Here is a 55,802-nt window from a genome sequence, read left to right as displayed (position 1 = left end):
GGACGCACCGACCTCGGGCCCGGACCCGACAACCCGGCGCCCGGGCAGGGTGTTGCTGCTGGGAGCAATGGTCGCTGCAGGGCTCATCGCTGAGGGCACGGCGCTGGACTGGTCTGCGGTCCATGTCCGAGGTCTCGGCGTCTCCGCCACGACGGCGGCCGCCGCCTACTTCGCCTACGGCTCTGGCATGGCCGCGGGCAGGCTGATGGCCGACGCCTTCACGCAGTGCCTCGGCCCACGGAGGTTGCTTCGCACGGGCGCCACGGTGGCTGCGGTCGGCCTCGGTGCGGGACTTGCCACCACCAATACGCCCGTCGCAGCGTCTGCCGCACTGATCGGCTGGGGCGTCCTGGGCGTCGGGCTCTCCCCGATCGTGCCACTGCTCTACAACGCCGCCGCTTCGTCCGGCCCCCGCGCCGTTGCAACGGTGAGCACGATCGGCAACGTCGGCCTACTGGCCGGCCCGGCTGCGGTGGGCGGCATCGCCACCGCCACCAGCTTGCCCCTGGCTCTCACGGTGCCGGTCGTACTGACCGTTGCACTTGTCCTCGTCTCCCAAGCCGTTTGAGCTCACCACGGCCGGTTCGCCAACGGAACGCCCTGACCAACTGGCAGTCATCCGGAACCGGCACTGACACCTATGCGACAGCGTCAACCTGGCCAGCATCAAAACGGACACTCAACCACTCGGAAAATCACTGAGGCCCTTGCAAGATCCGTGCTGGTGTATGCCTCCCACGTTGGTGGCGTACCCGAAGCCGTGGGCTCAGCACAAGGCGAGAGGCCCGGCGCCTTCTTCCCCGGGGCGGCGACGAGGCGTGGGACACCGGCGCTGCCGAAATGGCTCGCCGACGCGGACATCCGAGTTCGCCTGAAAGCGGTCGGCCGAGCGGTGGCTGCGCGGCGCGCCGAACAGTTCCGGATCCGACACGGGAAGCCGCAAGATGGCCGATCTCACGCGGTCAACGAATGCCGCGGATTATGGTATGCGCATGTCACGCACAGGTACCGCAGCACTCGTCGCCCTCCTGGGCATCGCCGCTCTCACCTCCTGCTCGTCGGACAACTCGGACAGTTCCGCACAGGAGTCGGACAAGCCCATCACCAAGCAGCTCGCCCAGGGCGAGATATCGCAGGCCCTTCCGGGCACCGGAGAGGTCATTTCGGGATGGGAGGCCTACGAGGGCAAGAGGGTGACATCGGAGGGCACGTCCTGCACAGCATCGGGCGCCACCGCCGCTGCCAAGGGGTGGGTCCGCGGCGGCTCCGCATGGTTCACCTACAACGGCTCCACGGCCAACATGATGGATGTCGCCGTCTGCCTGTACGACTCGGCGGAGAACTCCAAGGACGCGTACGGGGCGTGGAGGGGCAAGGAGTCGAGCAAGGAGCAGGACCTCAAGAAGAAAGTGGGGGAGGAGTCCGTACTCGTCGCCAACCCCGGCCTGAGCAAAGACACCGTCTACGCGTTCAGCCGCTCGGGCAACGTCAACATCAGAGTGAAGGTCGAAGGCACAGGCGGCGACCGCACCGGCGCCCAGGATGTTCTTGCCGCCACGCTCAAGCGGCTGCAGCAGGTGCAGGATGGCGAGCGCCCCACAGCCACCGCCGCAGAGCAGGCCAAGAAGTAGCACCAGCATCACCGGCGGCCAAGCACCGGTGCGGCGGGCCGGCGGCCGCCTGCTGTCACGGGACTACAGACCCGGCAGCGGGTCCTGGCCGCGGCGTTCCACGGAGGAACCGGACGGCGGCTGGGCGGCCTGGGGAGGCGCCTCGACCGCCGAGGGAGCATCTGCGGCGGGATCGGTGCCCTCCTTTGCGCAGGGGCACCGGCACCACCACACACATGGTTCACCGCCCGGACGCAGGATTAAGGTGGCCACCATCTGTCCGCGGAGGCTGTGTACCGGCTCGACGTTGTCGCAGGCGTCGGGCCTGCCCTTTTGCCGGTGCATGCACCAATCGCACCGGCCGTACAGGCAGTTCCAGCAGGTGCCCCGCTCGCACATGGCCCAGCGCCAGAACCCGAACGCGTACCCGTCGTCGATGCGGTGAAGGTGCTTCGGCCATACGTGCTCGCGGACCCAGGCGCCCTCGTCCTCGCTCATCGGGGACGGGTTGGGCACTGGATCGACGAGCCCGAGGTGGAGCATGCGGTGGAAGTTGAGAAGCTGCACGCCGCGTATGACTTCGTACTCGGCCGCGGTGAGCTTGCGCTGCGGTCGCCGGATCACATTGCTCACTGCTCTGCCCGGGGCGGGCGGATGGTCTGACGAGTCACGAGCGGGCCTCCGAGATGGCCAGGCGGGCGGTACGCCCTGCCGATAGCGTCCGAGCAGGACATCCAGCACTGGGGCGGGCAAAGTGCGTGAGAAATTGGTGACACGCGATGCGGCATGGGCGGCTCCGGGAGCACCGAATTCGCTTCTAATGTACTTTATTGGGGGGTGTGAGTCAATTCAAAAGGGCCATTTTGGGAGGTGGGCCGTTCTGTGGAGGACTCGCCGTCACGTCGCTGCCGGCTCGGGAGCTCGGCATCGGACTGCAGGCCCTGCTCCGGGGAGCTCCGCGAGCGCCACGGCCCCGGAGGGCCATCGCATACCCAGGACTACGCCGCAAAGCTGCGGCGCCTGATCATGGGCTTGCGGAAGTGGACACCAGCTCCGTAGAAGACGGCAATGCCTCCACTGGTGCCTCCACAGATGGAGGCATCGGGCGGTACGGTAGAGACATGCCGAAAATCTCCGTAGACCTCACACAGGAAGAACTGGACCGGGTGAACGAGCACGCCGCGAGACTTGGCCAGTCCACCCGGTCCTGGGCCAAGCAGCTGCTGATCAGCGACGCCGACAAGGCGCGCTTCCTCACTGCTGCCCGAACCGCTGTACCGGTCGCCCTGGAGGCCGTCAAGGACGCGCCCGAGGGCATGCGGTGAGCCCGATCGTCTACGTCGACCCTGGATGGCTCCTGGCCATCCAGGAGGAGGCCGCCCCCAGGAACATCGGGATCGCCGACTGGGGAGCCCTCCACTGGACCGGCACCGCGCACCGCTACGAACAAATCGCAGGCCAGCCCTATTACGAGGATGCCGTGTCGAGGGCGGCAACGTTCCTGCACCACGCCCTGGTCCTGAGGCCCTTCGAGGACTACAACCTCGTCGTCGGGTACGCGGCCGCTGATGCCTATCTCCAGATCTCCGGTCACGCCGTCGAGGCCAAGTCGGATGCCCTCTGGGCGCTCGCCGGAGCGGTCCGCGCCGGTGAAGAGGACCTTCGCGGGGTCGCGCGCTCACTCCGGTCCTGGACGACCTGACCTCGCGATTCGGCCGTCAGGCAGTGGCGACGGCGAGCCCGGCAAGGGGCGAGCGTTGCCCCTTCTGGAGAGTGCGGAGAGTGTCCCAACCGATCTCCGGGTGGGCGGCCGGCAGGCCGGCGTGCTCAGGTACGAGGCACGGCGCGCCCCATCTTCAACGGGTTGGGGCCGGGGCGCCCTTGGCGGCTAGAGCTTGTGCTGGAAGCGGTAGTTCGTGACGACCGCCAGGGCGGCGTCACGCTGCGCCTCGGGTCCGGTCTTGCCGTCCTTGATGGACGAGTTGTAGGTCTTCGCCGCGCGGGCAATCGCGCCAAGGTTGCCTTCGAGCCGGGTCCTGACGGCCTCAAGGCTGTGCCCGTTGATGTTCTGCTCGGCGATGTTGTGGATCGCCGCGACCAGGATCTCCGCGACGACCTGCGCGGGGGCGAGACTCTCTACGTTCGTGATCACTGTGGAGCCTTTCGTTTGGCGTGACTGGGAGTTGGCGGGCAGCGTGCGGTGCTCTGGCCTGGCCGGGTGCCCACCTTCCGGGCTACGCCGGATCTCCTGCGGTGAGGCTCCGAAGGACCGGCAGGAACCCTGACCGGTCGAAGTTCTCGGGCAGGACGGCCGTGCTCTGCCCCGCGCTGATCGCCTTCGAGACGATCTCCGACAGCAGGTCCGGCCCGATCGGGAAGGACACTTCGGCGACGACGCCGGAACCCTGATCCGGGACGATGACGACCCAGTGCCCCTTCGCGATCACCCGCTGGACGAAGTCGAGGGGGTGCCAGAGGTCAGAGCCCGGCGGGCAGGTCAGGTCTTCCACGACCCCGTCCTCGTAGACCCGGTGAACGGTGATCTCAACAGGCAGCTTCTCCATCACACACTCCTCAGACATCCGGATGCGAGGAACGCCCCGCACTCGCAAACTCAAATATACTCCGAATAGGTCCGTGAGTCAAACTTAAAGGGTCAATAGAGGATCTCGCCCTAATAGTTTTCTATATGGCTCCAGTCTGGGTACATTGAAGTTGCGGCCGAGCGCTCCATGCGTCGGCTCCCCCGTCCCCATCACGAAGGAGTCCTCCTGCTGTACGCGGACGAGAACAGCGCAGACGAGTTGGAAGCCGTGCTCACTCAGCGCCTGGATGTCGATCTGGAGATGGCGCAGATGCACGCCGAGGCTGATGTCTGGCACGCGGTACGTGACCGCGGGTTTTGTAACCACGGCTCCGCCGTCGGCTATCTCAACCCGCCGGTGCACGAGCTGCAGAAGCGCCTCAAGCTCGGAGAGCTGGCCTGCACCGCCGGATGCGAAACGATCTTTGCCAACGACGAGGACTGGTACGTCAACCTGGATGACCCGATGCTCAACCCGGTTCCGCTGCCGCGCCGTTCCGGTATCGGTGGCGGCCGTTCGGCCTCCCACCCCGGCGCCTGATCACGCCCCTCGTGCCGCCCGCTGACGGCAAGCTCTACCGCTTCCCTGATCCTGATTGGAGACCTTGTGCCCGTCTACCTGGATAACCCAAACGACTACGGGCCCCGCGGGCCGGACGGCTGTGGGTGGAACCGGCTTTCGCTGAACGCCCATTTCGACACGCCTGCCCATTGCGGGCTTCGGCCGATCAGGTTCGCGTCGCTCTTCGAGGCCCGTACCGGTCGGCAGCGCTGGGGCGGCTACGAGCGCTGCGTCGGCGGGAAGCTCCCGAGCCTGACCGCCGACGGCGGGTCGAGCGCGTCCCTGGTTCGGTGCGCGCACTGCCCGGTCTACCAGAACGCGCACGCGCATCGGCCGCTGCTCAACTGGCCCGGCACGGCGCCCCTGTTGCTCGGCCGGGTGCGGGACTGGCCGCGTACCCCCGGAATGTGGATCGCGGATCCGGCCGCCGGACGCAGCAGCGTCCACCTGCACACCTGGCAGGGAAAGGACACCGGCACCGCCGCCGACTGGCCGGACCTCGCCGTCGCCGCCGACATCTGCATGACCTGGCAGTTCCACGACCAGGACGGCGACGCCTTCTGGATCGTCCGGCTCAACTCCGGCGCCGAACAGGCCATCGTGCACACGAAGAAGTACCGGGACCACACCCGGCACGTGCTGTACGCGCCCGACGGCCGGCGTCTGGCGAGGATCCGGTGCCACGGTGCGTGCGCGCACGAGGACTGGCACCTGCGCCACCTCGCCGCCGACCTGGCCGACATCGACGGCGCACCGCCCGCCGACGAGCACTCTGCGGAGGCGGACCTGCCCGAGAACCTGCCCGGGGTGCGGTTCTTCTCGCTGTCTCCCGTCGGGGGCACCGCAACGATCACCCAAGCGGCCAGCCGCGCCTTCGGCGCCTCGACCATGACCGTCAATGCCGAGGTCCCGATCTCGCCAGGTGTTACCGGGGCGCTGCTCGCATACATCGCACGCGTCGCCACCTGGTAAGGGTCGGCGGCCGCGGGCCAGTAGGCGTCGAATCACCTGGCGAGCGCCAGCGAGGCCCGGCGGCCAGCCGCCGTGCCTCGCGCTACATCGGGCCCCGGCTCGCCGCGATGACGTTGACGTCGCGGACGGACCCAGTGCCGGGCAATGCGTTCGCTCCCGCGCCGTCCGTCAGGCCAAGTTCAGGCCGCGGTGGTCGTAGAAGCGGACGTGCACTTCACCGTCACCGTCCGTCCCGATCTGCTGCAGCTTCCCCAGCAATTCGGACTGCGTACGCTCGCTCAAGTCGACCTCGACCACGCTGCCGCCGCCGAAGTACTGGAAGAACCCGCGTACGTCCGGCTCCCCATCCCAAGGGCTGATGCGGAAACCTTGGAAGGCGTCGTCCTCATCGCCGGGGCTGCGGTAACTCTCCCGCTGGACCAGGGCCTCGCATATGGCGCGCACCTCACCGTGGGCGATGAACACCGAGGCACTCTTCACGCGGGACCGGCCCTCGCGCGGGTTGAACTGGGATTCCCGCCGGGTGGAGGCGAACGACACCACCGCCCCGCCCACGATCGGCTCGATGCCGATGCTGTCGATTTGCTCCTCGTACTTCGCCACGACCTCCCCTTTCGCTGCCTTCTGATCCGCCACTCCGCGAGCGGCCCGTCCATGCTGGCAGAGAGCGCTGACACCGGAGTTCGGCACGTGCCGGCTCTTCACCGCCTGTGACCGGGCGAGGCAGTTGTCACCTGGGCGCGCAGACTGTCACTGCTGTCACTGCACCCCGACCTGGCTACGCCTCCGCGCGAGCGCACCCGGTCTGAGCAGCCAGTTCGCCCCGGCGGCGGTGACAACAACCGGGACCAGGCGCAGCAGGTGACAACCATCTCGCCCATCTAGTGACGAGCAGCACGCTCAAGGCGAGTTGAACGCGCAGGTCGCGGGGCGCGCATGGTGACGACTGCCTTGCCCAGTCACACCGCCGAGGTCCTGCCCGATCCGTGCAGCGACCCTCACCGGGGTGGATCGCCTGAACACGACGCGTCGCCATGTGGCAGCGGGATATTGTGGTCGCAGTGCGTCCCAGGGGGCGCGCGCTCGCCGGCTCGACCCACCGTTGGCCGCTGAGTGAACCGAGCCCGTGCTCGGCCCCGGAGAGCAGATGCAGTTGTCGCGCCCGGCCTGTCGGTCCTGTTGGCGCATCGAGGTGGGCGATGCGATCTACGGGACCGTGTTCAGGAGAGCGCCATGTCAACAACACCTCGTACGTCCCCCACGCACTTCTCGCGGATCGCCCGCCGACTCAGCAACGAAACCGGCATGGGCTACCAGAAGGCCCTGGCCACCGTGCAGGAGAACGCCGACCAGATCATGCAACAGGGCCAGCGGCTTGACGGTGCTGGCTGCGACATGGCGCTGCGGTTCCTGCTCCAGCAGAGCCTCGAATTCTGGGGACCCGGGGTCGGCGCACACATGTGGCCGCAGCAGTACCACGCCGTCTCGATGGAACTGCTCCACTCCGGCCTGTGCACGGAAGCGATCCAGGCGACGGGCCACGCCCGCGACCAGGACCAGCCACAGCCGTGCGGCAGCACCTTCGACCCGTCCTACCTCGCCGCCGCCGGGGTGGAGCCCCTCGACTACGACGCCCCCGAAGAGGAGGAGGACTGGGACGAGGAACCCGAGGAGATCGACCCAGCGCTACTGGAACCGGTCGACGAGCCGGACCGGTGGCGGCGCCACGTCCTCACCCAGGGGCCTCGACCCGTCTACCGGCTGCCGGCCGTGCACAGCCTTCCGCCCAACGCCCACGAGGAGCTAATCCGTCTCTCCTCGCAGGAGGCAGCCGTCCGCTTGGAGCAACTGGTGGCCGAGCAGCCCGCGGCGGCGGAGGCCTACGTCATGCGGGCCGAGCTCCACCTGGCCGCCGCCCGCGACCGGGGCAAGGAGCACGATCGCGCCGTGCTGACCGAGGCCCGCCGGTGGTACGAATGCGCGGTCGCCGTCGCCGAGGTGCCGCTCGCCTTCCCGATGTACGACAGCGGGGTGCTCCCGTGGCAGGAGGAGTCCAACCGGCCGCTGCTGCGCGGGCTGCACGGGCTGGCTCTGGTCGCGCACCGGCAGAAGCGGTGGAACTGCGCGGAAATGATCCTGATGAGCCTGCTCTACCTCGACCCAGCCGACGAACAGCAGGCCGGCGCCCTGCTCCGGGAGGTCCGCGCCGCCGCGGGCATCGTGCAGCCCGACGAGACCAACGGGAGCGGACACGGCCAGGGCGAGGAGGCCGGCGCGTGACGTCGGAGTGGAACAAGCACGAACGGCTCGCCATGCTGCGCACCGCGGACACGGTGACCGCCCTGTTGTCCGTCCCGGCCGGACGCGGAGCGGCAGGCCGCCTCGTACTCGAACGACTACTGGCCGGCGCCTTCGAGATCCTGGTCGAGGGCGACCTGGAGGAGGAGGGCGAGTACGCCGAGGCTGCGGTGTGCACCCTGTCCGACGCCGACACGGCGAGCGAGGAAGCCGCCCGGGGCTGGCTCGAACGGGCCCTGCGTCGACGGGCTCGCGAGCACAACGAGGACCTCTTCGTCGGCGAGCGGGGATGGGTCGACCCGGTCGAGCACGACGTATGGGCGCTCCTCGCCCTCGGCCCGCTGGCACGCCGCATCCGCCTGTGGTCGACGACACTGCGCAAATCAGGCCCCGAGCTGGGGAGTTCGATCGGATGCCCGGCCCATCAGCTCAGGCACTGGGCGTCCGGGAACTCGCTGCCCACTGCGGAACACCGGATCGCGCTCGCGCACGCCCTCGGCGTCCACCCCGCATGGCTGCACGCCGAGCGCGACCACAGCGCCGATACGGACCTGTACCTCTACGACGGGCGCTGCCCGTGCGGGGCCACGGCGGGCTTCACCCAGGGGCCGGTCGACACGGGTGGCCTCCACGAGGACGAGGAAGCCGGACAGGCCGCGTGGTGCAACGCCTGCGGGCAACCCCTCCTGCAGGCAGACGGGAAGACGCTCCTCGCGCTGCCCTTGATGGGGACGGACAGCCCGCTGAATCACCAGCAGTCCAGCCTCCAGGACTTCTGGGCTGCGTACGTTCGCGACGGCCGGGACCTGTCCGAGCCGTGGCCGCACGGGCTGTGGTGCCCCGGTGACACGCCCCGCCAGCGCGGCCCCGTCCGCGTCCCCGGCCCGCTGACCGTGCCGCCGCGGACCCCGCCCCCGCAGCCCGCCGCGCCGACACCGGCGCGGGTGCCGGCGCCTCGGCGAAGGGCGGGGCGGCCGGGGGTGGTGCCGCAGAGCGGGGTGGAGCGGACCGGGGTCGAGAAGATCGAGGCGTTCGTGCGGTGGGTCGGCGGCGGCCGCAAGCTCACCGGCAAGGGGCACATCAAACTGGCCGACGCCCGCATGCTGACCGAGGCGCTGGACACCGGTGACGTCTGGGATCAGGTCGAACACGGCTTCCAGTACAAGACGCGCTCCAGCGCGGAGCTGTCCCACCTGACGCGGATCATCACCTGGACCACAGCCGCCGGGATCCTCCACGCCGACGGCGGCATGCTGCTCCCGGTGAGCGACAGCCTTCGCCTTGCCGACGACCCCGTGGCCTTGTGCAAGGCTCTGGCCGACGCCCTGGTCGACGTGGCCCTCACGGTGCTCTGGTGGCCCACCGTCTTGTCCCCGCTCAGTGAACGGCCCGAGCTGGAGCATGCTCTGGCCGTCATCCGGCAGCACCTGGCAGCCGCCGACGGGCCCGTCGCGGTGAGCACGGTGGGCGAGGCGGTGTGGAACGTGATCGGCAAGGACAAGTACGGCCAGGACGAGTTCGAGGACCCCGAGGGCGCGGAGCGGGCCGTGCTCCGCGACCTTCCCAGTGTGCTGCGCCTGTGTCAGGACGTCGGCCTTGTCCGCCTTCACGAGGGCGATCCGGTCCTCACCCAGTTCGGCCGCTCCTGGCGATGGGCGTACGCGTGACCCCCTGCACCGCACCTTCTGAAGGACCGGGAGGGGCCGCTATCGGGCGGCGGGAACGGCTTCTTTCCGGGGCATCTGGAGCGGACGCCGCCTGCGGCTCGGGGTGAACCACGGCTCGTAGACCGTCCGCTCGCCCGCGCTGTGGCCGCTGGCCAGCTGCGGCCGCACGCGCTGAGTCCGGGATCCGCGTACGACCTCGCCGACGAGGAGCTGAGGCGTGGTGATTGCCTCGGGAACGGCGTCCAGTGCCAGTGGACGGGGCATGATCCGGCCTTCCAGGGGCGGCGCGGGATTGAGGACCTGGAGGATCCGTACGGCGAGGTCCGCGGGCACCCAGTCCAGTTGCAGGTCTACCGTGGTTCCGGCGTGGCTCAGGCGCGCCTTCACACGACACGTGGTCCGCTCTCCCTCCACCTGGTGATTCACTGACGCGTACGACTGCAGCCGGTCCGGGCCGCCGCCGACAGCGCCGGCCCCGAGGGTGGGGAGCGCCCGCTCCATGCGCGCGTTCAGCCGGGTCCGTTCCGCCCGCTGCCGCTCCTCGAGACGCTTGTGCAACATCGCCGTGGGCCACACGTTCAGGTAGGCCGGCAGGAACTTGGTGACGATCCTGCGGGCAAGCCGCGCGGCCGGCTGGTCGAGGCCGACGCCGATCGTCGGAGCACGGTCGCCGTAGTACTCCCGCGGGTAGTGGCCGTCGACCGTGAGCCGCCGCCCGGCGGCGCCGGAGAGGTTGGGGGTGAGGCGGGCGACGTGGACGGCGAAGCCGGCGGGGTGGCGCAGGGTGAACGACCCGTACAGGTTGACCCCGGCCGTGGCCGTCCACCCTGCGCCCTGGATGTCCTGGGCGTTGAGGATGTCGGCCACGGCCTGGCCGCGTACGGCGAAGTCGTCGTGAGCCTCCTGCTTGCGCTGCTCGATGACGTTGCTGTGCATTGATCTCCATTCCGTGCGCGGGGTAGGGCGGTGAACTCGGGGCGGTGTTCAGGCGGCCGCGGCGGGCCGGTCTTCTCGTTCTCGGGGGTCGCTGGGGATCAGGGCGCGCAGTTCGCGCTCGCGGGCCCGGTGGCGGTGCGCGTTGTGCTGCTCGATGGCCAGCTGCTGCTTCACCTCGCGCAGGCGACGCCGGGCCTCGCCGCGCAGGTACGGGACGTTGGCCTGTGCGGCTGCCAGGCGCAGCGCCGCCAGGTCCGGCCGGCGCAGGAAGTGCAGGGCCAGTGCTCGGACGACGGCTGCGGTGCGCAGCTCGGTGGCGTGCGGCGCCGAGCCCCGGGACGGCACCCGGGCGCCGATGGTGTCCGGCGCGGTGAGCGTGATGTCCTCGCTCGTGTCGCGGTCCCACTGGCCGCACAGGCGCACGCCGTTGACCACGGGCGCGTGCTCCCGCTCGTCCTCGAAGTACGCGCCGCTGGCGTGGCCGTAAGCGACCCAGATGCCCTGCGGGATCGGCTCCGGCCGGAGCCTGTTCGACCCGACGGTGAACCGCCCGGAAACCCGAGCCCCCTTTACCTCGTAGACAACGCTGCCCGCGACCTCGGCGTTCACCGCGACCTCGCGCACCGTGATCTGCCCGAGCGGGCCCCGGCGGGGATCTTCGATCTGCAGCTGCACCGGCTCGGGATCCGGCGCCTGCACTGGACGCGGGCGGCGGCGCAGAATGCCGGCCAGCGCACAGAGCCGCTGACGTACGGCCCGGCGCTCCTGCTCAAGCTCGACAGCCTGGGCCTCCGCCGCAGTCGCACGGTTGCCCTCGTGCTCGGCGTACTCCGCCGCCTTCTCGCCGGCCGCCGTCCTCATGAGAGCGCGCCGATCGGGCAGGCTGCGCCAGTGCGTGACGATGGCAAGGATCACGGCCTCGGTGCGGCGCTCAGTGCCGCGCGAGAGCTCCCGGTGGATGCCGTTGCGCAGGCCGGCGGTGTAGCGGCCCAGGAACCACCCCTTCGGCAGGTCATCCGGGTGCAGACGCTCGGTCCAGCCATGGACCCGGACGCCGTGGACCACCGGCTCGTCGGGCCGGTGCTCGCGGTAGAAACTGCCGAGCGGCTCAAGGCCGTCACCGAACTGCACCGCCACGCTGGACGGCAGAATCGGGCCGTTCGCGATGTGCTCCGGCACGACCACGAAGGTCCCGTGCACGTGCGGAGCACGCACGACGTAGCGGACGCGGCCGCGCTCCAGGACGGTGACGCGCGCTGAGGCGGAGCCGATGCCGGGCAGCGGCAGCTCCACGCGCTTGGTCAGATGTCGGGCGGTCAAGGAACTCCTCTGCTGTACGGACGACTTCTGTTCGCCAGATCACTGCGGGTGCTCGCCCCGTCTCAGAGGTGAGCGACCCCGGCCGGAGACGGCAGGGTGACGGGGGACGGTGTTCAGGGCGTCTGCGGGGACTTGCGCGTCCGCCAGACGTCGAGTGCGGCCCATGGCCGCGTGACTGCCAGGGCTGCGAAGAGGGCCCACTCACGCCTGCGGTCGCCGATCCAGCGTTTGTGGTTGTGCGGCAGGAGCAGGTCCTCCACCCACATCCCGAAGCGCTCCCAGAGCCGGAGCCGGCCCGCGGCGTAGCCGAGAGCGAGGGCGCCGATGACGGCGAAGGCGATCACGCTGCGCCCTTCGCGTACGGGTGCTCACTGATCAGTTCGCGGATCTTGCGCACCGACGGAGCGTCATGCCACTGCGGGCGGTCAGGCGTGCGAGCAAGGCCGGCACGGGCCCGGCGGGCCGAGCCAGGTATACAGCTCCAGGTCACTTCGAAGCGCCACTGGGTTCCGCGCGGGGGGGCGTCGGAGGGGAGGGTGTCCCGCCCGATGACGATCTTCAGGAGCATCTCGTCCGTTCCCCGCGGCGTCCAGGTCCGCGTAGAGCGCCAGCCGTGGGCTTCGGCGTGCGCGAGCAGCTCCCGGACGGTCTTGGGCAGTTTCCACCCGTCCGGCGTGATCGCGGCCAGCTTCCGCTCCGCCTGGGCCAGTTCCATCTGAAGCCTCTGCACGCTCGCCTTCCACTGATCGCGTTCGGACTGGGCGACGTCCGCGTTCCACTCGGCGGTGCGCAGCCGTCGCATCAGCTCAAGCGGCGACAAGTCGCGGTACTTGGCGAACACTCGCGTCTCGTCCGCGGTCTGCGGTCGGTCGTGGAACTCCACGCGATCGACGGTGCCGTCGGGGTGTATGACCCTCGACACTCCGGAGAGCGGGTACTGCGTGGCCACGGGCGGGCCTCCCTTACAGAGCAGCAGGAACAGCCGGGCAAACCCGTCGAGTGAGACGGTCGGCGATCTCCCTCGACCGGGACGGCCGAGGAAGACGTCCAGCGGCGCGACGGATCGCAAGGAGGGGACACGGCGGGGGTGGCAGGAATCGAACCTGCGCTGCCGGTTTTGGAGACCGTCGCTCTGCCTCTGAGCTACACCCCCTGGGATTGGCGATCGCGCCCCGGAGGCCGGGGCCATCGCCTCTGCGCACCGGTGGACGGCGCGGCAGCGGAAAAATGGGATGCTCCTGCAAGGACTCGAACCTTGATCTCCGGCTTCGTAGGCCGACGTCCTCTCCGTTGAACGACAGGAGCGGCGCGCACAATGCGCAACTTGCGTACCCTCGGTGGGATTTGAACCCACGACCTCCCGGTTTAGAGCCGGGCGAGATATCCACTACTCCACGAGGGCATGTCCGGCATCGGCCGGGGACCAGATCAGGTTGCGTCCGCGAGGACACGTCCATCGCCTTCCCCAGCCGACGGCCGGTCCGTTTGCGGGACCTCCCCAGGTGCTGCAAACGGATGCGTGTCAGCTAGGCCGGATCCGCGGGGAACTTCACCTCCCTGCTGACACGTCGTGAGCGGACGGGACTCGAACCCGCGACCACCCCAAACGGGGTCTCTGCCACTGAGCTACCGCTCCAGGAGAAGCGTCCTTCTCCCTTCAACCCGACCGAGGATCAGTCGGTCTGGTCCGATTGATGTGCTGGCGTGTGCCCTGCCGGAGCGCCGGTGGGTGGAGCGCCAACACGTCGTGACTCGTGGGGAGTTGAACCCTCGCCCCGAATGCCTTCAGGGCCAGCGCCTGTAGCTGCGAGCCTGCCGTACGGTGCGGATCGGCCGCGTCCGTGTGCCGTACGGCGCCTGCGGGGTTGATCACCCCCGCCGACTCTTCTAATTTACGCCACCCACCCCCTTGTGTCAAATTAAAAGGGTCGTAGAGGGTGCCTCCCCGCCGACGACGGGGCCAGCCGCAGAGCGGCACCCGGCTAGCTCAGGTCGTACATGAACAACCAGGCGGGCTCGACCGGTTCGGCGTGTCCCACGGACACGGCGGCCCGGCGCACGGCCTCGTCCCGCTCGGGCGACGGGGTGAAGTCGCGTACGGACTTGCAGCTGCCGGGCTCGAAGCCCACGACGGCGGCCCCGATCACCACCCGAGACGGCCCCCGGTCACCAGAGACGGTGAAGAGCTGCACGTCCTCGGCGTCACAGGCCGGGCTCTGGGCGCGACGCAGTTCCTCCAGGCGGTCGTAGACGTGTACCCAGTCCGCCCCGGGCAGCTCGACGCCGTACACGGCGAGGAAGGAGTGCTCCAGGCTCATCCGGTTCCCCCGATCTCCCGGTTCCGCCGGGTACGGGGCAGCGGGCAGATGCCGCCGCCAACGGGTTTGTCATCCTCGGCCGCGCCGCCGTCACTCATCACCGCGGTCTTCGCAGTCGGGGCAGTCGTCGTCGCAACGCTCTTGGATGCCGAGGCTGTGGACGCGACAGCGCATGCACGGCTCGCGGGTGAAGGTGACCTCGCCGTCCCCGTACGTCTCACCGTTGTAGTCGTCGACGGCGATGCCCTGCGGTTCACGGCAGTGGCCGCAGTTGACCTCTCCCGCGCGGTACAGCATCAGGCCGCCTCGGAAGCGCGGCGGGCCTGCAGGTCACATATGACGGCGGCGATGTACTCGGGGTCGCTGGTGTCGGCGTCGACGAGCTCGGCGTGCACGCGGGCGACCATCTCGGCGATCTCCTCGACGTCTGCCTCGAAGTCGGACCTGTTCCATACGTCGTAGGCGCACCCGAGGAACCCCTGCGCGTACGCGTCGGCCGCGTTGCGGGCATGGCCGGTCCAGAAGTAGCGGGACCAGTCATCGGAGCGGATGCCGTTGATGTCGTACTCGTCGCCGGTGATCTTCACGCCCTTGAGCGCGTAGCCGCGCGTCCAGGCATCGGCGTCGGTCTCGCCGATGAAGTCGGAGGACACCCACATCACCGAGTACATGGGCCGCTTCCACGCCTTGTACTGGGCGTCGGTGGCGAGGTAGCGGTGACGGCCCTTGCGGGGGCTGCGGGCCTTGACGCCGACCTTGCCCCACTCGCGGGCGGACAGGTTGACCAGACGCCCACTGACCTCGAGTTCCAGGATGGCCATGTGGGCGGCGCGCCACTCCTCGGCGTTGGTGTCGTCGGCGATGGCGTGAGCGACGTCCTCGTACGGCACCGGCGCTTCCTGAGTGCTCATCCACGCGTAGGCGGCGTCGGCGGGCTTCAGTTTGGGCATGGCGTGAGGTCCTAACGGTTCGTGGCGAACTGAGTGAATTTCATCGCGGGGCGCCTGGCGCGGTCGCATCGCGTGGGCGTCAGCCCAGGTCGCAGCCGGGACCTCGGCCTACTGGGGGCGGAGTTCCGGCGCCCTTGCGGCGCGCTGCGCCCTCATGGGCGCGGCAGCCGCCTGGTGGCCCGAGGGGAATAGCGTGGGGGCCGCTCTACTGGCTGAGCTACAGGCCTGCCAGGCAGGTCGGGTTAGCAGGCCTTCGCTGTCTGGCGCTGAGGAGGACGATCACCCTCATTGACTCTTTAAATTTTACCCACGTCGCTATCGTATGTCAAATGAAAAGGGTCACGAGTGGTTTCATCCGTAGTTACCCGCGCAGTTCTAACTGGTGAGACCTGTGGGTGGCTCGGACGTTGTTACCTAACGCCAGAGCCAGAGTGCGATGCCGGGACCTGGAGAACGAGGTCCCGGTGGTGCCGGAGCGACCGAACGGTAGGACCGCGACTAAAAGACACCATGGTCACCGCGCGTGCGCTCGCGACCAGGCCAAGGCCGAGCGTGCCGGCTTCGTCAACGCGTCGCCCAACTTGATCGACGGCCGCGTCCGGTTCGCCGCGTGCCCGCCATCTGTGGGCCGAGTTCCCCATGTCGTGGCTGGAAGGCGAATCGGAGCAGACCGTCACGGCGTTTGGTTCCCCGGCAATCACGCGCCGGGGTGATCGCGCCAGTGTGCGTGCACGGCGGAGACACGTACCATCCGGCAGGAACTCCATGCACACACATCCGGAGGAGCATCAACATGTCGGAAAAGTCCACGCTCCAGTCGCAATACGCGGATCAGGTCCGCAACGACCTGGAGACTAATGTCGCGGAACGCGACCGCGTTTCGTCCCAGATCGACGAGCTCCAGGCGCAGTTGAAGGTTTTGGAGGACAATCATGCGCTGCTCATCTTGATGCAGCAGGCACTAGGTAACACGGCAACCCCAGTCGCCGAAACGCGGAAGACGCCCCGTGAGGCTGCACCGGCCGGCGGGCAGGTTCCGCGGGCGCGCACCTCGGCCGAGCTCCCCAACCTCGGGGCGAAGAAGCAGAAGCAGAGCGCCACCAAGACCCAGGCACGAGGGAACGGTCCGACGCTCCGCGATCTGATCGCAAGCCACCTCCCCGAGGCCGGCCAACCGGTTTCGGCAGCCGAAATCCACACCACCGTGGCCACCGCCCATCCCGAGCGGAACATCGCCGCCACCGTGGTGCGCACCACCCTCGAAAACCTCGTAGCAAAGGGAGTTGCGGAGCGGACGCGGCAGCGCCGTTCGGTCTTTTACAGCCGCCCAGCCCCTGGGGCCCGTACTGGCACGGCGGCGGAACGTCAGGACACGTCGTCCGAGGACCTGGCAGCCAACCCTGCGCCGGTGGCCACCAACTGACGGGCGAATGTCTCCAGCTACGACGTTAGTAGTTCCCTGCCCTGGATGACCAAGGCCTCGCGGCGCCTGGCAAAGTGGATGATCTCCGGGGCGGTCGGGAGCTCCCGCTCGCCGTGACGGAAGGCCGCCCCGGAAACCACCAGACCAAGCCCCCAAGGAGGATGGCCGGCTGTGCAGGTTTACCTCCGATGGGAGGACTTCAACTCTCCTGATTCCCAAGAGCATTGAAGACTTGCGAATCGAATAGCAGCAGGCGACCAGCCGCCCGCCGGAACCGCCACGGGAGAAGTAGGAAATCCCGCGGTGGAGGTCGGAGGCCTCGCGCGCCGCGCCTGTGAGGTGATGTGGGGGGAGACCATGGGCGCCGGGTTGGCCTGCCGCTCTTGGAACGACAGGGCTGCCTCCGCGGGCGCGGTCTGCGGGCGACACGTGTACAGGTGCCCAGCTTGGGAGAACTGAGGAACGCGCGTCAGCCGGTACCGCATCAAGGAAACCGGCTGACGCCGTTCGTCCCCGGAAATCCGGGCTCGACAGGGGCTCGCAGGGGGCGTCGAGCTGCGGGCCCTGACCGGCTAGCGTGTTGCTCATGCGTAGCACCGGTTCATCCCCAGGCACCCCGGGGCCACCTTGTGGTGGATCGCCGACGCTAGCGTGCTGGCGGCGTTGGAGGGAAGCCGCTGTCACCCGGGGGAGTGAACGAGGTGAACCACGGCGAGGCAGGGAAGACTCCGGACACGTCTCATGCTGATGCAAGGGGAGGGGGCGGTTTCTGTGGCCGCGGCCGGCAGTACGGACTCAGCGCTCAAGAGGGCCCGGATCGCGCGGAATATGACGCTGGAGGAGGCTGCCGATGCCTTGAATGCGATCACAGGGCAGTCGGCGGATGGGACTCTGATCAGCTCTTTCGAGTCCGGACGGCGCCGTACGGGCAAGCGGAACCGGGCCGGGCTGTGCGAGCTGTACGGCGAGCGGTCGGAGGTCTTGTTCGCCCATCAGGACGGCGCGACCACCAGTGCGTTGGAGACCACCGGGACGGCTGTGGTCGTGAAGGTGCTCACCCGTTGGACGGATCTGATCGAGGCGATGGTCGCGGTCGTGGCGGGGGCGCGCGAGCAGCTGGTGGTCACCGGTAGCCGGAGCCGGGAGAAGGCGTATCTGGCGGCGATTGAGACGGCGGTGGCGCAGCACCCGGACCTGGTGCACTACCGCGTGCTCTACGGGCCGCCCCGGCACCGGGCGTTGGCCGATCATCTGGTGCGGCTGCTGGAGTTGCGTGATCCATCGGCGCGCCGCAACGGCGTCAAGACGCTCCACATTGGGCTCGTCGAGCCTGCGGAGGCCCTGGAGCGTTTCTTCGTGGCTTCCGAGAGTGCCGCGGTGGTGCCGCTGCCGTCGTTTCACGGGTCGGACGGGTTTGACTGCGGCGTCTTGCTCAGTCGGGAGGCGGCGGTTGGTTTGGTTCACCATGGTCGGGAGGCGTGTGCCTCGGCGCGGCCGGTGGAGGCGATCGAGGCGGTCCGTGCGCTGCCGGTACGGCACAACTGATCCGTGGTGGGGAGCGGCGTGAGCGAGAACTTTCTACAGGTGGCCGAGGCCCGTATGGCGTCGGTGGTGGAGCTGGCCCAGGAGCTGATCCGCCGTCCGAGCCGGGCCGGGATCGACGAGTACGGCCCTGTCCTGGGTGTGTTGGAGGACTGGCTCGCGGTACATGGTCTGCCGCACCGGCGTCTGCACGACGACGCGGGGAGTCTGGTGGGGCTGCTGGTGGAGATCTCCGGGGGCCGGCCCGGCCCGTGGTGGGCTCTGGACGCATGCGTGGACACCGCTCCGTATGGCGATGAGACTGCCTGGTCGTTCGCGCCGGCCAGTGGCGACGTGAAGGATGGATGGTTGCTTGGCCGGGGGAGTGCCGATTCCAAGCTGGCTGCCGCGATGTTCTGCCACATTGCCGCCGACCTTGCGCCTCGTGCCGCTGAGCTGCGCGGCGGGCTCGCCGTGCTGCTGGATGTCGACGAGCACACGGGCGGCTTCGGCGGCGCCCACGCCTTCCTCGTCGACGAGGCCGCGGTCACGCCGGCCGGAGTGATGATCGGCTACCCGGGCCTGGACGAGGTCGTGGTCGGCGGCCGGGGCCTGTGGCGGGCGTCCCTCGCCGTGTACGCCCCCTCCGGGCACTCCGGATCGAGCCGGACGGTGGTCGGTGCGATCTCCCGCGCCGCCCGTCTTGTGGGCCTGCTGGATGCCGCCGAACTACCCGGCATCGACGGCGAGTCGGGGTTCCCGCTGCCACCGAAACTGTCGGTGACGTCCTTCCACGGCGGCCAGGGCTTCTCCGTCACCCCCGACCGGTGCGATCTGAACGTCGACGTGCGCACCACCCCGTCCTTTGAAGCCCACGACGCGGAGACCCTCGTCCGCAAAGCCGTCGCCGAGCTCGACGCGGAGCTGCCCGCCCCGAAGCCCACCGAGGTCACCCTGGTCGCGACCTGGCCGCCCTTCCACCTGACCGAGGAGGAACAGCCTGCCTCCGCCCTGCTGAGCGCTGCCGCCAAGGCAGGGCTCGCCGTCAAGGCGAAAACGGCGGGACCGTCGAACATCGGGAACCTGCTCGCCGGCGAGGGCATCCCGGCCACCGCCGGTTTCGGAGTGCCGTACGAGGGGCTGCACGGCATCGACGAGCGTGCTCACCTCTTCGAACTCCGCGCCGTGTACACCGTCTACCTCAGGGCAGTGCTCGCCCTCATGCAGGAGTGACGTCCCAGTCACGTCCCAGATTTCTCCCAGATCAACTCCCAGAAAGGTCCCAACTCCGTCTCTAGGAAGGGGACTTCAGTCGCGGTGACATGGAGGCAGCACCACGCACCACCTCCATATCCCCCGAGACAAGGGAGGCCGGTCATGGCCGAGCAGACCATCGTCACCATCCAGCCTGTCGTCGACGAGCAGCTCGCCGCGGTGCCGGGCACCGGCGGCTTCGCGCCGCAGGTCAGCGCGCACCCGGTGGTGACCCTCACCCTGGGCCGACAGACGTTCAACGACTCGGACAAGACCAACTACTTCGAGGGCTGACCAGCCCGCAGGACCTGACCCGAGTATCCCGAGGGCCGGCCAATGAGGGTCGGCCCTCGGGCACGTCACAGGGCTGATCAAGGGGAGGCGAACGGATGGAACAGGAGTGGGTGACCGGCGGCACGGCCGCCGTGGACGGATGGACGATCGACGGGCTCGGTGACGTGCGCCGAACTCCGGGCACGCGCGTACGGGCGGCCGTCGAGGGCCCGGTGGTCCTCGCGGTCCTGGGCGACTGCCCGGTGACCGAACAGGAGCTTCGTACCGGGCTGGAGGCCGTACGGGCGAGCCGGTGGGACCAGCTGACCCGGTGGCCGGGCTCGTACTGGGTGGTCGCCGGCAACGGGCAGCAGCGGTTCGTGTGCGGCGACCTCGCCGGCATCCGGGCCGTGTACTACACGCTGCACGGGACGGAAACGGCCTGGGCGAGCATGCCCGAACTCCTGGGACGTCCGCTCGCACCCGACCTGCCGCTACTGGCGGCGCGGCTGACGGCGGGCGAGCACCACTGGCCGCACCGCAGCCCGTTTGAAGGGATCCGCATGCTGCCCGGCGGATTCGGTCTGTTACTCGCACAGGGAACGCCGCCGCAGCTCGTCGACATCACCGGCGTCGAGCCCGTGGACGAACTGCGCGAAGGCGCCGACCGGTTCGGCCGCGCTCTCACCAACGCCGTCCAGCAGCGGGTCCGCGCCGCCGACGGGATGGTGGGGGCGGACCTGTCGGGCGGGCTGGACTCCTCGGCAGCCGTCGTGCTCGCCGCCGACGCAGGCTCCGTGCACGCCGTGACATACACGGACAGCTACACCAGCGGGGAGGACGCGACGTTCGCCACCCGCGTCGCCGAGCACACCGGGGCCCTGCACACGGTCGCCACCGGCACTGACCATCAGCTGCCGTTCTCCTTCCCGGCCGGGCAGTCGACGGGCACCGAGCCGGTGCTTGAGGCGGCCATGTACGCCATGGACACCTCCTACCTGCGCCCCGTACGCGGATTGCCGCTGCACCTGACCGGGCACGGCGGGGACGTGGTGCTCGACGCCTCAAGCTCCTGCTGGGTCCGCCTGCTGCAAGACGGTGGGCGCCGCGAGGCCCACCGCCAGGTCGTGGCGTTCGCCCGCATGCGCAACACCGCCCCAGGCCCGTACTGGAAGGCCCTCAAGCAGGCCGCCGACCTCGGCCGGGCCGGCGCCCTGGAACGCGCCGCCAACGCGCTGGAGCGCGGGGCGGCCACGCCGAGCCCGGCCGCGGCCTGCTGGTCGTGGTGCCGGCTCGGGGCCGGGGCCTCGTGGCTGACCGGCGAGGGCCGTCAGCAGGTGGCTGCGCTGTTGCGCCAGGCCGCCCACAGCCAGCAGCCCGAGCTGGCCGACGAGTTCGACCAGTGGGCCGCCCTGCGGTCGGTGGGCGCCTCTGCCCGAGGCTGGGCCCCCTACGCCCAGGCGCTCGGCATTCAGCCGGTGTACCCCTACCTGGACAACGAGGTCGTCCGGGCGGCGTTCGCCGTCCCGGCGCTCGCCCGCCGCGGAATGGCGACCTACAAGCCGCTGCTGCCGGCCGCGCTGCCCGAACTCCCGCACTGGCTGACCTCCCGCCGCTCGAAGGGCTCCTTCACGGCCCAGAGGATCAAGGGGTTGGCCCGGCACCAAGGCCGGCTGGATGAACTGATTGCCTCCAGCCCCCTCGTGGCCGGTGGGCTCATCGACCCCGCGGCCGTCCGCGCCACGCTCGCCCAGGCAGCCCGAGGCCAGAGCGCCACGACGATCGCCGATCTCCACCAGCTGGCCGTGACGTGCTGGTGGCTGACCGGCCAGAGGGTGGGCAGGGAGGTGACGGCGTGCTGACCCCTGCATCCCATGTCCACTACGCCGCAGGCCCGTACGGCACGGCGGTGCTCGACGTCCGGCGGGGCGCGTGGCTGATGCTCGATGCGGACGCTGCGAAGATCTGGCATGCCGTCACCGTCCGCGGCGGCACGGCCGGGCTCGCCGACGAAGTGGCCATCCCCACCGGCCAGGACCCGCAGGTGGTCGGCGAGCAGATCGCCGTGTTCGTCGACCACCTGGTGGCCACCGGGGTGCTTGTCGACACCGCCCGCTCACCCCGGCGGAGGTGGTGGCGGTGACGGTCATGGTCCCCACTGCCCGGCCGACCGCGCCGCGCCGGGACCGCCTGGTCGCGGCCGTCGCGCTCGCGCTGTCCCTGGTCATGAGCCAGTGGCCGTTGCGCTGGCAGATCGGCGCCGTGCGGCTGCTGCGCGGCCTGCCGTATGCGCGCCGCACCCGCCTCGAAGCCCTATACACCGCTGTGCTGGCGGTCATCCCCTCCTGGTGGCCGGGCCGGATCGCCTGCATGGAGATCAGCCTCGCCACCGTCATCGCGACCGCGCTGACCGGCCGCCAGGCCCGCTGGGTGCTCGGCGCCCGCTTCCTGCCCGACGCCGCGCACGCCTGGGCCGAAGTCCCCGAGGGAGCGGTCGGCCGGGACATCGGCGACGCCGTCGACCGGCCCTGGACACCGGTCCTCGCTGTCCCGTAGACGGCGCCCGGGCCGCTGTGGTCCGGGGCCGCCCGAGCCTCCCTGTCCCGGACCACAGCATCACTCGAACGAGTGAAAACCGCATGTCGCGATTGACGCCCGATGCGGACGACCTGGAACGATCCCCAAGGTGCGGAACAACTCCGTTGCCCCGCCGCCCGGCTCGGCTCCCTGATTGGGCAGTGAGCACTTCCGTATCCTCGCCGCCCGTCACCGCAACGGGCCAGCCGCCCGTGATGCGCCTGGCCTCCGACCGGCACTTCGAGGCGAGCGTCAACCTGTCCACCTGGGCCATAGCGCGCCGTCTGCCCCGCACGCTCAACGAGGCAGCCCGCCTGGGATGGCGAACCGACCGCCCTGCCGTCCTGACCTTGCTGACCTGCCAGATCGGCGCCGCGGCGCTCACCGCGACCGGGCTCGCGGCCACCACCCGCGTGCTGGCCGCCGTGTTCACCGCAGACATCGCCGCCAGTCTGCGCGCCAACCTGACCGCCGTGATCGTCCTCGCGCTCGCGGCTGGTGGCCGCTATGTGCTGGATGCCGCTGCCCGCGCGGCCGCCGCCCGGCTCGCGCCGAAGGCCGTCCGCGAGGCCGACCTCGAAGTCATCACCGCCGCCACTGCCGCCGAGCTCGTCGCCTACGAAGAACCGGACTTCGAGGACGCCCACGCCGCCGCCTCCGACGGCGCGGACAAGACCGGCGACCTCATCCTCGACGCCCAGCTCCTCACCTCCGCAGCCGCCCAGTTGGCCGCCGCCGCGACCGTCGTCACCGTCCTGAACCCGGTGATGCTCCCGCTGCTGGTCCTCTCCGTCATCCCGTGCGCCTGGGGCGCGGTGCGAGGGGCGCGGATCGAACACGCCGCCCACCACCGCAACCTGGCGGACTCCCGGCTCCGCAATGTGTTCCGCTCCTACACCACCGAGCGGAACACCGCCGATGAGGTCCGCGCGGGTACCATGGCCGGCTTCCTGATCCGGCAGTACCGGATCGTCTCCAGCCGCCTGGAGGCCGAACAGCTCAAGGCCACCCATAAGGCACTGGTGGTACAGGGCATCGGCGACGCGCTCACCGCCGTGGGCACCGCCGCCACCTGGGGCATGCTCGTGCTCCTGGTGGCCAGCGGACGTATGGAGTTGGCCGGGGCGGGGACCGCCGCACTGGCGGTGCGGACCTCCGGGACGGCCTTGGCCACCACGGTGCGGGCCGGGGCCCGGCTCTTCCGCACCTCGCTGTCCCTGGACGACTGGGCGCGCTTCCTCGCAGTGGCCAAGCCCTGGACAGCCCACCGCGGTTCGGCCCGGGTCGCTGACGATGGACCGCAGGTGATCACCGCCCGCGATGTCTCCTTCACCTACCCCGGAGCCGACCGGCCCGCGCTCGACGGCATCAGCCTGGATCTCAAGCGAGGCGAGGTCATCGCCCTGGTGGGCGAGAACGGCGCCGGCAAGAGCACCCTGGCCCGGGTGCTGACCGGTCTCTTCCTCCCCACGACAGGGTCGGTGAGGTGGGACGGCCTGGACCTGGCCGACGCCGACCCGGCAGGGGTGCTGTCCAAGGTGGCACTGGTGCCGCAGGACTACACTCGCTGGCCCTTGGCTGCCCGCGAAAACATCACCCTTGGCCAGCCCAGGCCCGACGGCGACAGCGCTGTCCACGCAGCCGCCGAGGCATCCGGCGCCGACATCGTCATCGCCGGCCTGCCTCACGGGCTCGACACATCGCTGGCCCGCTCCTGGTGGGGCGGACACGATCTGTCCGGCGGACAGTGGCAACGCGTCGCCGTCGCCCGAGCGTTTCATCGCGATGCCCCGGTGCTGGTGATGGACGAGCCGACCGCCGCGCTCGACGCCCGCGCCGAACACCGGATCTACACCCGGCTCAAGACGCTCGCCGCAGGGCGGGCAACCGTATTCATCACACACAGGCTGGCCAACACCCGTCTCGCTGACCGAATCATCGTCCTCGATCAGGGCCGCGTCGCCGAGACGGGGACGTACGACGACCTCGTCAGCCGCGGAGCAACATCGATCTTCTTCGAGATGCTCATGCTGCAGGACGACCGAGCATGACCTGGCAAGTTGCCCTGTCTGCTCGGGCGGGGGATCGGATACGTTGGCACGACTTCAGGGTGGCCAGTCCCTATGACTGAGCTCCGGCCCTTGGGTCCGGAGCTCAGTTGGTAGCCGGGTGGTCAGTTCCAGATCGAGTCGGCACAGATGATCTGGACGAAATCCCACCGGGTGTCGCTGCTGGTCTTCATACGCATCCCCTCTCTCACAGTTCGGCCATGCGAGAGGGCCGTCTCGTTCGGCAACACCATTCCCGCCGCGGGGTTGGCGTCGAGGAGGTGAGGGCGTAACGCACGCCGCTCTGAGCAGAGTTGGGGAAGAATGAGAGGCATGGGACGAGCTTCTCGACGACGCGCAGAACGCCGCAATGCGCCGCAGGCGGCGACCGGGCCCGATGCCGTTCTCGGCGTTGTGATACCGGAGCGGTACCTGATCCGCCCAGCCACCATGGACGATGACCCCGATGTGGTGCGCGCCCTCCTGGAGCCGGTGGATTTCATGGATGCCGCGATGCCCGAGGAGATCATCAACCGGATGCGCACCGGCTTCTGCATGCCAGCACACTTCGGCACCTCGACCCTGCTGCTCGCCCAGGAGCACCCTGAGGGACAGGTGGTCGGCCTCGCTCATGCGATCCCGCCCGTGGAGTGGCTGATGGAGATGGAGTCGACTCTGGGCCGGCAACTGTGCCTGAGGCTGTCGAGGTCGCTCGTCGAGTTGGAAGCGGTGTCGGTGGCCGACAGCGCCCGCGGCCAGGGGCTGGGGCACCGACTCGTCAACGAAATGATCCGCTTCTACAGCGGCCAGGGCTACGAGGCGATGCTGGGCGGAATCCACACCCATAAGCCGCATTTGGAGCGGTACTACGAGGCCGTCGGCTTTCATGTCCTGCCGCCCGGGGCTCCACTCGACCTGGGACTGCCTGCCGGCCGGATCCGGTACCCGGCCACTGCGTCGATGCGGCATCTGGCGCGCCCATTGGCCCCGCGTGTCTCCTACCGCGCCGGTGTCCTCGGAGAGTTGCTCACCATCCGGTGAACCCACATGGCAAGGAATTACCCACTGTCACCGGCGTACTCGGCAACTGCACCAACCTGCTGCCGATCTGCGCCGCGCGGTCCCGGAGTTGATGCAGCAAGGCTGGAGCGGCTCTACCCGTCCGCTGGCGCACGGGCGCCTCTGTCCACAGGCCGGTGCTCCCAGGATCGGTGGTGAACGCCGCTGCTCGTTGTCCGGGGGCTTGCGGGATGTAGCAGGCCGACGTCCCGCAAGTACCTGTCCGCGTGCAGTGTCGAGTTCGGTCCAGGCCCGGATGGGCCGCATCGTGATGTCGAGGAGGGGTTTTCATGAGCATTTTCAGCCGACGGGCACCGGAGGATGCTGCCACCAGCGGCGAGGACAGGGCGTGGCTGGAGAGCTGGGCTGGAGGCCCGCGAGCCGACTTTGACGAGGTGGAGTTCGTCGACGACTACGCCGTGCTGCGCTGGGAGACCGACCGAGGCGGGTTCGGGCTCGCGTACGCGCTGCACGACGGCAACGGCAGCGTGCACGGCGCGCTCCGGGCGCTGCGCCAACGTCACCGGGACCGTGCTGGTGCCCGGTACGCGTGCGTGGCGGTGGCGATGGCGGCGACTCAAGTCTCCGACCCGTACGTGCCCAAGCTGGTTGCCTGCGATATGGACGAGGGCGCCCACCAGTACGAGACGACGTGGGCCCGCCTGGCGGCAGTGCTCGGACAGCGCGCTCCGTACTGGTTCGCCACGCTGCGGGACCGCGACGCGATCGCCGCGTGGCAGCCGGGCGCCCCGCCCGCGGTGGTCCCGGCTTGCCACGTCACCAACCCCATCGGCGCGGCAGCCGATCTCGCGGCGGCCGAGCCGGACGGCTCCCCAGCCGCTGAACTCTGCCTGCACCTCGTCCGGGAGATCCGAGCCCGTGACCACGACGCCGTCACTCGCCACATCACCGAACTACAGGAGAACGCGGCTGAAGGCGGCGACGGCGCCCACCTCCTCTTGGGCGCGGTCCCGGCCGAGTTGCGTCACCCGGAGCCGGCCGAGCCCTCGGAGATGGTGCGGAGGGCCAGCTGGCTCGCCATCACCGAGCGCCGGGATGTCGTGGCCCACCGTGTAGCCGACTTGGTTCAGCGCTGGGACGGCGGACAGGACTGGCATACCGGTGGCGTCGTCATAGTCGACCCGAAGGCCTGCGCGGTCACCCGGGAGTGGGAACAGCGCCTGGTGCCGGCAAACCGCGGACAGGCTCCGACGGTCCTGGAGAAGCATCTCCTCGACAACGCACATGGGGAGTCCGATGTTCTGCTGTTTGACCCGGCCACTGGCGTCCCGGCGCTGCGCCGGGCCCCCGGCACTGACCGGGAAGACATCTTCACCCTGTGCCTGCAGCGCCTACCTACCCGCTCTCCGCTCGCCGCTTTGGTCGTGAGCGGGCAGACGAGCTGGATCCGTACCGAGGACGGCACGGTGTGGTTCGCGCCGCACCGTGAGGGCTGGGGTGTGGGCTGGGGCTACTCCGGGACCGGTTGTCACACCCTCGCCCAGCTCCTGGGGGCTCTGCTGGACGACATCTCTGCCCCCGCGATGACGTCCGGCGCCGACGAGGCAGAGAACGGCCTCTTCGAGCTGCTGCGGAACACTCCTCAATCCGGCGCGACGACGTACACGAGAGTTCAGCTGGAGTCGGCCCGCGCTAGCTGAGCGAGCAGGAGCAGGCCGCGGTCGCGTCCGTGGGGTTCCTCGACCAGGATCCGCCCGCCGCGGCCGCCACTCTGCTCCGCCGTCAGACAGACTGCCCGACGCCGCAGAACGAACGAGCTGAGTGACTGGCTGCCCGCCTATACAGACGGCACCGACGCCGGCTCTCGGTTCAGTTGCTACCGCGAGCCGGCGTCGGCACCGATCGACTTCACCCGGCAGAGCACTGCCACCAACGCGGCCACCTCCGCCCGATCGCTCCGCCGTAGGATCACTGCGCGCCACATCTATTCAGACAGGAAAGCATGTCGAACCTCCCGCAGTACCCGCAGTACCCGCAGCACTCAGCCGCTCCGCCTTCCCCTGGCTCGATCGGCAACACCCCGATGTATCAGCCCTACCCGGCGCCGTACGGCACGCCCGCCGACATGGGAAGCATGGCCGCTCCGTTCGGCCTGGCCGACCTCGGCTCCAGGCTCGGCGCGCGAGTGCTGGACCTGGTCTTGTGGTACGTCGGGTACATGGCCACCGGTGGTATCTGGCTGAGCATGTGGATCGATGCGGGAGGCGGCTCCACCGCTCGCACGCTCCTCCTCATCTGGGTCGTGGCTTCCGGCGTCCTCTACTACCCGCTCTGCATAGGGAAGTACGGCTCCACGCTGGGCAAGCGCATCTGCAAGGTACGGATCGTGCGCCGCGAGACGGGACAAACCATTGGATTCTGGCGTGCGTTGAGCCGGGAGGTCTTCTGGCCCGTGGCGAGCATCATCCCGGTCCTCGGGTTGCTCAACTCGCTCTGGTGCTGCTGGGACAAGCCATATCAGCAGTGCCTGCACGACAAGGTCGCCGACACCATGGCCGTAGCGCGATAGAACCCCGCACAGACGTTCCTACCCACCCAACCGTCCGCCGGCTATCAGCCCATCGCCCTCCGGGGGCCCATCCGGACGCCGCAGACCGGGACGACTCCCACTGCCCAGGGGACGCTCATGCCCATCGATGAGCCGACCGGCGGGCCCCGGAGGATCGGTTCCGTACGGCGTCGCAGTGGGCATTGCCATGACCGCATCACCTGCCCCGCAGGAACGGTCAGCGCCCTGGGCGCTCGCCCCAGCCAGGCAGGATCGGAGGCAGATCGCTGAGCTCACCGGCGGGACGCTTGGGCTGCGGTGACTCACCGTCATCGCCGTCCCACCGCCGCGCGTACTGATCAGGAAGGTCCCCCCAACCCCAGTACGGCGCAGGGCTGCTGGGCCGCTCGCCGAGCGCCCTCAGCGGGTCGATGCGCTGCTCGGCGACAGTGCAGAGATGGGCCCAGTAGTCGCCCAGGTCGAAGACGTACGCGAACTTCGCGCCGGCCTTGAGACGGCTAAGGGTGGCAGCTCCGTCGACGGTGCCCTCGGGGGCTTCGTCGTCCCACCACTCCAGCGGGCTGATCTCGGTTCCGTCCGCGAGCGTGAACTGGTGCAGGTGCGACAGGTCCCAGCGGCCGAAGGCGGCGTCGATGGCCGTGGCGAGTTCAGTGAAGCAGTGCGTCCGGGCGGCCGCGAAGATCCGGCCAGGCCGCGGCCAGAAGTCGGCTCCGTGACCCGAAACCAGCTCGACGCGGATGGAAAGCCAGGTGCGTGACACGACGAGCTCCTGCCCATGAACAGGCCCAGAGCAAACCGGGAACGAGGCGGCGGCAACCGTCGCCAACGAGGCGGGCTGGGGCATCTCGGTGCTGCCGGGTAGGCTGCCGTTCAGCGGCAGGTCGCGCACGCCGTTCGCCTGATACGTCCGGCTCCCACGTTGCCGGACGGTGGCCAAGGACCCCCGGGACCTCCCGGCGCGGGCCCGTGGAGTGCATACGCCCTTGCCTGCGCTGTTGGCGCCCGAGCCCGGCAGGATGCGTGGGGTCCCGTATCGGAGGCTGTCATGACCAAGAGCGGAGCCAACGGTCCCAAATCCCGGGCCCGCAGCCGCGCGGAACGCAGCGGCACCAAGTACATCCAGGCCCGGCGCGGCGGGGCCGCGGAACCCGGCGCCTGGGCTGACCCCGGTGCCTGGGGCGAGATGATGCTCACGTCATTCCACAAGGGCGAGCCCCTGCCATGGGGAGAGAAGGTCAGCAGCTGGCAGTGCCATCGATGCGGCGCCAGCACTGACACGTGCGCGCTCGTACTGGGTACCGGCACCGTCGGTGTGCGGGCGTACTGTCCCGGTCCCAGTTGCCTGCCTCCGCTGGCCGACTACCCCGCACTGCGGGCCTTCGCCCACAGCATCCAAGTTTTCTACCTTCGAGCCGGGTCGCCCTCCACCGAGGCCCTCGGGCGCTACGTCGAGGCGGTGACGGGGGGTCCTGCTGCAGCCGCAGTGAGGAACGTTCTCAGCGGAACCGTTTTGGCCCGCTGGGACACGGTGCGAGCCCTTGTGCACGCTCTGGAGGGTGACGAGGTCGAGGTCCAGGACGTACTGCCCCTGTGGCAGGCGGCCGAACGCGAACAAACCGAGGGAACGGATGGGCTGTTGACCAGCCTCGCCCGCCAGGAGCGGTTCACAGGATTCCCGCGCCGCCGGTAGAGCGACATCCCGCCCCACCGGCTGAGTGACCTCGACTAACCGGCCCCGCATGGGCTTTACCGGACGTGGTGGAGGTGAGCGTGTCAGCGCGGCGCCGAGGAGCCCTATCAACGCCACGGCAGAGGCGGTGGCGAGGCTGAGCTCGTGTAGCCCGCGCAACCCCGCCTCGCGGCTCCGGCTTGCGCTTGCCTGCATGAACACCCCAGGCATGGGGTGAGCAGCCCTGTCCGGTTTCAGACTTCCCGTTACGCACATTGTGGTGCGTAACGGGAAGCCGAGCGCACATCCGCGGCTCGACCCTTATTCGGGCGCCGCCCCTGGGACCTGCTGGCCGGGGCGCCCCGCTGCGTACGCGGACGACGATCTCTGGTTCGGGCGACCTGTTGCTTTGTCAGCTGCCTTTCGAAGCGAGCGCGCCGCTCGGCGCAGGGACGTGGCTGCGGGCGAAGATGGCTCTGCCACTGTGAGGAGCGGCCACCGCTTGTCCATGCCGGATCCTTGTGGTCTGGGGTAGAGGCCGAGTCGGATGTCAGGCACCGATGCCAGCACCGGCCACCCCAAGGCCACCATCTCTTTGAGCACTGCTCGTTGGAATGACCGGCTCGGCAGGTCACCGTCGGGGTGATCCGGTCCCGACAGCAGCAGGCCCAGCAAGGGTGTCAACAGGTGGCGAGTCTCTTGCAGTTGAAACCGATACTGATCGACGACGAGCACGGCCGCCTGGGCGGGAGAGTAGAGATGCTCATGGGCTTTCTTGACGCCTTGCTGGAGTACATAGTGGCGTGTGCTCCATGGGACCGGAGCGCGGCGGGTGATGGCGACGGCAGCGTCGGCGAGGTCATCGATCGAGGCTGACCAATCCTCCTGGACGACGAGGATGGAGTCGTATTGCGGGCGTGCCCGTACCAGAGCTTGGTGCATAGCCGTTCCGCTCTTGGCGACGGCGAAGTCGTCTTGGACCACCAGCTCGGCCAGGACGCCCGGGGCGACGGCGTCCATCGTTAGGGGCGGGCTGAACGGGAGTTCGGGAGCCGGCTGCGGCAGCCGCCGCGGGGGTGCGAAGGGATGGAGAGCATCATCCTCCCGGATGACCAGGACTCGTTGCCCCTCTTGCGCCCACACCGCGCCGAGATTGAGAGCCGTGCCGGTCGCGTCGTTGGCCCCTCCGCAGGTCATCACGATGACGGTTGCCTGCAATGCAGAGTGTGATCCCTGCGATCGTGCTTTCAGCACTGCTGCTCGTGCGGCACGGAAGTTCTGTCCGCTGCGGTCCATCTGGGTGCGGATCCGGGCGACTTGGGCGCTCGATCGATCTTTGGCCATGAGGGCCTCCCTGACGGGATCCACGCCCTCCCGCTCGGAAGGTCAATACGGCCGTTGAGGCCTGGCAGATGGGGACACGGGCACTTGCCCGGGAGTTGACCCGGGGGGCGCCTTGGTCACCCCTCCACCAGGGCGTGGGCGTGGTAGAGGCTGCGGTGACGAGGTGGCGTACGTGGCTGGCCGCCTGAACTGTAAGCCGACTGCTGCGCGAGTTCATCGTCGTCTACCTCGAAAGGCGGACGATTCTGAGCGTGTTCATCCGTGTGGCCGAACGCCGCGCCCAGCCACCCGACCTGGCCCCGCTCCGGCGCCGGCTCGACGCACCGCTGGGCGCCCGCTGCTCGCTTCGCACCTGGCCGCCCACTCACCCGGCAGCACCGCGGGCACGGACTCCGCGGCCGCTGCTGGCCCCGTGGGCGCGCGGTGCAGTGGTAGGGATCGGGCGGTTGAGGGCGCGCTGCTGCTGGCTGTCAGTCCGCGGAGGGCGCTCGTCCATGCCCGGGACTACGGGGCGGGGTCCGACCACCTATGGCGACCCTTAAAAGTTGCCTCATGATGCGGTACGGAGTACATTAGTGAATATGAGTGATGCAAGTGCACCGTTCGCCCCGTGGAGGAGCTGTATGAATCGAGAGTCCCGCATGGCCACGTTCTCGAAGAGCGAGTGCGTTCGCTCCGTGGTTCGCGAGATTGAGGCGTCGATCGAGTCGTTCAAGGCAGAGCGTAAGGAGGCGTCCGGGCTGGATGCGCAGGACCTGGACCAGATCGTGGAGTCCTTGGAGCTGATGCTTGCCGACTGCCTTCAGTTCGCCGAGCACTGGACCGACGAGGAGCAGCGGCTCCGCGTGGCAAGCGACGTAGAGCAGTTGCTCGGGCACCCGCGTGGGGTCCTTGCCAACTCCCCGGAACGCTTCTGGGCGTCGATGAGGCAGATGTCGGAGCCCGTTCGTTAGCGGGGCGTCCAGGGCCGCCGCCGACGGGGCTCTGCGCCTCCGCACGCGTCCCGGCCGAGGGGCGACGGCCGAACTGGCCGGCCAGGCCCCGACGACGAGGCCCGCCATCCGGCGGCGCACCCTCGCATCTGCCCATCACCAGCCCTGAGCCACGCCCGCGCACCATTCAGGCCCGCACGAGGTCCGCACCGCACACTAGGGGGAGTTCCATGAACACATCGGTCTGGGTCGCGGAGAGCGTTCCCGCCCGCCTGGTCTTCGAGGGCCAGGAGACGGCCGGCGACGCCCTGTCGGCACCAGTGGTCGTGCTGCGGCATCGCGCGCGCAAGTCGGCGGCGCGCGCCATGGCCCACCATCTCTACGTCCTGGGCAGCCGCCGGCCCGAGCTGAAGGCGATGGTCCAGGCGGCCGGGGACATGTTCGCCGCGTCCGCCAGTTGTGATCCCGCTTCCGCTCCCGTGCTGTGCATCAACGGCCGGGTGTACCGGCTTCGCCAGGAGACGGAACCCGCAGCCGACGCCTGACCGAGCCGGGAGTGGGGTCCTGCGGTCCTCGGCAGGATCAACGTGCAGGTACGGGCGCCTCCGCCCTTCCGCAGACATGTCGGCAGAGCACACCCCGCCCCGGTAGGAAGCCCGCCCCGTGAGCGGAGCGGCCCGGTGGTAGCCCGGCCCATCGGCCCGGGCAGATGATGGGCATGGCCGGCGGCGCCCTCCTGCAGCCGGCGGTGCACGGGCCGGAAGGAGACGGCGATGACCGGGTGGGCATGGCTGATGGCCGTACTGGCAAGGCTGCGCCGCACAGGCGCCCCTGCCGACGCCCCGGTACGCCCTGAGCCCATCGAGCGCCCGCTCAGTGCCGGCGCCCTGGTCGGCGGGCGCCTGGCGAGCACGACGGACGAGCCCCGCCCGTTTCCCGCGCCGCACCGGGCCCGAGCGGTCCCGGTCCCGGTAGTGCCGGCCGAGCAGTGGCAGACCCGACGCGACCCGCAGTTGGTGTACGCCCGGATGTCGAACGCTGAGCGGGCCCGGCTGCTTCGGCAGCGCCCCGACTGCGAGTTGTGCGGGCGCAGGCCGTCGGCCGCCGTCGACCACGACGCGGGGATGGGTCGGGTGCGCGGCGTGTTGTGCCGGAGCTGCAACAGCTGGCTGGGGTCGATGGAGGCGGCACTGCGCGTCCCCCGGCGCCGGATGCAGAACCAGGCGGCGTACCTGCACTGGCGGTTCGAGGCTGGCGGAACGGCCGCGCTGGCCTGGTACCTGGGGGAGCTGTCCTATCTGAGCCTGAGCGAGAAGGAGTTCGCGGACGGCCTGCGCCAGGTGCGCCAGCTGCTGTCGGTCCCCTGCGTGTACTGGACAGATGACGGCCGGCCGCCCTCCCGCGACACCCAATGGACTAAGACCGGCCCGCTGGAGGATGCCGATGAGGCGGACCGCCACCACCGCCGCCTTCGGTGCGCGCTGGGGCACGAGAACGTCGTCGTGACCGCATTCGAGCCGGACGACGGGGTGAACAGCCCGGTCCCGCGCGGTCTGCTCAAGCCCTTCACCGGCGACGCCCGTTCGGTGTACGGGCACAGGTCGTACACGCACACGGAGTGCGGGCACGCGGCCTGACCAGCCGCCGGCCAGGCCGCGTGGTGTCTCCCTGTTGACCTTGCGAAACCCGGGAGGCGGGCATGACGCTGGGCCTCCCCTCGGGCGCCGTGCCCGCTTCCGGCTCTGCCAGCGCCCTCGCGGGAAGGTTCCCGCTGCGCCCTCGCTGCCCTTCCACCAGCCGGGAGCGCTGCGCCGTGGCTCTTCTGTCGCTGCTGGTAGGGGAGTTGTCCAGGCGTGTCAGGAGTTATCCGGCGTGGTCGTGGGGCGGCCGGCTGGGCTGCCCCAGGGGTCGGCAACCTTCGGCGATGTTCGCTGGTGTTCACCGAACGTCCGAGTCCGCTCCGCCAGTGCGACGTCCCGCCCCTCGTGTGCGGCCAGAAAGCTGGTTTTCTCCGACGCGACGCTCGGTAGGCCGAACGCGATCCTCCGCCCGATGCTCGACAACCATCCCTGCATTCCGCCGGGTTATGACGGTTGGCGGAGGTTCCAGGGCATCGCGGTGACCCACCGCACCCGCGCATGAGGCGATCCCGCCAGAAGCGTCTGCCCTATAAATTTGACGGACACCCCCTTTACGGGTATAGTAGTGATTAGGTGTTCGGGAGAGCGCTATGCCAATCTCAGGGGTTTCGTGAAGTCGTCCTTGTTCTTCGCGCTCATGGTTTTGGTGCTGGTTGCGGCGGGCGTTGCCTGGGTCAAAGGGCCGGGCGACCTGTACTCGCTGGCTCCTGCCCACTAAGTGCCCGCGCGCCGCCTGCGATCCCCGTTTCCGTACGAGGGCCGGAAGGCCCCGTGCCGGACGGCTGAACAGCTCACACGGGCGCTCCCGCCCCGAGAAATCCGCAGGTGCCAAGCGCCGCCGCATGTGCATGATCGTTCATTCCGCCCCAGCTCAGGAGAGGCAATGCATTCCCACATAGGTGACCTTCTCGACCCTGCTCTTCTCGCGCGCAGCCTCGATGCTGGCTACGTCCGTGAGCAGCTGCACCCGACCCTGCCGCTTCGCATCCTCAACTACACGGAGAAGGCCCAGTTCGAGCGAGAGTGGACCGAGGTCACCCGGCAGTGCCGCGGGCTGGTCATCGACGACCAGGGACGGGTCCTTGCCCGGCCGTACGCGAAGTTCTTTAACTACTCCGAGTACCCCGAGAGCACCTTCGGCCTTGACGACCCGGTCGTGGTGACCGACAAGCTGGACGGCTCGCTCGGCATCCTCTACCCCGTCGCCGACGGCGGCTACGCGATCGCGACTCGGGGCTCGTTCGCTTCCGACCAGGCGGTTCACGCGACAAAGGTCTGGCAGGAGCGCTACGCGGACACCGCGTCGATCAAGCCCGGCGTCACCTACCTCTTCGAGATCATCTTCCCGGAGAACCGGATCGTCTGCGACTACGGCCCCCTGGACGACCTGGTGCTGCTCGGCGGCGTCGACATCGCCACCGGCGCCCCGCTGCCCGCTGACGAGCTGCCATGGGACGGCCCCCGCGTCGACACCTTCGCCTTCAACACGCTCGCCGACGCCCTGGCCGCGTCGCCGCGCCCCGGCGCCGAGGGCTTCGTGCTGCGCTTCCCCGGCCGCGACCACACCATGATCAAGGTCAAGCAGGACGACTACGTGGCACTGCACCGGATCATCACCGGGCTCAACGCCCGCGCGGTCTGGGAGCGGCTCGGTGCGGGTGACAGCGTTGCGGAGATCTGGGACGGCCTGCCTGACGAGTTCCACGACTGGGTCAAGGACGTTGCGGCTGACCTGACCAGGCAGCGCGACGCGATCCTCGCCGAGGCCCGCGCGGAGCACCAGCGCATCCTCGACGGCCTGCCGAGGGGATGGACGCGCAAGGACTACGCCGTGCTCGCCGGACGCTCGCTGATGCGCGCCTGGCTGTTCATGCTCCTGGACGGCCGCGACCCTTCCGACAAGATTTGGCGCACCCTGCGGCCCGAGGCCGACGTCCGGCCCGTCAACACCACCGAGGACAACTCCTGATGCCCACCCTGCACTTCACCCGCGGCCTGCCCGCCAGCGGCAAGACCACCTGGGCGCGCACCTGGACCGCCGAAAACCGCGCGGACCGGGTGCGCGTCAACCGCGACGACCTGCGCGCCATGCTCGATTCCAGCGAGCACATCAAGGGCGTCACCGAGAAGCGCGTGATGGCGGTCAGGGACGCGACGATCCTCAAGCTGCTCCGCCAGGGCTACGACGTGGTCTGTGACGACACCAACCTGCCGCAGCGCGTCGCCCGCGACCTGGCCCGCCTCGCTGACCGCGCCGGCGCCGAGCTCCAGGTGCACGACTTCACCCACGTGCCGCTGGACACCTGCCTGGAGCGCGACGTGGCCCGTGATGCGTCCGTCGGGGAGGGCACTATCCGCGGGCTGCACCAGCGCTTCCTTGCGGGGAAGCCGTCGCCGCTCCCCTTGCCGGAGGAGAGTTGTACGGCCGCTCCGGTGAGGCGCGAGTACGAGCCGAAGCCCGACAGCCCCAAGGCCGTCCTGGTGGATATCGACGGGACCGTCGCCCTGATGGACGGCCGCAGCCCCTTCGACGAGACCCGGGTACACCAGGACCTTCCCAACGCTCCGGTCATCAGCGTCGTGCGGGCGCTGCACTCGGCAGGCCAGCGCATCGTGTTCCTCTCGGGTCGTACCGACAGCTGCCGGAACGCCACCGAGGCATGGCTCACCGAGCATATCGGCGTCCCGTACGACGGCCCCTTCATGCGGCCCACCGGCGACTCCCGCAAGGACTCGGTCGTGAAGGTCGAACTCTTCGACGCCCACGTACGCGACGCCTACAACGTCACCTGCGTACTCGATGACCGCAGCCAGGTCGTCAAGGCATGGCGGGGGATCGGGTTGACCGTGCTTCAGGTCGCTGACGGTGACTTCTGACACCACCCCACCTGCCCCTCTGGTAGTGGGCGTCCTCGAAGTGGCGTGCTGCTTGGGGGGAGTCAGTCCGAGAATTGGCGGGCAGCCCGGGCCTTTGGGTCTGGCCTGCTTCCACGACCCCCGGCCATGGCCGGGGGGCTCGTCGTTTCCAAGCCCTCCGAGGAAGAGATCGCCCGCCGCGCTGCCGTCCGCTCGACCTTTCACTTCCTCCTGCGCCTCGCCCTCTGGTATCCCGACTCACCGTCGATGACGGGACACGTAGCACCCCCAACGGGTCTAGGTCCGGCCAGGGCGAGGAAACACAAAGCCCCGCCGGTTCACTGTGACGGTGGTGTCCATGGTGTGCCCGGCGCCTGGGCCGTTGCCTCGGGCCGCTGCGGGTCGTGGCAGTCAGTGAGGCTCAGGACTTGTGGAGACGGAGACGGCGGTGAATTTCCCGGCCGAAGAAGTAGGGCCAGATGGCCAGAGCGAAGACGAAAAGGATGGCGATCATCATCACGATCACAGGGGCTGGGAGTGTGTCGACTCCCGGCGGGGCGTCGGGGTCGTCCTGCGCATGCTTGAGTACACGCTTGAGTAGATCGGAGGGACCACGTTTGCGCCAGGCGGCCACTGCCATGCCGAGCGAGGCGTAGATGATGAGGATCAGGAGCAGTTGGACAGTCGGCATGTGGCAAGTGTGGTCGAGTATCCGTTGCTTGTCAGACGCTTCACGAAGCGGCGCCAGGTACACGGCTGCCTGCCGCGTCCTTTCTCACCTCAGAAAGCCACGTCTTCGCCCAGAACGAGGTTCTGGCGGTCGGTCGACTGCTGGTCGGTCGACACCCGCATGGAGACCAGATTGGCCACGTCGCTCCTTGCTTCTGCCGCGTCATCGGACCCCGTCTGTCATCTAACCCTGCCGTCAACCGCCATCGGATCCGACGGGATGTGGACGTCAGCTCGTACAGCGTGGCGGGCGAGCGCGCATGACCAATCAGAACCACGCCAGCCCGCCCGGCGCGCCTGACCACGAGCGAATGACGTCGGCTGAACTCCGTCCCTCTCGCGTGTAGTTGGGACTGGCCCCGGGCAGTTGGTGGTACCGCCTCGAGTTCCTCGAGTGGCTGATCGACGACGATCCCGCGAACCTGCAGAACGTCGTACCGGACGACATTGACGAGGAAGTTCGTGACCGGGTCGGGACGTCGATGGGGAAGGGTGTGGCGCCGTGGCTGGCCAGGGTCTGCTAGAGCGGGCCAGCTGCTACAGGGATGCGGAGCGGCGGCGTACCTCGAGCCTGCCGGGGCTGCTTGTGCGGCAGGCGGATGCGGCACTTGCTCAACTGGCTCAGGAGCGCGGCTCCTCACCGGTGGGCATGGGCTACTACACGCCTGATCGAGCCAGGTCGGCCGCCGAGTTGTACGAGCTGGCCTGGGAGGTCACCTGCGCGGTGAGGCAGGAGCAGCATGCGCCGACTGCTCCCGACCTGCCACGAGCGGCCTGAGACTCGCCCCCGGTGTGGGGTCTTGCAGCGAACTGCCGGACCCCACGGCGTCGTCGGCCCGCCGCCGGAGAGGACCGGCGCCGCGTATGTCCGCATCGCCTCCGCTGCCGCGCTGCCGGCTGCGTCGCCGTGAGTGGAGGGTCGGAGTCAGCTCACACTTTCCGGCTCAGGCTCGTTGGCCAGGTCTACCAGGATGTTGTTGATGCCTTCGATCAGCCGTGAGAATTCCTTGTCGCCCAGCCCGGCCCGCACGCACTCCACGACACGAGCGGCCCATTCCACCTTCGGGGGAAGCGCCAGGTCGATGTCGAACTGCTTGTCCGGGATTAGCTCCCGGAAGAGGAAGTTCAGGAAGCCGGCGGTCCTCAAGGCCCCTGGTGCGGTGTACCGGCGGTGGGCTTCCGCCGCCGCCTGGAGCAGTCCTTGGGTGTTGGCCGGGTCATACGTCTTCATCGCGGTTTCGAGCAAAGACCAAGCGCCAGCTAGGTAGGCATCCACTCGCGGGCGTCGACCCGGGGTAAGCGGGTTCCCGAACCGGCGGGCCACCTCTCCGTGCAACTCTGCGCGATCAATGGCGTCGTTGAGGTCCATGCTCGTATCGCTATCCCGTTGGATGGCCGAGTGCATGAGACTGAGCCGCAGGGCGCGCCACCTTCACCTTGATGGCGCAGCGCCGTGGAGGCCGGGGACGGGACGCGGTGTAGAGAATCAGGGCGCAGGGGAGGCGCCGAACTCGTCCGCTCCAGCCGAGTCAAGCAGACCCTGCTCCGGGCGGCCTAACTGACGACATTCCGGCCGATCTGCCCCCTCGCGTCCGGTGGTGCCCGCCTGCTGCTCGGCGCGCGGCCGTGCGGTGTGCCCGGCCCGTCGCCCTGGCTGTGCACGGCGGGGAGTCATTCCGCGTGGCGCGCGGGTGCTGGGTGGGTTGGTGCGGTGGTGTCCCGGTTGGTTTGGTCGGTGCTTGGTGTTCTGTAGTTGGGTGGGTTGGTTGCGACCTGGTGTTTGTTGCTGTCGGTTGGGGTTTCGGTCGTCTGCGTGAGGGGAGTTGATGCAGGCGTATCCCGCTGTGTGTTGCTCGGGTTGTCATTGCGCGGGCATGGTCTGGGGGTGCTCTCCTTTGACGGCTGCGGACTCCACTTCCACGCGAAAGAGGATCACGACAGTGCACAGGTGTGTTGCAGCACGGTGCGCATGTGGTTGGCCCGGCTCCTGTTGGCGAAATCCAGGAGTCGGGCCTTAGCCGGGTGGCGTCCAGGGCCGGGGCGGCTGGGTTTCGGTGCGCGGGCCGGGTGGGCGAGGTGCGCGCGGGGCGTCCGGTTCGGGAGTGGACGTGGGTGCGGGCGGGGGAGTGGGCATCGGGGGGGGCTCCGTACGAGAGTTGGTGCGTCCGGCGGGTCTGGGGCGTGAGCTGTCAACGTCGCCTGTCGCGGCCGGCGTCGACTCCAACGCTGCGATGTTTTCCCAGTGCAGAAGACGGAAACGTGAAGATGCTGTCCCGTCCCGCAGGGCGGTCTTCAGCTTCCCCGCCGCCGGCCGGGAGGTGGGCCGGGCTCCGTGGTCGTACGGCGCGTACGGCAGGCTGCCCGGGGCGTTCGGCAGCCTTCGGTGATGTTCGCTGGTGTTCGCCGAGCACCGGTGTCCGCTCCTCCCGCTGCGTCGCTCCCGGCCAGGTCGGCTGCGGATCGAGCAAGCGGGTCCCGCGTCGCAGGACCCGGGTGTTCGCTCTTACGCACCCTGCATGGATGGGGGCATCTCCAGGGTGGAGATGCAGCGCTGACACTAGGCTTTCGCCATGACCGCCACCGCGCAGAGTCCCTTCGAACTGACCACGGCCATCGCTGCGCAGTGCCGGGATCTCGCTGGCAGGCATCGCCGAACGCCTTTCCGGGAACGGCACCCGGGTCTCGCCCTCCGCTATCCGCCGCAGGCTGCTCGAAGCTGGCGCCCTGCACCCTGAGCCAGGCACGGCTGAGGAACGCTGCGTAATCCGGGTCAAGGGCCTGCTGCACGACGGCTGGGGCTACGCCACGTGCCGGCGCACCAACCAGAGGTTCCACGACGGACGTTGGGTGACGCCCAAGGGTAATCGCAAGACCATCTCAGCCCGCTGGCCTGCATGTGATCAGACGACCCCGCTCACCAGCGCTGCCGTCGGTGCCCTTCTTGGACTGCTGCATGTCGCGCCTGGGGTGCTGACCCAGATCCTGGCCCCCGAGGAGGTTTTGGAGTTACTGCGTCTTCACCGTGAGACCCCCCAGGCCAGCCCGCTGCCCCCGCATCCCGCCACAGTCCTCGAACCGATACTGCACGCCCTGCGGCAAGCTGACTTGACCGAAGACAACACACCCGCCCCCTGGGACATCCCAACAACGGAAACCGAAGAACTCACCAGCACGTGGGCCACTACGAGGCGGACAACAGTCCTGGGTGGGGCCAACCAGAGGAAGCACGACGAACCTCAACACGGCGCCTGGATCTCGGACTTCGGCTACCGCCTGCCGGAAGACGGGGCTGTCGCGTTCTACCGCTACACAAGCCTCCCCCTGAACCTGACCCCCGTCATCGTCGTGCCCTTGAAATGCGCGAACACCTCCGAAGGCGAGGCCACGGGTGCGCTGCTCGCCCACGCATGGGCACGGATGTCCGGAGAGGAGAGCCCTGTTGTCCACAGCGACTTCCTGGACATGCAGACGTACCTGCAGCGGAGGTTTGACGATAGGGGGGTCCATCTCAGTCCGAACTTCCGCGCCCTACTCGACCTGTTCCCGGCACAAGAGATCCAGAGACTCGATATGCGGTGGACCCGCCGCGAGCATGACGCTATCGCTCACGCTGACCAGGCCGTGGGTATCCGGACGAGGCCAGGTAGGCATAGCGTCCGAAGCCTGCGCCGACGCTGCGCTCTCCTGGACTACGACGACATCACTGCCGAACTGGCCCTCTTCTTCGAAGAACACCGCTCTGCAGCACCTCCTGTTGGTGGGTGGCTACGTGGTGGTCCAGGGGAGGGTGTTTTCGTCGGTGCCGTTGAATAGTCGGTAGAAGAGGTCCATGCGGCCTGCGGCGTGTTTGGCTGCTCCGTAGGCTTCCGTGGCGATGCCTATCTGGCGCATGGCGTTGTTGTCGGTCAGGGCGTCCGCGTTGCCTCCGGTGCGTCCGTCTCCGCTCCCGCGCTGCCGGCCGTCCCGGCGCTGCCGCGTCCCCGCCTGCCCGCAGCCTCTGGGCGGGCGGGCTCCAGTGTGGCCCCACAGTCACACGGCGTTAGGCGCTGCTGACGGATCGAGGTGTGAAGGGCCGCACGAGGGGCAGCTCCACGTAGATGTCGATGTTGACTTCGGTTCGGTCGTGGTCCTCGTGTTCATCGCTGTATTCGTAGGCGTCGCTGTATTCGTAGCCGAGGGTCCGCCCGATGACTTTCACTCGGTGGGCGAACAGCGAGACCGTGTCACCCACGGCCGGCAGCGCGATCGCGCCGCGGGAATGGAACTTCGCGAGGAACGTGCCCTCCTTGGGCGCGGACGTCCGCGCCTCTCCCTCGGCAGGCGTGCTGCACCACCAGAAGCGCACGGTGTGCAGCGCCGCCTGGTCGGCGCCGGGCTCCGCGCCCTCTTCATCGCCACCGCGGCGGAACTCGCGGGCGTCGATGATGGCGTCGACCGTGTCAGGCCGCTCCTCGATGGTCATGCTCCGCTCAACGAGCGGATACTTGAAGCCCTGGTACAGCTCCTTTAATGCCTGGCGGAGGCCACCCCGGGACATGCTGGCCGGAGCGTCGATCCGAGCCCAGGTGTGAGCGATGGTCAACTCGTCATCGCTAGCCTCCCAGGGTTCCTCATCCCACGGCTCCTCAACCGTCAGGGAGCGCATGTTGAACAGCTCGTGCCCAAGAACCGAGTACTGGATCGTTCCCCTGACTTCGGCGTCGGCGACGCCGCGCGGCACCTCGAAGGCGGCACAAACTCGGTATGTCCTCAGCTGGTGCACGTCTGCCCCTTTGTCCGTTTGTCCGCGTGGTGGCCTGGCTGGTTCGCCACGTGAGGTGCTGCCCGACTAACCAGTGGCCGGCCTTCAAGGGGCTTGACGTCGTTGTAGAGCGCGTACTCCCCCTCCTGCTTCCAGTCGTCGTCCCAGGGCTGGAGCCCGATCTCGCGCAGGACCGCCCGAACTTCGGCCTGGCCCGCCCGGATGGCGTCCGGGGTGAGTCCGGCCGGGGCGTTCAGTTCCTCGCGGAGGATTTCGCCGTCTTCGACCTCTTCGTACTCGCCTGCGACATCGTCGGCGTAGCTGACCCGGCGAAGCTCTAGCTCCATCTTCCCCGCGAGGTAGGCCGGGTGGATGGTCAGGCGGACCTGTAACTCGTTGGTGTACTCGTGGAGGTCGTCCATGATCAGCGCTCCTTGTGGGCCTTCTTCTCGTGGTTGCGCATGCTGGCGGGGGGCGCCTTCGCCAGCCTTCCCGTCAGTGCTGTGCATTCAGAACGCGCTGCGCCAGGTGTACATCAGGTCGCGATGCATCCGCTCGGGGATGGCGTCTCCCGCCATGGCGGCCGTGCTTGCGCAGATGAACGCGTCATACACCGCATTGAAGTCATCGAACTGCCCCCAGCGCCGATCAATGCCCCCCGCGTCGTCCTGCGCATCGCAGGCAACATCCCAGTCGGCAAGCCCCGTTCGGGAGAGCGTGTTGTGGGCCTGCTCCAGGTCGAGTTCCCAGTTCGCGTCACGTCCGCATTTGATGATCTTCTCTGCCTGCTCGTAGGTCAGGTCAGCGGCCTGCCGAATGATGTTGACCGCGTCCCGCCAGTTCCGGCCGAGCAACTGAGCCAGGTCATCCTCAGTGCAGTTCTCCGGGTCGAGCGGGCGGGCGTACCGAGCCAAGATCTCGTCGACTTCATCGTTCTGCTCGTAGAGCATCGTGCCCTCACTTCTCCCTGTGGGCCTTCTTCTCGTGGTTGCGCATGCTGGCGGGGGCGCCGTAGTAGTCGCAGGGCTCGCAGTACTCCCAGCCCGCGTCTCCGACAGCCTTGTGGACGACGGAGTGGCTGGGGCTGAAGCCCTTCGCGTGGAGCATCTGCGCGACGGACCCGCCGTACTCGACGGCGATCAGTGCCGCTTCGGCGACCTTGTCGTGACCGCGAGCGAAGAACGAGCCGAGGCCGACGTCGTTGCCGCAGCCGCAGAAGCACTTGCCCGTCGGGATCAGTCGGGGGAGGTTCCTTGCCATAGAACCAAGGTAGCTGAACTAGGTTGTACTACAAGGAGTTTGACTAAGAATCATGATGAGAAAGATCCGGGTCCATTGGGGGCGTGCGGCGCCCGGCGGGTCCGACGCGGGCCCCAGGGCGCGAGCCGCCAACGCCGCCCGCCGCGACCGACGTTGACTCCAACCCTGCGACGTTTTCCCAGTACAGAGGGCAGAAGCGCGAAGATGCTGTCCCGTTCCGCAGGGCGGTCTTCAGCCTCCCCGCTGCCGTCCGTCTGGCCGTCTGGTGCCGGCCGTCGCTCATCTCTGTGCTTCGGTTCCGTCGCCGGCCGTCGTCGCCATAGGCTGGCGAGTATGAGTGGACAGAGCGTGTTCGGCACCCTTTCGTCGACTGGTTGGCTCGGTGAGCACCCCGGGGACGGCAAGGACTTCGCTTTTCTGATGCTGTACGGCCTGGGGGACGGCGTCGCTTCCCCTCGGAGTGCTCAAGGAGCTCTCCGTGAGGTGCTGCAGGCATGGGGGATGCGTGAGGGCGTCTTGGCCGTGGACCCTGTCATCGATGGCACGCCCGTCACTGTGATGGTCGAGGGTATCCAGGCCACCGTCACGGGCCTGCCCGGTGTCACTCCCGTCCGGCCGACGTCCCAGGAATGGGCCGATGTCGCCTGTGCCCGACGGCAGGTGTTCCTGGGCATTACGTCCCGGATCTACACGGCCGCTGACCGCAGTGACACCGCGCTCTCCGCATTCTTCAAGGAGTCGCGCACCATCGACGCGACCGCGTCCCTCCTCGTTCCTGTCACTGCTGCCGGCTGACCCGCCGGGCTCGCGAGCGGGAGGCCTTCGGCAGCCCGCCCCGCGGCCGCTGCGGGCTTCGCCGCGGCTGCTCTCCTCGCTGGGCTGCGCGCCCCCGGCTCGGCGGCGTCGCCCGCCCGTGGCTTCGCCGTCGCGCGCTGCCCGGCGTCCGCCCGGTCTCTTTGGAAAGGGGCGGTCTCGCGCCCCGTTGCTGCCGTGCTCGCTGTCGCCCCGGGCTCCACCATCAGCTGTGCGGCGCTCTGCTGTACTCACTCGTTCGAGGGACGGTGTTCATGGGCGGTAGGCGGCAGGCTCAAGGGATAGAACGACAAGGCGGAAGCGGAGCGATCCGGGGGTTGTGTGGCATGGACGATGAGTACGGGCCCGTGGTCGCCTCCTTCACGCGGGCGGAGTTCTTTGCGGATGGCACCTTCATCGCGATCCCGCCGGTGGTGTCGTCGGCCGCCGGCTTGAAGATGCCAGTGATCATTACCGTGGGGGTGCGGCAGGAGTTCGTGACTGGCGACGGCGGTGAGGACGACCGGCTGCGGGCGGTGCTGTCCGCGGTGGCACGGGCTGTTGAGCAGGCACCGGTGGGCGAGGTGTGTTTCGTGGTGCCTGCGGGGGAGTTGCCCTGCGGCCGGGAGCCCATCGGCGCGGACCGGCTCATCGCCATCACCGAGCCCGGCGATACGGGCGAGCCCGTGCTGACCATGATGCTTCCCGGGGAGATGTGAACGCGGGCATCTGCCCGCCCTGCGGATCCGGTGCGGGAGGAAAGTAGGGCTGTTGCCGTGAGCGCCGATGTGCCGGTCCCGGTGTTGAGCACCGACCAGATCAGGGCTTGTCTGCATGCGCTGGGGGTGCCGGAGCCTGAGGTGCTGCCACGGGCGGCGGCCCTGGGGGCGCTGCTGTTCTGGGCGGAGTCGTCGGCGGCCGCAGCTGACCGTGTCGAAGTCGAGGAGATGCGCGAGGCCTTCGTCCTGGCCATGGATGCCGCACTGGGCGTAGACCCGTTCAGCGATGAGGCGGCAGCCGAGACCGTGCCGTCCTCGGTGCTCTGGCCGTACCTGCTGCGCTCCCGCATCACCCGCACGCTGGTGGACGTGGACGCCACCCGCCTCGATGACGCCGCCGACGGAGTTCTGCCGGCCACGGTCCTCCAGCACATGCTCACCGGCGCGCAGACGATACTCACCATGGCAGCCCCGGACACGGGCGAGCCCTCACGGGAGCAGATGGGTGAGAAGCTCCACGCCGTGCGCGACGTGCTGCGCACCGTCGACGGGGAACTGAAGGCCGCACAGCGACGCGTCAACGCTGCCCGACGGCAGCTGCGAAACCTCGGTGTTGATCTGTAGCCGAGTCCGACGACAACTCGAAATGGCGCTCGGTCCGCCTCCGCGCCTCGTCCGGCGTCCGTTCGCTGCGCCCCGCCCCGCCCCGTGTCGCCCGGCTGCCCGTCGTCCGGCGCCGTCCCGCTTCGTCGGTCGCTGTGCGTCCGTTGGTCCGCCCGGGGCGGCTGGTCTGGTCTGGCGCACCTACCCGTTCGCCGGTGGGCGGGCGGGGGATGGCGGCCTCCGGAGGATTATGACGTTGCCGCGTCCCGCTGCGCCCGCTTGTCCCGGAGCCACTTGCGCGGGCTGACCCCCGCCGGGCGTTCGCTCTCCCACCGGACCTCGTCGGCGGCTTTCTCCGCCTGGACGACCGCATGCTTGGTGGCCAGGCGGGCGTACGCGAGGGCCTTGGCCACGGTCGACAGGACGGCGGCGGCGAACCGCGGGTCGTGCTGGTCCGCGGCCGCCACGGCAAACGCGGCGGGGAACCCCATCTCCGACCGGGAGTTGGTCATCTCCCACTCGACGTGCCCGATGCCGTCCACCTGGACGGTCTGGGGGACGAGCAGGGTGGCGTGAGCGCGGACCTCCCGATACAGAGCGGTGCTGTCCGGGGCGTCGCGGTCGAGGTGGTCCTCGTGGCCGACGGACACCTGCACCTCGTAGCCGGCCCATGCGAAGCGGGCGGTGCGCTGCGGGGTGAGCCGCACGTCGGCGAGGGGCGCGCCGAACTTCGACGGTTCGGTCTGCCGCAGGCCGGGGTATGCCGCGGCGAGCGCGGCCACAGTCTGGTCGAGAGGGCTGGGCGAGCTGGGCAGGGTGGTCTCTTCGGGCACGGCGGGCCTTCCTGGCTGCGAGGGGATGGGTACGCGTCCAGGCCGCACACGGAGGCCGGTGCGTTCGCCTGGTGACGCCATCCCCGCTCGCGCGGGAAGCAGAAGAGCAGTGCTCCTAACGGGAGCCATCCCCGCGTGCGCGGGGCAGAAGGGCCGGGGCTGCCCGGCTGCCCCCAGGATGCCAGGTGCGCTCCGCCCGTGAGGGCCCTTTCCTGCACGCGCTGCGGTCGGAGTCTCCATCTTTTCCGGGTCGGTCAGGTGCGGTTGCGGTCGGAGGGTTCCGTGCTGGTCCGGGTCAGCTGCGGGTCCACCGCGTAGACGGCCGGCAGTGCGGTCCTCTCAGCGGCCGAGCCAGTGCCGCTCGACGGTGAAGCTGTCTCCCGCGTAACGGTGCCACAGCCGGGGGCCGACGCCCGGCGGTGTCGCCCGTGACGGTCGTTCACGCGGCGCCGTAGGCCAGTCGGGGCCCGCTGTGGTGAGCTGCGCGTCAAGTACTACGTTCGGCCGTCTGTCCACCTCGACGAGACGCAGCTGCCGCGCTTCGCCGACGGCGGCTGGTGGGTGCTTTGCCGGAAGGTACCTAAGGAGACGCCAACGGGGGCTGACTGTGTGCAAGCATGAGTGATCGGTACCAACTGACCCTGAACGGAGCGGGTATGACGCGACAGCAGACGCGGCCGGATGGGGAAGCGGCCGTGAAGGCGGCTATACGCCTCATCGCTAGCAACGCGCTCGGCGTGCAGAACGCTTACCCCGGGCCGGGCGCCAGGCCCGCGCAGTGCGCCCGCGCCCTGCGCAGGGAGTTGGCTGAGGCGCCCTACGCCCTGAGACTGATCGTCAACCGACGAGACGCGCCTGCTTCGACTCCCGCCGCCTACATGGCCGGTGTACTCGCGAGCCTTGAAGCGCACCCTGACTACTTGGCCTTCGAATGGCGAGCCACCAGGGCCGACGATGCCGAGTTGATCGTAGTGCGCCGGGGCGCCGTGGGATCCGACTACTCTCCTTCGGCTCAGCAGGAGGCCAGGCGCAAGGACAACTGCCCCAGCGGCAAGGTGCTCTACCATTCTGCCGGTCAGGCAGAAGGAGATGCTGCCCGGCTGGCTGCTGCGAGCCGCCAACTGCCCAACACTGCATATCACTGCTCGCTGTGCGGATGGTGGCATAGGACGTCACGAATGTAGTGCGAGAGAGCGGCTGCGGCTGCGGTGCCCGCGCACCGTCTGATGACGCCGGCGCAGGGGGGTGCTGAAGAAGCCCGGGAGCCGGCGCCCGGTGAGCGCGGTGCGGGCGGCCGGAAGCCGCCTCCAACGGGACGACACCCTCCGGATTACTGATGACCTCGACCCGGTCGCCCACCTCCCGCTGCGGATGGTCCCCGTCGTAGTCCAAGGTCTCCTTGAGCTAGCCCGTCCGGCCGATCAGCGTGAAGCGATGGGCCGAGCCGCTGTCGGCGGCCGCGCGCGACGGGGCGGCCAGCCGTCCTAGTCGAGTGGGTCCACCAGGGCAGCGTGGAGCGACACGGTGCGGTCCCGGTCGCGACCAGTCATGACCTTGTAGGCCACAGTCACTTTGCTCCGCCCGATCTTCTCCAAGTGACCTTCGTACACCCGACCCTGGCGGGTGATCCGCACTCGTTGCCCCGTGCGCAGCCGTGCAACAGCCTCCCGGGAAGCGGCAGCCAGTTCTCGCCGCTCCTCCCGTGCCTGCACCTCTTGAGTCTGAAGGTGGTCCAGCGCATTGGCCGCCTGTTCGTCCTGCTCCTGACGCCTGGCAACCTGGCGTTCGCACTCCTCGGTGAGCCAGGGAAATCGGTTGGCGATGGCTTTGCAGATATCGCGGTGACGTTCTGCGGTGGGGTCTTGGTCATAGTCGGTGTACTGGTGGCGGAGCCAGTTGACGACGGCGCGGGCGTCGTCACTGACACTGCGGTCACGGCCGATGCTCGCCCCGTACGCGCTTGCGTGGTCGTGAGCCCGCTTGATCATCTGTTGGGGCGCGAGAGCGGGGAAGCGGCGGAGACTCATTCCCACATCGTCCCGTACGGGTCGGTCCGTCGTTGTACCGCCCCGGCAGGCCGTTCATCGTGGACCAATCCAGGTCGGCAGGCTCACGCAGGACAACGAGATGAGAGATTCGAGCGGACACTTCTGCGCGAGCCAGCACCGGCCGCCGGGCCGCAGACTGAAGCGGCGGCCGATCCCGTTGTGACCAAGGCTCGGCGGGTGGTCGATGTCCTCGCGGCGACCGCGCACGCCATAGGGGAGCTGATGCTGGAGGTTGCTCCCGCCTACCTGGACGCCCATCAGGCCGCGGACTGCCTCGCGCTGCTCTGCCACCAGATAGGCGACCCCCTCGACCACGGCCTCGCGTCCCGCCGCTACGCCCTGACCGGCGACCGCCGCGCTCTGCACTGCACCGTCCTGTGACCGCGCTTGGGGGCGTGCGGTGTCAGCGGGCCAACTGGGTGAGATGCCCGAGCAAGGGCGTGTCGAGCGACGGCGTGGCAGGGTCGACGGCCAGGATGGTCACCACCCCACCTGGTGGGGATGAACGCCATTCGGACTCATGACCCACTCGGGTTCGTGGCCATGGCATCCGGACTCGCGATCATGCGGGGCCGGGGCCGGTTCAGGACGGTTCGGCCGTGCGCGCCTCCTGGACCTACCCGCATATGCGGGATGCACGGCACACCCGCGCAGCGGGATTGCACCATCCGTAGGGCTCCCGGCTGATCCCCGGGAGCCCTACGGCGTTGCGGCGCTCAAATGGATGCACGGCTGCCCCGGGCTTCCTCGTCTGCTGCTGCTCCGCCGCCCCGTTCCGGCCTGGCTGCCTGGCGCCCGGTCGGCTTCGGGTTCCCGTCGCGGCGCTGTCTCGCCGTCGGCCGCTCGACGCCTTTCCTGCCGTCCCGTGCGGTCCGGCGTCGCTGCCCGCCGGCTCCGTGGCTTCCGGCCCAGCGGTCCGCCGCCCGGCGCCGGCCGGCTCCGGGCCCCGTACGACGTCCCGCTGGGCCCGCGTGCCGCGCCTGCTCGCTCCCGCCGCGCCGTCCCGCGTTCTGCCCGCCGCCCTCCCTCGCCGCTTGCTGCTTGCTGCTCTGAAGGCCTGCGTGCGGTGTGCCTGGAGGGCTATCCGTTCCAGGGGAGGTCGTGGTCGCCGGTGTTTTCGAAGAGCCGGTGGAACAGGTCCATGCGGCCCGCGGCGTGTTTGGCCGCTCCGTAGGCCTCGGTGGCGATGCCGATGAGGCGCATGGCGTCGTCGTCGACGAGGGCGTCGGTGAAGGCGGTCCCGGGCGGGAAGATCCGGTCGGCGTCCTTGTCCTCTTGGCGTAGCCGGGCGAGGTTGGCGTCCTGGACGCGGGCGGCCGCGGCTTCGTGGGTCAGCTCGGCGGCGTCCCGGGCCGGGTCCGGCCGGTGCCGGTGGTGGGGGGTGTTCACCGGGTCACGGTAGCGGCTGGCCCACCCGTCCGCGGCCCCTCGTGCCGACGCCGGTGGGCCCCGCCCGCTCCCACGGCTCCGTCGCGCCCGCCCACCGGCCCGGCCCGCGGCGTCCCGGCGCGCCTGGCCCCTCGGCGCCGCCTTCGGCTGCCCCCGCCGGGCCCGCCTGGCCGCCCTGGTGCTCTGTCGCCGCGCCCACCGGCCTGGTCGTGGCCCGCCGCGTCCGCCCGCGCGTCCGCCCGCGCCCGGCCCGCGCCCGGCCCGCGCCCGGCCCGCTCGGCGCCTGCTGCCGCCCGGTCCGCCGCGCCTGCTGCCGGGCTGTCCGGTTCTGGTGCGTGTGTGGTCTCCGGCTGTGCCGTCTGCGTTATCTGGAGTTCGACGCGCTTCATGGAGGTCGATCGGGGTGCTCTGGTGTCGGGCAAGTTCGGCAAGTCGGTGATGGTTCGGCCGAACCATTTCCTGGGCGCGTGTCCGTGCCGGGGCTGTCCGGCGGCTTCTATGCGGGCTGGCCGTACTCGGCGACGTAGGCCGCGTAGTTCTCGGCGAGGACGGCCCGGCCAGCTGCTGCGGTGAGGTTGTCGATCGAGGTGAGCAGCGGGACCTGCCGCCCGTCGATGGTGGTCGTCAGGTGTTCGATCCGGCGGGTCAGTTCGGCGACGACGCTGGGAGCCGATTCGATCAGCAGCTTCCCATCGCGCCAGGAGAACCGCGGTGCGCGTCCGATACCGGTGCTGCGGGCGTGCACCGCCAGGGTGGATGAGTAGCTGTAGGGCAGTTCCGGGTTCTCGGTCAGCAGCAGGTAGACCCGTTCGGTGTCGCCGCCGTAGCCGACCAGGCCCGTGCAGGTCTTGATCGGTCCGTCCGTGTCCCGGGCCGCCACCTCGTAGACCCGGCATTCCGAACAACGGAACAGATCGGTCACTTGCTCGTACTCGAACTCGTGGCCGCCGAACCTGTCGTCCAACCTGGTGACCTCGGTGGCCGGGCCTTTGGCGGTGCGGAGGGCCCGGGTGTACTTGCCGCCCTGGCTCGCGACCTCGCGGGCGCGCTGTGCGGCGGTGGGCTGCTTCTTGGGCACGGTCGACTCCAGCCTGGCGGTAATCCCACGCTCCCCGCCGGCGAATCGGGCCGGGACGGTCTGCTGCTCTCGCGGGCCCCGGAGGACCTTGGCCGACTGTGCCCCTGGCGGCGTGGGCGCTCGGAGCGGCGGCGGACGGCGGTACGCGTCTGGCCGTGGTGCGGTTCCACGGTAGGACACAGCGGCGGCGTGGTCACGGTGGCACGGCGTCGGCGCGTCCGCCGTCGGTGTCCGGCCGCTCCGCCCCGCCGTCGCTGCCCGTCGTCCGCTGCCGTCGGCCGTGCCCGTCCGGCCTGCCACGTCGTCGCGGCGCCCGCCCCCGCACGCGGTCTCTCCGCCGCCTGTGGCCGTCGGTGCCGCCGGGCTGTTCGCTCCTGCCTCGCTGTGCCCGCCAGGCCCGCTGCTCGCCGTCCGCTGGGCCCCGCATCCCCCGGTCGCCCCGCCGCGGCCGCTACCTCTCGCCGTGCAGCGTTCCGCGCGCAGCCACCTGGCCCCCGTCCCGGCGCCGTCCGTCTTCGCCCGGCGCCGTCCGCCTTGTCTGGGCCCCGCTCCTCGCCGCTGCTCGTCGTCCGCGCCGGTCCCGGCCGTTCCCGGCCGCGCCGGCTCACCGCCGCTCCGTCGTCGCGCCCGTCCGCTCCGGCTGCGCCCCTCCCGCTCGACGCCCGTCAGCGCGTTCCGCCGTTCCGGCGTTCCGGCTGTGCTGTCCCGGCCCCTGTGGTCGCGGCCCTTGGTCGTACGGCGCCCTGGCCGGCTGTCCAGGGTGTTCGGCAACGTTCGGTGATGTTCGCTGGCGTTCGCCGAACACCGGTGTCTGTCCCTCCTGCCGCGTCCCTCCTGGCCGACGCTGACGTTCCGCGTTCCGCCCGTCGCCCTCCTTCGCCGCCGGCCGGGTTGGCCGCGTTCCGCGCTGCCTCGTCTGCTGCTTCGCCGTTGGCTTTGTCCGGGCCCGCCTGGCCGCCGTGGTGCTGCTGCTCGCTTCCCGCCCTCGGTCGCGGCCGTGTCGGTCGTGGCCGTCCGGCCGTCCCCGCGTGCCGTCCGTGCCGTGCTGTTCGTCGTGCTGCCGGCCGTGTCCTTCGCGTCAGCCGTGGTCGAGGTCTTCGGCCGTGCCGTCCCGTTGTGGTCGGCGTGCCCTCTCGATATCGACGTTGGGCTCGGTTGGTGGTTTCAGGCGGGGTGGGCTTGTGCGGGTGGTGGGTTGGTGAGGGTGACGCCGACAGCGGGTCCGCGGTCGCGGAGGGTGCGAATCAGTGTGTGTAGTTCCTGGTGGTCGGGGTGGAGGGCGAGGTACCGGTCGGCGTCGACGGTGAGGGTCACGTTGTCCATGCGCGTGTCGGCGAGCAGTCCGAAGTTCCGGCGGGCTTCGTGAGCGGCCTGGGGGCCTTGTTCACGGAACGCGACGGTGCGCAGGGCGATTTTCAGTTGGAGGAGGACGTGGTCGATGTCGTGGCCGGACTCCACGGTTATATTCCTGTGGCCGCGCAGGGTCTGGCCGTTGACCATGAGTGGCTCCTCGTCCGGGGTTGAGGGCGTCACGGGCTGCTTCCGGTTGTCGAAGAGTGATGTGCGGGCGAGGGCAAGTGTCTCGCGCCCGGGCACGGGCGTGGTGTGTTTCTCCCTGGCCGGTGTTTGTTCCGCGGCCTCGCCGCCGGGCTGTTCGCTCCCGCCGGTCCTGCCCGCGTTCCGTCCCCCCTCCGCGTCCGCCTGCGGCCTCGCCGCCGCCGGCCGCCCGCGGCCCGCCGTCCGCCGGCTGACGCTCCGCGCCCGTGCCGCGACCGCCTGCCCGGTCCCGCCGTCCCGCCGTCTGCTGCCGCCCCGCTGGGCCCGCTGCTCGTCGTTGTCAGCCGCCTCCCGTCGTCTGCCGCCCCGTCGTCGCCGGTGCGCCCCGTCTGCCCGTCGCCGCCGTCCGCGCGCCGTGTCCGCGTCGTCGCGGCGCGCGTCCTCGCTGTCGCCCGGGCCGTCTGTCGGGTCGTCCGCCGTGCGGCGCCTGGTGCCGGGGTCGTCGTCCGCTGTCGCTCTGCTCGCTGCCGGGTCGTGCTGCTTCTGCGTGCTGCTTTCTCTTGCTCTTGCAGCTCGTCCTTACAGCGTGCTGGTTGGTCTTGGTCTTATAGCGCGCTGTTGGGGCGTGCTGTGCATGCGTGTGTGCCGTGTGTGGTGGTCTGTTGCGCTGGTCTTGTTGGCTGGTGTGCCGGGCTGGTGTGCGGGGCTGGTGTCGCGTGTGTCTGCTGTGTGTTGGTAGGGCTCGGGGTGGTGGCGTGGGTGGTGTGTGTGCTGGTCGTGCGTGCGCGTGGTCTGGTCTGTTTCGGTCGGTTCCGGTCTGACTGGCGTGACGTGCTGATGTGGGGTTCTGGGGGCCGCTAGGGTCCGGGGCTTGTGACGGAGACGACGGGAAAGCGGAAGCGGCTGGTGCCGACGGGGGATTGTTTCTGCGGGTGTGGTGGTGAGGCGGGGATCGGCCGGTGGTTCGTGCTGGGGCACGACATCACGGCCGGTGCGGCGTTGCGTGCGGTGCAGGGCGGGGTGAGCCTGCCGGAGCGGCTGGTCGAGTCGGGGTTCGGGCCGGGGCGTTCGGTGGTCCAGGAGGCGGTCGATCGGGCGGGCTGGGTGCGTTGTTCGGGGTGTGCGTATGCGGGGGCGCCGGCGGGGCTGGCGGCTCACATGCGCGGTGGGTGCGACGGCGGCCGGGCCGAACCCGAGTCGGCCGAACCCGGGCCGGGTGGGGCTGAGTTGGCCGGGGTGGGGGTGCCGGCGGGGGGTGCCCAGGGGGCTCGGACGCCTGCCGGGGAGCTGCCTGCTGCTCCCGGGCCCGCCACCGAGGGCCGTACGGGCGGGCCCGGCGGTGCGGGTGGTGAGGATGCTGGGCCGGTGCGGGTGGAGGCGGGCGCGGCGCGGGGGTTGCTGCTTCCGGGGGCGGGCGAGGAGGTGTGGAAGTCGGTGCCGTTGCATCTGCGGACGCAGCTGCAGACGGCCGCGCAGCGGCTGGTGTCCCCTGAGCAGGCGGTGCTGAGGGAGAAGGGGAACGCGCCGGTGCGGTACGCGTTGCGGGCTGCCGCGAACCGGCGGATGACCGGCCGGCACTGGCTGGTGCTGCTCGCCGCGCCGCGGGAGTCGCTGGGCGGTGCGCGCAGTGAGCGGGCGCGGCGGGTGTTCGAGGTCCTGGAGCAGGTGGTGGCCGACTTCGTGGCGCCGGCCGTCGCGGGGAGCTCCAAGAGCGTGGTGTCCGCGCCCGGTTCTGCCGGGGCCGCTCCGGTGCCCGGCCATGCAGCCGAGTCCGTCGACGGGTCCGTCCTGGTCTCCGGGGCCGGGCCAGGTGCCGGGTCCGGTGCGGCGGCGCCGAAGGGCACGGTGGTGGAAGGGGCCGCGGCCGTGCCGGGGCCGAGGGAAGCGGAGGTGCAGGCGGCCGATGACGCCCCGTCCGAGCCCGCCTCGGCCTCGTCGGTGCGGGTGGAGGCGGGGGCCGCGCGGGGCCGGCTGCTGCCGGGGGAGGACGACCCGTCGTGGGCGGACATGCCGATCCGCTTGCGGCAGGCGTTGCGGGGTCCCGCGCACCAGCTGGTGACGCCGGTGCGCGGGCCGTTGAAGGCGAAGGAACAGCGCCGTGTCCTCTCGGCGGTACGGGCTGCCGGGCGGATGCGGATGACCGGCGCGCACTGGCTGCTGCTGATGACCACCGAGCGGGAGGCCTTCGGGAGTGCGCGCAGCGCGCGGGCCGGCGCGTTCTACGGGGTGCTCGAGCAGATCCTCGCCGAACACCCGCCACTGGCCCAGGACCTGGACGCGCCGGTAGCGCCCGCAGCTGGCTGAACTGCCGCCCCGGGACCGGACCGTGGAGCGGCGGCTGTTGTCGGCCGGCCGCCCGGCCCGGGGCCGTGCCGCCGCTTGCTGCTGCTCCTCGGCCGGAACGCTGCTCCCCGCCGCGCGCCGCGTTTACTCGTTCGGCGGCGTTGCTGCGCGCTCCGTCTCGCTGCCGTAGCCAGGATGGTGTCCGGTCGTTGAACTCCGGGGTTCCTCCTAGCCACCCACAGGATGAGGCATTTGGATGAGCACGACCGAGGAGATGAGCAGGGCATGGTCCGCCGGGATGTCACAGGACAGACTGGCCTGGTACGCCGTCCAGAACCCGCACGGTGAACTGCGCCCCGGGCCCACCGGGCCGCTGATGCCCAAACTGCTGGCCGTGCTGCTCAGGGCCGGTCTGCCGCTGGTCAAAGCGGGCACCCCTATGCGGATCCGTGAAGCTCACGGCTGGCGGCTGCACCTGCACCGTGCCACCAAGGTGATCCGGGTGCACATGCCCGGGGAGGAGGAACCGCTGCTCACGCTGCCGGGCGAGGTTCCAGCACGGTGGGAGTACCTCGCGCAGCGGGTGGGCTATGTCGTGCTGTACGTCGCGGACGACCTGGGGCTGCCGCGTTGCGGCGGTGAACTGGAGCAGCAGCGCCAACTCACCTCCGCGGCAGAGAGAGGACGACTGGTGGCAGCCTCGATCGCCTACGCCGCCACGTAAGAAGCTGCGCCGCTGGAGAACGGCCCCGGACGGTGACGTCAGCCGGCGTCCAGAAACGTCCAAGAGCGGCCAGCGGTAGCCGGTTCCGTCCGGCCGCCGCCGAGGACCGATCCTGGAAAACCCGCCGCCGCCCCGCGCCCCGGGCCTCTGTTCTGCTGGTGTGCAGTCGTGGTGTCCCTCTGCCGACCTGGGTGTTTTCAGTGCGGCGTGACACCCGGCACCCGGTACACCGAGGCCGCCGTCTACTGCCGCGCTCCTCGTGTCGACGGCGCAGTACGCCCCGCCTCGCTGTGCCCGGTACCGGCTGCGGTTGGCGCGCCCGTAACCCCGCGGGCCGGCAGTCCAGTTGCGCCGCACCGGGGCGGGGCCGGCTGCTGGCGAGGGGAGGACGATCCGGCCCGGGGCCGTGCCGCCGCTTGCTGCTGCTCCTCGGCCGGAACGCTGCTCCCCGCCGCGCTCGCTGGTCGGCGCCGCGATACTCGTTCGGCGGCGTGGCCGCCGCGGTGCGGGCTGCCGGGCTGCTGCTGACCGCCGAGCGGGAGGCCTTCGGGAGTCCGGGCAGCGTACAGGCGGGCGCGTTCTACGGGGTGCTCGAGCAGATCCTGGCCGAGTACCCGCCGCTCACTGAGGACCAGGAGGAGCCCGCCGAGGAGCTCGGCGCCGAGGAAGTCGCCGCGGAGGGGGCCGAGACCGGCTGAACCATCGCGCTGCGCCCCGCCCCTTCCGCTGCGTGCTGCGCTCCGTTCCTGGCTGGCGGCGTCGC

Annotated in this window: 58 protein-coding genes and 2 tRNA genes (1 of these 60 running past the window's edge); 34 read left to right on the top strand and 26 right to left on the bottom strand. The window is 69.7% G+C overall.

Annotated elements, in window-relative coordinates; all coding sequences use genetic code 11:
• On the top strand, nt 1-568 hold the 3' end of the coding sequence (locus tag IE206_RS35275; protein ID WP_189969562.1) for an MFS transporter. The gene continues 605 nt to the left of window position 1, outside the view; the window shows 568 of its 1,173 coding nt (coding positions 606-1,173); the start codon falls outside the window, past its left edge; it ends in the stop codon at nt 566-568.
• 424 nt (nt 569-992) lie between these two features.
• Nucleotides 993-1,631 (top strand): hypothetical protein, encoded by a 639-nt coding sequence (locus tag IE206_RS35270; protein WP_189969560.1) that lies wholly within the window; start codon nt 993-995, stop codon nt 1,629-1,631.
• 63 nt (nt 1,632-1,694) lie between these two features.
• Here IE206_RS35270 and IE206_RS35265 read toward each other — a convergent pair whose 3' ends face one another.
• Nucleotides 1,695-2,243: a DUF6248 family natural product biosynthesis protein gene (locus tag IE206_RS35265; protein ID WP_189969558.1), complete on the bottom strand. Its 549-nt coding sequence runs from the start codon at nt 2,241-2,243 to the stop codon at nt 1,695-1,697.
• Nucleotides 2,244-2,731: 488 nt separating this feature from the next.
• Here IE206_RS35265 and IE206_RS35260 point away from each other — a divergent pair, with 488 nt between their 5' ends.
• Complete coding sequence (locus IE206_RS35260; protein ID WP_053726662.1) at nt 2,732-2,935, top strand: ribbon-helix-helix protein, CopG family; 204 nt, start codon at nt 2,732-2,734, stop codon at nt 2,933-2,935.
• A complete protein-coding gene (locus IE206_RS35255) occupies nt 2,932-3,312 on the top strand; it encodes a hypothetical protein (protein ID WP_189969557.1) in 381 nt (126 codons plus the stop codon). The genes IE206_RS35260 and IE206_RS35255 overlap by 4 nt, the downstream gene beginning before the upstream one ends.
• 186 nt (nt 3,313-3,498) lie before the next feature.
• Here the strand turns inward: IE206_RS35255 and IE206_RS35250 are convergent, their stop codons facing one another.
• Complete coding sequence (locus IE206_RS35250) at nt 3,499-3,762, bottom strand: hypothetical protein (RefSeq protein WP_053726660.1); 264 nt, start codon at nt 3,760-3,762, stop codon at nt 3,499-3,501.
• An 82-nt stretch (nt 3,763-3,844) separates the two neighbouring features.
• Nucleotides 3,845-4,174 carry a hypothetical protein gene (locus IE206_RS35245; RefSeq protein ID WP_189969555.1) on the bottom strand — a complete coding sequence of 110 codons (330 nt, stop codon included), beginning with the start codon at nt 4,172-4,174 and terminating at the stop codon, nt 3,845-3,847.
• Between the two features lie 168 nt (nt 4,175-4,342).
• On the opposite strand from IE206_RS35245, the gene IE206_RS35240 reads away from it, so the two are divergent.
• Entirely contained in the window at nt 4,343-4,735 is a 393-nt protein-coding gene (locus IE206_RS35240; RefSeq protein ID WP_229853297.1) for a hypothetical protein, read from the top strand.
• A gap of 66 nt (nt 4,736-4,801) precedes the next feature.
• On the top strand, nt 4,802-5,728 hold the full coding sequence (locus IE206_RS35235; protein ID WP_189969553.1) for a hypothetical protein: 927 nt from the start codon (nt 4,802-4,804) through the stop codon (nt 5,726-5,728).
• A 168-nt stretch (nt 5,729-5,896) separates the two neighbouring features.
• Here IE206_RS35235 and IE206_RS35230 read toward each other — a convergent pair whose 3' ends face one another.
• Nucleotides 5,897-6,331 carry a hypothetical protein gene (locus IE206_RS35230; RefSeq protein ID WP_189969551.1) on the bottom strand — a complete coding sequence of 145 codons (435 nt, stop codon included), beginning with the start codon at nt 6,329-6,331 and terminating at the stop codon, nt 5,897-5,899.
• 630 nt (nt 6,332-6,961) lie between these two features.
• Here IE206_RS35230 and IE206_RS35225 point away from each other — a divergent pair.
• Entirely contained in the window at nt 6,962-8,008 is a 1,047-nt protein-coding gene (locus tag IE206_RS35225) for a hypothetical protein (RefSeq protein WP_189969549.1), read from the top strand.
• Nucleotides 8,005-9,693, top strand: a complete 1,689-nt coding sequence (locus tag IE206_RS35220; protein ID WP_189969547.1) for a helix-turn-helix domain-containing protein — start codon at nt 8,005-8,007, stop codon at nt 9,691-9,693. The genes IE206_RS35225 and IE206_RS35220 overlap by 4 nt, the downstream gene beginning before the upstream one ends.
• 39 nt (nt 9,694-9,732) lie before the next feature.
• Here the strand turns inward: IE206_RS35220 and IE206_RS35215 are convergent, their stop codons facing one another.
• The 9 genes from IE206_RS35215 to IE206_RS35175 form a co-directional block, all read right to left on the bottom strand.
• Complete coding sequence (locus tag IE206_RS35215) at nt 9,733-10,629, bottom strand: hypothetical protein (RefSeq protein WP_189969545.1); 897 nt, start codon at nt 10,627-10,629, stop codon at nt 9,733-9,735.
• Nucleotides 10,630-10,677: 48 nt separating this feature from the next.
• Nucleotides 10,678-11,949: a hypothetical protein gene (locus tag IE206_RS35210; RefSeq protein WP_229853296.1), complete on the bottom strand. Its 1,272-nt coding sequence runs from the start codon at nt 11,947-11,949 to the stop codon at nt 10,678-10,680.
• 113 nt (nt 11,950-12,062) lie between these two features.
• Entirely contained in the window at nt 12,063-12,293 is a 231-nt protein-coding gene (locus tag IE206_RS35205; RefSeq protein ID WP_189969543.1) for a hypothetical protein, read from the bottom strand.
• Nucleotides 12,290-12,898 carry a hypothetical protein gene (locus tag IE206_RS35200; RefSeq protein ID WP_189969541.1) on the bottom strand — a complete coding sequence of 203 codons (609 nt, stop codon included), beginning with the start codon at nt 12,896-12,898 and terminating at the stop codon, nt 12,290-12,292. The genes IE206_RS35205 and IE206_RS35200 overlap by 4 nt, the downstream gene beginning before the upstream one ends.
• A gap of 133 nt (nt 12,899-13,031) precedes the next feature.
• Nucleotides 13,032-13,102: transfer RNA gene (locus IE206_RS35195), tRNA-Trp, on the bottom strand.
• A gap of 80 nt (nt 13,103-13,182) precedes the next feature.
• Nucleotides 13,183-13,254 (bottom strand) — tRNA-Arg (locus tag IE206_RS35190).
• A 677-nt stretch (nt 13,255-13,931) separates the two neighbouring features.
• A complete protein-coding gene (locus tag IE206_RS35185) occupies nt 13,932-14,267 on the bottom strand; it encodes a hypothetical protein (protein WP_189969539.1) in 336 nt (111 codons plus the stop codon).
• 90 nt (nt 14,268-14,357) lie between these two features.
• Complete coding sequence (locus IE206_RS35180; RefSeq protein ID WP_053726651.1) at nt 14,358-14,564, bottom strand: hypothetical protein; 207 nt, start codon at nt 14,562-14,564, stop codon at nt 14,358-14,360.
• Nucleotides 14,564-15,217 (bottom strand): hypothetical protein, encoded by a 654-nt coding sequence (locus IE206_RS35175; protein WP_189969537.1) that lies wholly within the window; start codon nt 15,215-15,217, stop codon nt 14,564-14,566. Before IE206_RS35175 ends, IE206_RS35180 begins: the two co-directional genes overlap by 1 nt.
• Before the next feature lie 793 nt (nt 15,218-16,010).
• Here IE206_RS35175 and IE206_RS35170 point away from each other — a divergent pair.
• The 11 genes from IE206_RS35170 to IE206_RS35120 all read left to right on the top strand — a co-directional run bounded on the left by IE206_RS35170 (nt 16,011) and on the right by IE206_RS35120 (nt 27,902).
• Nucleotides 16,011-16,640: a hypothetical protein gene (locus IE206_RS35170; protein WP_189969535.1), complete on the top strand. Its 630-nt coding sequence runs from the start codon at nt 16,011-16,013 to the stop codon at nt 16,638-16,640.
• An 828-nt stretch (nt 16,641-17,468) separates the two neighbouring features.
• Nucleotides 17,469-18,185: an XRE family transcriptional regulator gene (locus IE206_RS35165; RefSeq protein ID WP_229853295.1), complete on the top strand. Its 717-nt coding sequence runs from the start codon at nt 17,469-17,471 to the stop codon at nt 18,183-18,185.
• A 54-nt stretch (nt 18,186-18,239) separates the two neighbouring features.
• On the top strand, nt 18,240-19,394 hold the full coding sequence (locus tag IE206_RS35160) for a M20 family metallopeptidase (protein WP_189969652.1): 1,155 nt from the start codon (nt 18,240-18,242) through the stop codon (nt 19,392-19,394).
• A 144-nt stretch (nt 19,395-19,538) separates the two neighbouring features.
• Nucleotides 19,539-19,709, top strand: a complete 171-nt coding sequence (locus tag IE206_RS35155; RefSeq protein WP_189969533.1) for a hypothetical protein — start codon at nt 19,539-19,541, stop codon at nt 19,707-19,709.
• 95 nt (nt 19,710-19,804) lie between these two features.
• Nucleotides 19,805-21,550, top strand: coding sequence for an asparagine synthase-related protein (locus tag IE206_RS35150; protein WP_189969531.1), 1,746 nt, complete (start codon nt 19,805-19,807; stop codon nt 21,548-21,550).
• Nucleotides 21,544-21,831 (top strand): PqqD family protein, encoded by a 288-nt coding sequence (locus IE206_RS35145; protein WP_189969529.1) that lies wholly within the window; start codon nt 21,544-21,546, stop codon nt 21,829-21,831. The genes IE206_RS35150 and IE206_RS35145 overlap by 7 nt, the downstream gene beginning before the upstream one ends.
• Nucleotides 21,832-21,836: 5 nt before the next feature.
• Nucleotides 21,837-22,244 (top strand): lasso peptide biosynthesis B2 protein, encoded by a 408-nt coding sequence (locus IE206_RS35140; protein ID WP_189969650.1) that lies wholly within the window; start codon nt 21,837-21,839, stop codon nt 22,242-22,244.
• A gap of 182 nt (nt 22,245-22,426) precedes the next feature.
• Nucleotides 22,427-24,316 carry an ABC transporter ATP-binding protein gene (locus IE206_RS35135; RefSeq protein ID WP_229853294.1) on the top strand — a complete coding sequence of 630 codons (1,890 nt, stop codon included), beginning with the start codon at nt 22,427-22,429 and terminating at the stop codon, nt 24,314-24,316.
• A gap of 330 nt (nt 24,317-24,646) precedes the next feature.
• Nucleotides 24,647-25,354: a GNAT family N-acetyltransferase gene (locus tag IE206_RS35130; protein ID WP_229853293.1), complete on the top strand. Its 708-nt coding sequence runs from the start codon at nt 24,647-24,649 to the stop codon at nt 25,352-25,354.
• A gap of 308 nt (nt 25,355-25,662) precedes the next feature.
• Complete coding sequence (locus tag IE206_RS35125; protein ID WP_189969527.1) at nt 25,663-27,033, top strand: hypothetical protein; 1,371 nt, start codon at nt 25,663-25,665, stop codon at nt 27,031-27,033.
• Nucleotides 27,034-27,335: 302 nt separating this feature from the next.
• The gene (locus IE206_RS35120) at nt 27,336-27,902 is read left to right on the top strand and encodes an RDD family protein (protein ID WP_189969525.1); all 567 of its coding nucleotides are present in this window, start codon (nt 27,336-27,338) and stop codon (nt 27,900-27,902) included.
• A gap of 217 nt (nt 27,903-28,119) precedes the next feature.
• Here IE206_RS35120 and IE206_RS35115 read toward each other — a convergent pair whose 3' ends face one another.
• Nucleotides 28,120-28,662 carry an IS1096 element passenger TnpR family protein gene (locus IE206_RS35115; RefSeq protein WP_189969523.1) on the bottom strand — a complete coding sequence of 181 codons (543 nt, stop codon included), beginning with the start codon at nt 28,660-28,662 and terminating at the stop codon, nt 28,120-28,122.
• A gap of 285 nt (nt 28,663-28,947) precedes the next feature.
• Between IE206_RS35115 and IE206_RS35110 the strand changes: the two genes are divergently transcribed.
• Entirely contained in the window at nt 28,948-29,592 is a 645-nt protein-coding gene (locus IE206_RS35110; protein ID WP_189969520.1) for a hypothetical protein, read from the top strand.
• Between the two features lie 300 nt (nt 29,593-29,892).
• On the opposite strand, the gene IE206_RS35105 is transcribed toward IE206_RS35110, so the two are convergent.
• Complete coding sequence (locus IE206_RS35105; RefSeq protein ID WP_189969518.1) at nt 29,893-30,915, bottom strand: hypothetical protein; 1,023 nt, start codon at nt 30,913-30,915, stop codon at nt 29,893-29,895.
• Between the two features lie 641 nt (nt 30,916-31,556).
• Here IE206_RS35105 and IE206_RS35100 point away from each other — a divergent pair.
• The 5 genes from IE206_RS35100 (at nt 31,557) to IE206_RS35080 (ending at nt 36,364) form a co-directional block, all read left to right on the top strand.
• A complete protein-coding gene (locus IE206_RS35100) occupies nt 31,557-31,868 on the top strand; it encodes a hypothetical protein (RefSeq protein ID WP_189969516.1) in 312 nt (103 codons plus the stop codon).
• A gap of 209 nt (nt 31,869-32,077) precedes the next feature.
• A complete protein-coding gene (locus IE206_RS35095) occupies nt 32,078-32,392 on the top strand; it encodes a hypothetical protein (protein ID WP_189969514.1) in 315 nt (104 codons plus the stop codon).
• A 228-nt stretch (nt 32,393-32,620) separates the two neighbouring features.
• Complete coding sequence (locus IE206_RS35090) at nt 32,621-33,484, top strand: endonuclease domain-containing protein (protein ID WP_229853292.1); 864 nt, start codon at nt 32,621-32,623, stop codon at nt 33,482-33,484.
• A gap of 886 nt (nt 33,485-34,370) precedes the next feature.
• A complete protein-coding gene (locus tag IE206_RS35085; RefSeq protein WP_189969512.1) occupies nt 34,371-35,456 on the top strand; it encodes an RNA ligase in 1,086 nt (361 codons plus the stop codon).
• Nucleotides 35,456-36,364, top strand: a complete 909-nt coding sequence (locus tag IE206_RS35080) for a phosphatase domain-containing protein (protein ID WP_189969510.1) — start codon at nt 35,456-35,458, stop codon at nt 36,362-36,364. Before IE206_RS35085 ends, IE206_RS35080 begins: the two co-directional genes overlap by 1 nt.
• Nucleotides 36,365-36,764: 400 nt before the next feature.
• Here IE206_RS35080 and IE206_RS35075 read toward each other — a convergent pair whose 3' ends face one another.
• Entirely contained in the window at nt 36,765-37,034 is a 270-nt protein-coding gene (locus tag IE206_RS35075; RefSeq protein ID WP_189969508.1) for a hypothetical protein, read from the bottom strand.
• Between the two features lie 540 nt (nt 37,035-37,574).
• Here IE206_RS35075 and IE206_RS35065 point away from each other — a divergent pair.
• Nucleotides 37,575-37,850 (top strand): hypothetical protein, encoded by a 276-nt coding sequence (locus IE206_RS35065; protein WP_189969506.1) that lies wholly within the window; start codon nt 37,575-37,577, stop codon nt 37,848-37,850.
• Nucleotides 37,851-37,997: 147 nt separating this feature from the next.
• Here the strand turns inward: IE206_RS35065 and IE206_RS35060 are convergent, their stop codons facing one another.
• On the bottom strand, nt 37,998-38,441 hold the full coding sequence (locus tag IE206_RS35060; RefSeq protein WP_189969504.1) for a hypothetical protein: 444 nt from the start codon (nt 38,439-38,441) through the stop codon (nt 37,998-38,000).
• 1,598 nt (nt 38,442-40,039) lie between these two features.
• Between IE206_RS35060 and IE206_RS35055 the strand changes: the two genes are divergently transcribed.
• On the top strand, nt 40,040-40,885 hold the full coding sequence (locus IE206_RS35055) for a hypothetical protein (protein WP_189969502.1): 846 nt from the start codon (nt 40,040-40,042) through the stop codon (nt 40,883-40,885).
• A 226-nt stretch (nt 40,886-41,111) separates the two neighbouring features.
• Here the strand turns inward: IE206_RS35055 and IE206_RS35050 are convergent, their stop codons facing one another.
• From IE206_RS35050 to IE206_RS35035, 4 genes are all read right to left on the bottom strand, one after another.
• The gene (locus IE206_RS35050) at nt 41,112-41,834 is read right to left on the bottom strand and encodes a hypothetical protein (protein ID WP_189969500.1); all 723 of its coding nucleotides are present in this window, start codon (nt 41,832-41,834) and stop codon (nt 41,112-41,114) included.
• Nucleotides 41,822-42,235, bottom strand: coding sequence for a hypothetical protein (locus IE206_RS35045; RefSeq protein WP_189969498.1), 414 nt, complete (start codon nt 42,233-42,235; stop codon nt 41,822-41,824). Before IE206_RS35045 ends, IE206_RS35050 begins: the two co-directional genes overlap by 13 nt.
• 87 nt (nt 42,236-42,322) lie before the next feature.
• Nucleotides 42,323-42,763, bottom strand: a complete 441-nt coding sequence (locus IE206_RS35040; RefSeq protein ID WP_189969496.1) for a hypothetical protein — start codon at nt 42,761-42,763, stop codon at nt 42,323-42,325.
• Between the two features lie 7 nt (nt 42,764-42,770).
• Entirely contained in the window at nt 42,771-43,073 is a 303-nt protein-coding gene (locus tag IE206_RS35035; protein ID WP_189969660.1) for a hypothetical protein, read from the bottom strand.
• A gap of 333 nt (nt 43,074-43,406) precedes the next feature.
• Here IE206_RS35035 and IE206_RS35030 point away from each other — a divergent pair, with 333 nt between their 5' ends.
• From IE206_RS35030 to IE206_RS35020, 3 genes are all read left to right on the top strand, one after another.
• The gene (locus IE206_RS35030; protein WP_189969493.1) at nt 43,407-43,868 is read left to right on the top strand and encodes a DUF5949 family protein; all 462 of its coding nucleotides are present in this window, start codon (nt 43,407-43,409) and stop codon (nt 43,866-43,868) included.
• Between the two features lie 344 nt (nt 43,869-44,212).
• On the top strand, nt 44,213-44,584 hold the full coding sequence (locus IE206_RS35025) for a DUF6573 family protein (protein ID WP_189969491.1): 372 nt from the start codon (nt 44,213-44,215) through the stop codon (nt 44,582-44,584).
• A 57-nt stretch (nt 44,585-44,641) separates the two neighbouring features.
• A complete protein-coding gene (locus IE206_RS35020) occupies nt 44,642-45,208 on the top strand; it encodes a hypothetical protein (RefSeq protein ID WP_189969489.1) in 567 nt (188 codons plus the stop codon).
• 227 nt (nt 45,209-45,435) lie between these two features.
• Here the strand turns inward: IE206_RS35020 and IE206_RS35015 are convergent, their stop codons facing one another.
• On the bottom strand, nt 45,436-46,020 hold the full coding sequence (locus IE206_RS35015) for a hypothetical protein (RefSeq protein ID WP_189969487.1): 585 nt from the start codon (nt 46,018-46,020) through the stop codon (nt 45,436-45,438).
• Between the two features lie 1,484 nt (nt 46,021-47,504).
• Nucleotides 47,505-48,047 (bottom strand): hypothetical protein, encoded by a 543-nt coding sequence (locus IE206_RS35010; protein ID WP_189969485.1) that lies wholly within the window; start codon nt 48,045-48,047, stop codon nt 47,505-47,507.
• Between the two features lie 180 nt (nt 48,048-48,227).
• Between IE206_RS35010 and IE206_RS35005 the strand changes: the two genes are divergently transcribed.
• A complete protein-coding gene (locus IE206_RS35005; RefSeq protein ID WP_189969483.1) occupies nt 48,228-48,449 on the top strand; it encodes a hypothetical protein in 222 nt (73 codons plus the stop codon).
• A 699-nt stretch (nt 48,450-49,148) separates the two neighbouring features.
• On the opposite strand, the gene IE206_RS35000 is transcribed toward IE206_RS35005, so the two are convergent.
• The 3 genes from IE206_RS35000 to IE206_RS34990 form a co-directional block, all read right to left on the bottom strand.
• Entirely contained in the window at nt 49,149-49,457 is a 309-nt protein-coding gene (locus IE206_RS35000) for a hypothetical protein (RefSeq protein ID WP_189969481.1), read from the bottom strand.
• Nucleotides 49,458-49,953: 496 nt separating this feature from the next.
• On the bottom strand, nt 49,954-50,535 hold the full coding sequence (locus IE206_RS42780; RefSeq protein ID WP_229853291.1) for a hypothetical protein: 582 nt from the start codon (nt 50,533-50,535) through the stop codon (nt 49,954-49,956).
• Nucleotides 50,536-51,699: 1,164 nt separating this feature from the next.
• On the bottom strand, nt 51,700-52,068 hold the full coding sequence (locus IE206_RS34990; protein WP_189969479.1) for a hypothetical protein: 369 nt from the start codon (nt 52,066-52,068) through the stop codon (nt 51,700-51,702).
• A gap of 1,329 nt (nt 52,069-53,397) precedes the next feature.
• Here IE206_RS34990 and IE206_RS34985 point away from each other — a divergent pair.
• From IE206_RS34985 to IE206_RS34975, 3 genes are all read left to right on the top strand, one after another.
• Entirely contained in the window at nt 53,398-54,336 is a 939-nt protein-coding gene (locus IE206_RS34985) for a hypothetical protein (RefSeq protein WP_189969477.1), read from the top strand.
• 235 nt (nt 54,337-54,571) lie between these two features.
• Nucleotides 54,572-55,039, top strand: coding sequence for a hypothetical protein (locus IE206_RS34980; RefSeq protein ID WP_053724978.1), 468 nt, complete (start codon nt 54,572-54,574; stop codon nt 55,037-55,039).
• Between the two features lie 491 nt (nt 55,040-55,530).
• Nucleotides 55,531-55,737 (top strand): hypothetical protein, encoded by a 207-nt coding sequence (locus IE206_RS34975; protein ID WP_189969475.1) that lies wholly within the window; start codon nt 55,531-55,533, stop codon nt 55,735-55,737.
• Nucleotides 55,738-55,802 lie beyond the last annotated feature (65 nt).

The organism is Streptomyces violascens (assembly GCF_014649955.1).
GTDB lineage: Bacteria > Actinomycetota > Actinomycetes > Streptomycetales > Streptomycetaceae > Streptomyces > Streptomyces violascens.
Note: the sequence above shows the minus strand (reverse complement) of the source record. Positions and strands in the feature narration are given on the sequence as shown.

Excerpts from the sequence above, each read along its gene's own strand:
- IE206_RS35025 (WP_189969491.1), top strand. The coding sequence starts at position 44,213 with ATGGACGATGAGTACGGGCCCGTGGTCGCCTCCTTCACGCGGGCGGAG.
- IE206_RS35030 (WP_189969493.1), top strand. The coding sequence starts at position 43,407 with ATGAGTGGACAGAGCGTGTTCGGCACCCTTTCGTCGACTGGTTGGCTC.
- IE206_RS35095 (WP_189969514.1), top strand. The coding sequence starts at position 32,078 with ATGAACACATCGGTCTGGGTCGCGGAGAGCGTTCCCGCCCGCCTGGTC.
- IE206_RS35175 (WP_189969537.1), bottom strand. The coding sequence starts at position 15,217 with ATGCCCAAACTGAAGCCCGCCGACGCCGCCTACGCGTGGATGAGCACT.
- IE206_RS35180 (WP_053726651.1), bottom strand. The coding sequence starts at position 14,564 with ATGCTGTACCGCGCGGGAGAGGTCAACTGCGGCCACTGCCGTGAACCG.
- IE206_RS35215 (WP_189969545.1), bottom strand. The coding sequence starts at position 10,629 with ATGCACAGCAACGTCATCGAGCAGCGCAAGCAGGAGGCTCACGACGAC.
- IE206_RS35045 (WP_189969498.1), bottom strand. The coding sequence starts at position 42,235 with ATGGACGACCTCCACGAGTACACCAACGAGTTACAGGTCCGCCTGACC.
- IE206_RS35085 (WP_189969512.1), top strand. The coding sequence starts at position 34,371 with ATGCATTCCCACATAGGTGACCTTCTCGACCCTGCTCTTCTCGCGCGC.
- IE206_RS35170 (WP_189969535.1), top strand. The coding sequence starts at position 16,011 with ATGTCGGAAAAGTCCACGCTCCAGTCGCAATACGCGGATCAGGTCCGC.
- IE206_RS35125 (WP_189969527.1), top strand. The coding sequence starts at position 25,663 with ATGAGCATTTTCAGCCGACGGGCACCGGAGGATGCTGCCACCAGCGGC.
- IE206_RS35150 (WP_189969531.1), top strand. The coding sequence starts at position 19,805 with ATGGAACAGGAGTGGGTGACCGGCGGCACGGCCGCCGTGGACGGATGG.
- IE206_RS35100 (WP_189969516.1), top strand. The coding sequence starts at position 31,557 with ATGGCCACGTTCTCGAAGAGCGAGTGCGTTCGCTCCGTGGTTCGCGAG.
- IE206_RS35155 (WP_189969533.1), top strand. The coding sequence starts at position 19,539 with ATGGCCGAGCAGACCATCGTCACCATCCAGCCTGTCGTCGACGAGCAG.
- IE206_RS35270 (WP_189969560.1), top strand. The coding sequence starts at position 993 with ATGTCACGCACAGGTACCGCAGCACTCGTCGCCCTCCTGGGCATCGCC.
- IE206_RS35060 (WP_189969504.1), bottom strand. The coding sequence starts at position 38,441 with ATGGACCTCAACGACGCCATTGATCGCGCAGAGTTGCACGGAGAGGTG.
- IE206_RS35245 (WP_189969555.1), bottom strand. The coding sequence starts at position 4,174 with ATGGAGAAGCTGCCTGTTGAGATCACCGTTCACCGGGTCTACGAGGAC.
- IE206_RS35185 (WP_189969539.1), bottom strand. The coding sequence starts at position 14,267 with ATGAGCCTGGAGCACTCCTTCCTCGCCGTGTACGGCGTCGAGCTGCCC.
- IE206_RS35120 (WP_189969525.1), top strand. The coding sequence starts at position 27,336 with ATGTCGAACCTCCCGCAGTACCCGCAGTACCCGCAGCACTCAGCCGCT.
- IE206_RS35040 (WP_189969496.1), bottom strand. The coding sequence starts at position 42,763 with ATGCTCTACGAGCAGAACGATGAAGTCGACGAGATCTTGGCTCGGTAC.
- IE206_RS34980 (WP_053724978.1), top strand. The coding sequence starts at position 54,572 with ATGAGCACGACCGAGGAGATGAGCAGGGCATGGTCCGCCGGGATGTCA.
- IE206_RS35240 (WP_229853297.1), top strand. The coding sequence starts at position 4,343 with ATGCGTCGGCTCCCCCGTCCCCATCACGAAGGAGTCCTCCTGCTGTAC.
- IE206_RS35160 (WP_189969652.1), top strand. The coding sequence starts at position 18,240 with ATGGCGTCGGTGGTGGAGCTGGCCCAGGAGCTGATCCGCCGTCCGAGC.
- IE206_RS35090 (WP_229853292.1), top strand. The coding sequence starts at position 32,621 with ATGACCGGGTGGGCATGGCTGATGGCCGTACTGGCAAGGCTGCGCCGC.
- IE206_RS35140 (WP_189969650.1), top strand. The coding sequence starts at position 21,837 with ATGGTCCCCACTGCCCGGCCGACCGCGCCGCGCCGGGACCGCCTGGTC.
- IE206_RS35130 (WP_229853293.1), top strand. The coding sequence starts at position 24,647 with ATGGGACGAGCTTCTCGACGACGCGCAGAACGCCGCAATGCGCCGCAG.
- IE206_RS35035 (WP_189969660.1), bottom strand. The coding sequence starts at position 43,073 with ATGGCAAGGAACCTCCCCCGACTGATCCCGACGGGCAAGTGCTTCTGC.
- IE206_RS35165 (WP_229853295.1), top strand. The coding sequence starts at position 17,469 with ATGACGCTGGAGGAGGCTGCCGATGCCTTGAATGCGATCACAGGGCAG.
- IE206_RS35010 (WP_189969485.1), bottom strand. The coding sequence starts at position 48,047 with ATGAGTCTCCGCCGCTTCCCCGCTCTCGCGCCCCAACAGATGATCAAG.
- IE206_RS35225 (WP_189969549.1), top strand. The coding sequence starts at position 6,962 with ATGTCAACAACACCTCGTACGTCCCCCACGCACTTCTCGCGGATCGCC.
- IE206_RS35080 (WP_189969510.1), top strand. The coding sequence starts at position 35,456 with ATGCCCACCCTGCACTTCACCCGCGGCCTGCCCGCCAGCGGCAAGACC.
- IE206_RS35110 (WP_189969520.1), top strand. The coding sequence starts at position 28,948 with ATGACCAAGAGCGGAGCCAACGGTCCCAAATCCCGGGCCCGCAGCCGC.
- IE206_RS35075 (WP_189969508.1), bottom strand. The coding sequence starts at position 37,034 with ATGCCGACTGTCCAACTGCTCCTGATCCTCATCATCTACGCCTCGCTC.
- IE206_RS35260 (WP_053726662.1), top strand. The coding sequence starts at position 2,732 with ATGCCGAAAATCTCCGTAGACCTCACACAGGAAGAACTGGACCGGGTG.
- IE206_RS35105 (WP_189969518.1), bottom strand. The coding sequence starts at position 30,915 with ATGGCCAAAGATCGATCGAGCGCCCAAGTCGCCCGGATCCGCACCCAG.